We start from the raw sequence: 55,386 nt of genomic DNA, 5'->3' as shown, positions 1-55,386 counted from the left end.
CCGGCACGACCGAGGAGGAGTTCCGGCAGCACCTCTACGCCCCTGAGCTGGAGGATCCCGACCTGGTGATCCGCACCAGCGGCGAGCAGCGGCTGTCGAACTACCTGCTGTGGCAGACCGCCTACTCGGAGTTCGTCTTCCGCGACGAGCTGTGGCCCGACTTCGACCGCGCGGCGTTCGAGGACTCGCTCGCCGTCTTCGGCGCCCGTCAGCGACGGTTCGGCGGGCGGTCGGCTTGAGCGACGACGGCCGCTTCTTCGACGTCGAGCAGGCGCCGCCGTCCGGCGAGGAGCCGCCACCGCGCAGGCGGGCCGAGGGCGGCCGGCGCGGGCGCGCCGCCGGCCGCGGCGGACGCGGGCGCGGAGCCGCGAGCGGTCGTGGCGGCGCCCGTCGGGCGAGCGGCGGCGAACGGCGCAGACGGCGCGGGCCGGGCTCCGACCTCGGCGGCCGCGTGATGGTCGCGATCCCCGCCGCGATCGCCGTCATCGTCGTCAACGCCGCCGGCGGCCCGATCTGGGCGCTGGCGCTGCTCGGCATCGGGATACTGGCGATGCACGAGCTGTACGCGATGCTGAGACCGGTCCAGCCGGTCGCCGTCGCCGGCTTCGTCGCGCTCGCGGGGATGCTCGCGGCGGCGCTGTACGGGACCCACTTCCACATCCTGCTCGCGGCCGTCTCGATCGTGCCGGTGCTGTTCGTGCTCGTCGCGCTCGGCCCCGAGCGCGAGCACGCGACGCTGTCGATGGCGACGACGATCCTTGGGATCTACTGGATCGGCTTCGCGCTCGCCCACGCGATGCTGCTGCGCGAGCTGCCGCACGGGAACGCGATCGTGATCGACGTGCTCGTCGGCACCTTCATCGGCGACACCGGCGCCTACTTCGGCGGCCGCATGTTCGGCCGGCGCAAGCTGGCGCCAAGGATCTCGCCGAACAAGACGGTCGAGGGGCTCGTGATCGGCATGGTCTGCGCGGTCGCCGCCGTCCTGCTCGCCGGCCTCTACCAGGACTGGCTGTCGACGACCGAGGCGCTGCTGCTCGGCGTCGGCGTCGCGATCGCCGCGCCGATCGGCGACCTGTTCGAGTCGTTCATCAAGCGCGACGTCGGCACGAAGGACACCGGCCGCGCCTTCGGCGCCCACGGAGGCGCGCTCGACCGCATCGACGCGGCCCTCTTCGCCGCCGTCGTCGGCTACTACATCTGGTACGCGCTGGCGTAGCGGCGGCGAGCGCCGGCGCGACCCGCCCCGCTTAGCCGCTCTGAAGAACGGCTGCCTACAATCCACCGCATGCCTCGTCGCCTGCTCATCCTTGGCTCGACCGGGTCGATCGGAACGCAGGCGCTCGACGTCGTCGCGCGCTCCGAAGACCTCGAGCTCGTCGGCCTCTCCGCCCAGTCCTCGTGGGAGCGGGTCGTCGAGCAGGCGGCCGAGTTCGGCGTCGAGCGGATCGGACTCGCCGACGTCGACGCCGGCGCCCGCGCCGCCGAGAACTGGACCGGCGGCGAGGTGCTGACCGGCGCGGAGGGGCTCGTGCGGCTGGTCGTCGAGTCGGAGGCCGACCTCGTCCTCAACGCGCTCGTCGGCTCGGCGGGGCTCGGGCCGACCGTCGCGGCGCTCGGCGAGGGGATCGACCTCGCGCTCGCCAACAAGGAGTCGCTCGTCGTCGGCGGCGAGCTCGTCACGCAGCTCGCCGAGGCGACCGGCGCGCAGATCATCCCGGTCGACTCCGAGCACTCGGCGATCCATCAGCTGCTGGCCGGCGAGGAGGTCGGCACCGTCGACAAGGTCGTGCTGACCGCCTCCGGCGGGCCGTTCCGCGGCAAGGCCGCCGCCGAGCTGCGCGAGGTGACCGTCGAGCAGGCGCTCGCCCACCCGACCTGGGCGATGGGCGGCAAGATCACGATCGACTCGGCGACGCTGATGAACAAGGGCCTCGAGCTGATCGAGGCCCACCATCTCTTCGGCACGCCCTACGAGCGGCTCGACGTCGTGGTCCACCCGCAGTCGATCGTCCACAGCATGGTGCAGCTGTGCGACGGCGCGACGCTCGCCCACCTTGGCTACCCGGACATGCGCGTGCCGATCTCCTACGGCCTCCACTACCCGGAGCGGGCCGAGGTGCCGTTGAGAGCGCTCGACCTCGCCGACGTCGGCACGCTCACCTTCGAGCGGCCCGACGAGGAGACCTTCGCCTGCCTGCGGCTGGCGCGTCAGGTCGGCAAGGCCGGCGGCACCGCGCCGTGCGTGCTCAACGCCGCCAACGAGGTCGCGGTCCACGCCTTCCTCAACGGGCGCCTGCGCTTCCTCGAGATCGCCGAGGTGATCGAGCACGCGCTCGACTCCGTCGAGACCGGCCAGATCCACGCCTTCGAGACGCTCTACCGCGCCGACCGCGCCGCGCGCGAGGCCGCCCATCGGCTGATCGAGGAGCGCGCCGCGGCATGATCCCGATACTGCTCGCCTTCCTCGGCTTCTGCGCCCTGATCGTCCTGCACGAGCTGGGCCACTTCACCGCGGCGAAGGCCGTCGGCATGCGCGTCGAGAAGTTCTCGCTCTTCTTCGGGCGCCCGCTCGCGAGCGTCAGGAAGGGCGAGACCGAGTACGCGGTCGGCTGGCTGCCGCTCGGCGGCTACGTCCGCATCACCGGCATGAACCCGACCGAGGAGATACCCCCGGAGGTCGCCGGACGCGCCTACTACCGAATGCCGGTGTGGAAGCGGATCGTCGTGATCGCCGCGGGGCCGGCGGTCAACATCGTGATCGCCTTCCTGATCATCTGGGCGCTGCTGCTCGCCAACGGCCGCACGACCGACCAGTACGTCGTCTCGCCGCAGGACCTCGGCCACCCGGCCGTCCAGTACCTCCAGCCCGACGACCGGATCGTCAGCGTCGACGGCGTCAGAGGCGGGCCGAACGCGATCGCCAGACAGGTCGCGACGCACAGATGCGCCGGCAGACAGGTCGACGGCTGCGACGCGGCGACCTCCGCGACGGTCGTCGTCGAACGCGACGGCAGGCTGCACACCTACGAGATCACGCCGCGCTACGACGGCGCGAGAGGGATCGAGCGCACGCGCCTGGGCTTCTCCTACGGCTACGGCCGCGCGTCGGTCGGGCCGGTCGAGGCCGCCGACCTCTCCGTCACCGGCATGTGGGACGTGACGAAGCGGACGGTCTCGACCTTCGCGAAGCTGTTCGAGGCGAGAGAGCGCGAGCAGCTGAGCGGCGTCGTCGGGACCTCCGAGACACTGCGGCAGTCGTTCGAGTTCTCGACGACGCTCGCGCTCCAGGTGCTGGCGCTGATCTCGCTGTCGCTGGCGATCATCAACCTCTTCCCGTTCCTGCCGCTCGACGGCGGCCACATCTTCTGGGCGCTGGTCGAGAAGCTGCGCGGCGGGCGGCCGGTGCCGTTCTCGGTGATGGAGAAGGCCGGCGCCGTCGGCTTCGTGCTCGTCATCATGCTGTTCTTCATCGGCCTGACCAACGACATCGGCCGCATCAGCGACGGCACGCTCGGCGACATCCCGCGCTGAGCCGACGGTTCTCCTCACCCGTCCCGCGCCCCTCCGGTAGCGTCTCGTGGACGAGGCCCCGGCGTCGTCTTCGAAACGACAACGGAGGAGGGCGAGATGGAAGGCAGCACGGTCGCGGCCGACGCGCCGCAGGCGGTCGACGCCGCAACCCTCGGCGAGGCGCTGCGGCGCACCGCCGCCGCGCACCCGGATCTGCTCGCGGTCCGCACGCTCGACGACGGCGTCGCGCTGACCTGGTCGCAGCTGCGCGAGCGGGTCGACGCGCTCGCCCGCGGCCTCGCGGGGCTCGGGATGGGCAGGGGCGACACGGTCGCGCTGATGCTGACCAACCGGCCCGAGTTCCACGTCGCCGACCTGGCGGCGGTGACGCTCGGCGCGACGCCGTTCTCGATCTACCTCACCTCCTCGCCGGAGCAGATCGAGTACGTCGTCGGCGACGCCGCCGCGCGCGTCGCCGTCACCGAGCGCGCCTTCCTCGACCGGCTGTTGGCGGCGAAGGAGCGGCTTCCGCTGCTCGAGCACGTGATCGTCGTCGACGCCGACGGCTCGGAGCCGGCCGGCGTCGCCGGCCTCGACGCGGTCGTCGCCGGCGGCGACCCCGGCTTCGACCTCGACGCCGCCCTCGCCGCCGTCGAGCCCGACGACGTCGCGACGCTGATCTACACCTCCGGCACGACCGGCCCGCCGAAGGGCGTCGAGCTGGCCCACCGCAACATCCTCGCCGCCGTCCGCTGCGTGCAGGAGATCATCCAGCTCGACCCCGGCGCGCGCGTGATCTCGTGGCTGCCGGCGGCGCACATCGCCGAGCGCGCCGCCCACCATTACATCCCGGTCGTCTACGCCGCCACGATCACGACCTCGCCCGACCCGAGAGCGATCGTGCAGACGCTGCCGCAGGTGAGACCGAACTGGTTCTTCGCCGTCCCGCGGGTGTGGGAGAAGCTGAAGGCCGGGCTGGAGGCGATGCTCGCCGCCCAGCCGGAGGAGCTGCGCGGCAGAGTCGAGGGCGCGCTCGAGGCCGCCAAGCAGCGGGTGCGGCTGCGTCAGCAGGGCGCCGAGGTGCCGGCCGAGCTGGAGCAGGCGGTCGCCGCCGCCGACGACGCGATCTTCTCGAACCTGCGCGCGATGCTCGGGCTCTCCGAGGTCGTCACCGTCAACGTCGGCGCGGCGCCGACGCCGCCGGAGGTGATCGAGTTCTTCCACGCGCTCGGGATCGAGCTGGCCGAGCTGTGGGGGATGTCGGAGACCTGCGGCGCCGGCACCGTCAACCGCCCGGGCGCGGTGCGGATCGGCACCGTCGGGCCGCCGGCGCCGGGCGTCGAGGTCAGGCTCGCCGACGACGGGGAGCTGCTGATGCGCGGCGGCTGCGTGATGAAGGGCTACCGCGGCCAGCCGGAGAAGACGGCCGAGACGATCGACGCCGACGGCTGGCTCCACACCGGCGACGTCGCCGAGATCGACGGCGACGGCTACGTCAGGATCGTCGACCGCAAGAAGGAGCTGATCATCAACGCGGCCGGCAAGAACATGTCGCCGGCGAACATCGAGGCGACGCTGAAGAGCGCCTCGCCGCTGATCGGCCAGGCCTGCGTGATCGGCGACGGGCGGGCGTTCAACACCGCGCTGATCGTGCTCGACTCGGACTTCGCGCCGACGTGGGCGAGACAACAGGGGATCGCCGAGGAGGCCGACCTCGCCGCGCTCGCCGCCGACGAGCGGGTGCTCGCCGCCGTGCAGGCCGGGGTCGACGCCGCCAACGCGAGGCTGTCGCGGGTCGAGCAGATCAAGCGCTTCACGGTCGTGCGCGGCGACTGGCTGCCCGGAGGCGACGAGCTGACGCCGACGATGAAGCTGAAGCGCCGCCCGATCGGCGACAAGTACGCCGACGCGATCGAGGAGATGTACGCGGGGTAGCGGCCCCTTTCCGCGGCCGCGCGGGCGCGGCGCCGCCCCGCCGGCCAGGTCGGCGACAGAGGCCGCGGGCGCCCGCAGGTCGCGTAAGCTGGCGCGCCGAATGGACCGCCGCCGTCGCCTTCGCCCGCGCCCGCGCCGTCGCGCCGTCGCGCTCGCGGGGGCGGTGGCCGGTGGCGGCCCGGTCGCGGGCGCGGTGGCCGGTTGCGGCGCGCTCGCCGGGGCGGTGGCCGGTGGCGGCGCGGTCGCCGGCGTCCTCGCCCGTGTCGCGGCGCTCGCCGCGGCGGCGGTGCTGCTGGCGGCGGCGCCGGCTGCGGCGGTGCCGGTCGGCGACGTCGACCCGTTCGTCGGCGTCGACGCGGAGGGGAACACGGTGCCGGGGCCGAAGCTCCCGTTCGGCTTCGCCAACCCGAGCCCCGACACGCTCGACCCGACCACGTCCGGCTATCGCAGCGGGCGCCCGGTCGTCGGCTTCTCGCAGACCCACGTCTCGGGGACCGGCGGCGCCGGCAAGTACGGCAACTTCCGTCTGACGCCGTTCGCCGGCCCGTTGCGCCTGGGCGACCTCGGCTCGCCGATCACGCGGGAGCGGGCGGCGCCCGGGCGCTACGCGGCGCGGCTGACGCGCGCCGGGATCGACGTGGCGCTGACCGCGACCCGCCGCGTCGCGCTCCACCGCTACCGCTTCCCGGCGACCCGGCAGGCGCACCTGCTGCTCGACGCGACCTCGGCGATCGAGCTGCCGGGCGGCGGCCGTCCGCTCGCCTCCAAGGTGCGGCTGACCGGCCCCGCCGGCGCCGAAGGGTGGGTGCGGATGACGGGCGGCTGGGGCGTCGGCAGCTATCGGCTGTTCTTCGCGCTGCGGCTCGACCGGCGCGCGGCGGCTGCCGGCACGTTCCGCGCGCCGCCCGCGCCCGCTGCCGCCGCCCGCGCAGCCTCGGCAGCCGATGAGGTGCGAGTTCTGGTCGGAGAGCGACCAAAAGGCGCACCTCATACGGAGCTTGCCCACGCTGCGGCGGCAAGATCCCACGTCCGTGGTGGCGCGGACGAACGGACCGGCGTCTGGCTGCGCTTCGACGCGCGCCGCCAGCGGACCGTCACCGCCGCCGTCGCGCTGTCGTTCCGCTCGGTCGCGCAGGCGCGGCGCAACCTGTCGGAGCTCGACGGGCGCGCGCCGGCGCGGCGGGGGAGGGGCGCGCGGGCGGCGGCGCGGCGGGCGCAGGGCCAGGCGGTGCCGATCCCGTTCGACGCCGTGGCGGGGCGGGCGACGGCCGCGTGGCGCGACGTGCTCGGGCGGATCGCGGTCTCCGGCGGCACGGCGGCGCAGCGGCGCACCTTCGCGAGCGCGCTCTACCGCGCTCACGCGATGCCGCACGACCTGACCGGCGAGGACGTCTGGACCGGCCGGCCGCAGGGCGCGCCGCATTACGAGGACTTCTACGCGCTGTGGGACACCTTCCGCACCGTCAATCCGCTGCTGACGGTGCTGCAGCCGCGGCGGGCGGGGGCGATGGTCGCGGCGCTGACGGCGATCGCGCGGGCGAGCGGCGGCTGGCCGCCCGACGGCCGCGTCGCCGGCACCAACGGGATCACCCAGGTCGGCTCCAGCGCCGAGGTCGTGATCGCCGACGCCTTCGCGAAGGGGCTCGGCGGCTTCGACCGCAGGGCCGCCGCGGCGGCGGCGATCAAGAGCGCGACCGTCTCCTCGCCCAGGCCGCTCCGCCACGGCCGCGATCTCGGTGAGTACGCCGCGCGCGGCTTCCTCACGACCGCGAGCGACCGCTCGGCGTCGCGGACGCTCGAGTTCGGCCACGGCGACTTCGCCGTCGCCCAGATCGCCCGCGCCGTCGGGCAGCCGGCGCTGGCGGCGTCGCTGGAGCAGCGCTCGCGCGCCTGGGCGCAGCTGTGGGACCCGGAGACGGAGGCGATCCGGCCGCGCACGCCCGACGGCGGCTTCCTCGCGCCGTTCGACCCGGCGGTCGAGATGTGGGGCGACGGCCATCCCTTCTACGAGGGCTCGGCGCTGCAGTGGTCGACCTTCGTCCCGCACGACGCCGGCGGACTCCTCGACGCGCTTGGCGGACCCGCGCCGTTCGCCGCCTGGCTCGACCGCCTCTTCGACGGCGGCCACCACTCGCAGCGCAACGAGCCCGACCTGCTGGCGCCGTGGCTGTACGCCCACGCCGGCCGCTCCGACCGCGTCGCCGAGCGGGTCCAGGCGATCATGCGGCGCGACTACCGCCCCGCGCGCGACGGGCTGCCCGGCAACGACGACGCCGGCACGCTGTCGGCTTGGTACGTGTGGGCGGCGATCGGGCTGTTCCCGAACGCCGGTCAGCCGTGGTACTACGTGACCGCGCCGCTGTTCGAGCGCGCGACGATCGCGCTCGCCGGCGGCCGCGCGCTGCGGATCGTCGCCGTCGGCGCTCCGCCGGCCGGCACGACCCGCTACGTCGCCTCCGCGCGGCTCGACGGCCGTCCGCTCGGGCGGGCGTGGCTGACCCATGCCGAGCTGGCCGCCGGCGGCACGCTCGAGCTGCGCCTGAGCGCGACGCCGACGGGGTGGGCCGCCGGCGCCCCGCCGCCGCCCTCGCTGACCGGGCCGGGGTCGCCCGCCGCGCCGTCCGGCGCCGCCGCGTCGGCGCGCGCCGGCGCGCCTGCGTCCGCCGCGCCGTCCGGCGCCGCGGCTGGTCAGGGCGCGGCGGGCTGAGGTCTTCGGCCGAGGGCCGCGACTACACTCAGGAGCCATGGCCTCACAGCGGCAGATCCACGTCGGCGGCGTGCCGATCGGCGGCGGCGCCCCCGTCGCCGTCCAGACGATGACGAAGACCGAGACCGCCGACCTGCAGGCGACGATGGCCCAGATCCGCCGCGTCGCCGAGGCCGGCGCCGACATCGTCCGCTGCGCGGTGCCGCGCGACGAGGACGTCGAGGCGCTGAAGACGATCGTGAGAGAGTCGCCGATCCCGATCATCGCCGACATCCACTTCAACTACACGCTGGCGCTGAAGGCGATCGACGCCGGCGCCCACTGCATCCGCCTCAACCCCGGCAACATCGGCGGCCCCGACAAGGTCGCGCTGGTCGCGGAGAAGGCGAGAGCGGCCGGCGTGCCGATCCGCATCGGCGTCAACTCGGGCTCGCTGCCCAGACACCTCCACGCGCTCGAGCGCGAGAACTCCGTCGAGGCGCTCGTGGCCGCCGCCGTCGAGTTCGTCGAGCTGATGGAGTCGCTCGACTTCACCGACTTCAAGGTCTCGATCAAGTCGACCAACGTGCCGAACACGATCGCCTCCAACCGGCTGCTGAGCGAGCGGATCCCGTATCCCCTCCACCTCGGCATCACCGAGGCCGGCACGAAGTGGTCGGGCTCGCTGAAGTCGTCGGTCGGTCTCGGGACGCTGCTCGCCGACGGGATCGGCGACACGATCCGCATCTCGCTCTCCACCTTCCACGCGGAGGAGGAGGTGAAGGTCGCCTGGGAGATCCTCAAGGCGCTCCAGCTGCGTGACCGCGGCCCGGTCCTGATCGCCTGTCCGACCTGCGGCCGGCTCCAGTTCGACATGGACACCGTCGTCGCCGAGATCGAGCGTCGCCTGGAGGCGTACGCCGACCCGATCGAGGTCGCCGTCCTCGGCTGCGCCGTCAACGGCATCGGCGAGGCGTCGCACGCCGACTTCGGCATCACCGGCGCCAAGAACGAGGGCCTGATCTTCAGCCGCGGCAGAGCGCTGCGCAAGGTCCCGCAGGAGCAGCTCGTCGACACGCTCTTCGCCGAGATCGACAAGTACGTCAAGGCCGGCAAGAGAGTCGCCGTCGACGCCGGCGAGGCCGCCAAGGGCGCCGCCTGGCTGGAGGCGATCGAGGCCGAGAACGCCGGCGAGATGACGCCCGAGCGCCTCGCCGCCGCCGAGAAGGCGGCCGCCGCGGCCGAGGCGGCGGCGGAGGCTCGCCTCGACGAGACCGTCTCGCCGACCGCCGGCCGCCGCTTCACCCGCTCGTAGCTCGCCGCGTCGCTCGCGCTGCCGCGAGCTGCGTCGATCCGTACCCCGCAGAGGGGTACGGATCGACGCAGCTCCCGTCTGCTGGCCGGCCAGCCAGAACCTGCGCGCGGCGGCCGGGCCGCCGGTACGCTCGCGGCCATGCTCGTCCACGACCGTCGCGGCGCCGGTCCGCCGCTCGTCCTGATCCACGGGATCGGCGCCCGCCGCGGCGCGTGGGATCCCGTCGCCGAGCGGCTCGCCGGCGACCGCGAGACGTTCGCGATCGACCTGCCCGGCTTCGGCGACTCCCCGTCGCTGCCCCTGTCCGGCGAGCTGCCGATCGGCGCCTACGTCGACGCGGTCGAGCGCTTCTTCGCCGACGTCGGGCTCGAGCGGCCGCACGTCGCCGGGAACTCGATGGGCGGCGGGATCGCGCTGGAGCTGGCGCGGCGCGGAGCGGTCGCGAGCGCGACGGCGCTGTCGCCGGTCGGCTTCTGGAACCAGGCCGAGTCGGTCTGGTCCAGAGCGGTGCTGCGCGCCAGCCGACTCGGCGCCAAGCACGCCGGCGGGCTGCTGCGGAGGGTCGTCGCCTCGGCGCCGGGCCGGGTCGTCGCGCTCGGCGTCTTCTACGGCCGCCCGGCCGCGCTCGACGCCGCCGTCGCGCGCGAGGACCTGCGGATGCTCGGCGCCGCGCCGGCGTTCGACCGCACGCTCGGCCCGCTCGGCCGCTACCGGTTCGCCGACGGCGCGGCGCTCGACGGCGTCCCGGTCACGATCGGCTGGGGCGCGCGCGACCGACTGCTGCTCTATCCGAGCCAGCCGCGCCGGGCGCGCGCCGCACTGCCCCGCGCACGCCACGTCGTGCTGGAGCGCTGCGGCCACCTGCCGATGCACGACGACCCCGACCAGGTCGCCGCGCTGCTGCGGGTGGCGAGCGCCCGCGGCGCGTGAGCACGGCGCCGCGCGCGGCGACGCGCCAGCCGCGGGCACCGCATCGACGCGGCGTCGCACGGGTTAACCCGATCGAGACGGCTTGTCGTCTCGCTACAGTCTCTTGCCGGTCGCGCGCCGCCAGGTCGCGCGGCGCACGCTCTCGATCCCCCCTGAAAGGAATCCCGACGTGAAGCTCCGTCGCACGCTGTCCGCCGTCCTGGCGGGAGCGCTCGTCGCCGCCGCGCTGATCGCGCCGGCCACGAGCAACGCCCTCGTCGTCGGTGTCGGTGACCAAAGCCCGGCGCTCTTCACGAACGAGCACCTCAAGAGGTTCAGATCGAAGCGGACCCGCATCATCGCGCCCTACGACGTCGCCCTGAAGAGAGGCGAGAAGCAGTGGCTGCACGACTGGATGGCCCAGGCGGTTCCGGCCAGGCACGAGGTCGTCGTCGCCTTCAACCCGCCGTGGACGATGCAGTGCCCGAACGTCGGCGGCAAGAAGGGCTGCAAGCCGCCGACCGCCAAGCAGTTCACGCGCGCCTTCAAGGCGTTCCGCAAGGAGTGGCCGCAGATCCGGATCATCCAGCCCTGGAACGAGGTCAACAACCTCACCCAGCCGACGGCGCACAGACCGGACATGGTCGTGACGTACTACAACATCGTCAAGAAGAACTGCCGCGGGTGCACCGTGCTCGGCGCCGACATCCAGGACCTGCCGAACATGGTCAACTACACGAGAAAGCTGCTCGCGATCTTCAAGAAGCGCAAGATCGCCACGCCGAAGCTCTGGGGCCTGCACAACTACACGGACGTCAACCGGTTCGTGAAGGACAAGAACAGCAGCATGCGCAAGATCGTCAGGCTGCTGCCCGGCAAGATCTGGCTGACGGAGACCGGCGGCATCTACCGCTTCCAGCCGCAGAACGCGCGCCAGACCTTCCGCCCCGACCTCAAGCGCCAGGCCCGCGCGATCGACGCGCTCTTCAAGCAGGCCAACAAGTACCGCAGCAAGGTCGCGCGCATCTACCTCTACAACTGGTTCGCCGCACCGGCCGACAACCGTTGGGACTCCGGCTTCCTCGACGCCTCGGGCCAGCCGCGCCCGGCGTACAAGAGACTGGTCCGCTACAAGAAGTACTTCCGCTGATCGCGCCCGCTTCCGCCGTCGCCGGGCCGGCTCCGCGCCGGCCGGCCGGCGGGAGCGACCGCGACGGCGGCGGCGACGGCTCCGCCGCCCGCGGCCGGTAGGCTTCCGCGCCCATGACTCGTCTGAGCGCCTACCTCCTCCCGACCGAGAAGCAGGCCCCGGCCGACGCCGAGGCCGTCTCCCACAAGCTGATGGTCCGGGCCGGGCTGATCCGTCAGCTCGGCGCCGGGCTGTGGACGTACCTCCCGGCGGGCTGGCGGGTCCATCGCAAGGTCGAGCAGATCATCCGCGAGGAGCTCGACGCGATCGGCGCCCAGGAGCTGCTGATGCCGGTGCTCAACCCGGCCGACCCGTGGCGCCGCTCCGGCCGCATCGAGATCGACGAGATCTTCAAGCTCGAGGATCGCAAGGGCACCGAGATGGTGCTGGCGATGACCCACGAGGAGATCGTCACCACCCACGTCGCCCAGGTCGTCCGCTCCTACCGCGACCTGCCGCAGATCCTCTACCAGATCCAGGTGAAGGAGCGCGACGAGCCGCGCCCGCGCGCCGGCGTCCTGCGCACGCGCGAGTTCATCATGAAGGACTCCTACTCGTTCGACCGCGACGAGGCGGGCCTGGAGGAGAGCTACGCCAAGCACATCGCCGCCTACGACCGGATCTTCGAGCGGACCGGGCTGGAGTGGTACCGGGTCGAGTCCGACGTCGGCATGATGGGCGGCTCGGGCGCCCATGAGTACATGGCGCCGTGCGCCGCGGGCGAGGACGAGGTCGCGCTCGCGCCCGGCTACGCCGCCAACGTCGAGGTCGCCTCCGCCGATCCGCAGGCGGTCGAGCTGCCGGCGCCGCTGCCGGAGCCCGAGGAGGTGCACACGCCCGGCCTGACGACGGTCGAGGACGTCGCGCGCCGCCTCGGCGTGCCGCAGGGCGCCGTCCTGAAGGCGTACCCGGTGATCGCCGAGGGCCGCGGGCTCGTGCTCGTGATGGTGCGCGGCGACCACCGCGTCAACGAGGTCAAGCTGCGCAACGCGCTCGGCGCGCAGTGCCGTCCGGCGACCCCGGACGAGTTCGCGCAGAAGATCGGGCCCGCGGGCTTCATCGGACCGGTCGGCGCCAACGCGCCGGTCGTGCTCGACGACGCCGTCGCCGACGGCGGCTACGTGACCGGCGCCAATCGCCCCGACTTCCACCTGCGCGGCGTCGAGCCGGGCCGCGACTTCCCGTTCGAGCGCGCCGACGTGCGCGCCGTCGAGCCGGGCGACACGGTCGGGGGCGAGCCGGTCCGGATCGAGAAGGCGATCGAGGTCGGCAACATCTTCAAGCTCGGGACCAGATACTCGTCGGCGATCGGCGCGCACTACCTCGACGAGAGCGGCAGACAGCAGCTGATCGTGATGGGCTGCTACGGCATCGGCCCGGCCCGCATCGTCGCGGCGGCCGTCGAGCAGTACGCCGACGAGGCCGGCATCGCCTGGCCGCGCGCGCTGGCGCCGTTCGACGTCGAGCTGGTCGTGATCTCCAGAGGGGAGAGCGAGGAGCGGACCTTCGCCGACGGCCTCTACGAGCAGCTGAAGGCGACCGGCCTCGACGTCCTCTACGACGACCGCGACGCAGGCCCGGGGGAGAAGTTCGCCGACGCCGAGCTGCTCGGCGCGCCGCTGCGCGTGACCGTCGGCAGGCGGACGCTGGCCGGCGGCGAGCTCGAGGTCCAGATCCGCCGCGGGCGCGAGAGACGCACGCTCCCGCTCGACGGCGCGGCCGAGGCGGTCAAGGCGCTGTGGGAGACGCTGCCGTGAACGGCGGGGGCTCGCGTGGGCGGGCCTGAGCCTCCGCGCGAGAGACTGACCTTCAAGCGGCTCTCCGGGCTCGACCGCTCGGGGCCGCCGCAGCCGGCGACCGTCGCCGGCGCGCCGCTCAACCCGTGGACGATCCCGAACGCGATCGGGTTCGTGCGGCTGGCGCTGATCCCCGTCTTCCTCGTCGTCGCGCTGTCGAGCGGCGACGGGATCGGCTTCTGGCCGGCCTTCCTGTTCGCCGTGATCGGGTGGGGCGACTACGCCGACGGGATCGCGGCGCGCGTCACCCGCCAGTACAGCCGCCTTGGCGCGCTGATGGACCCGGTGACCGATCGCCTCCTGGTGATCTCGGGCGTCGTCGTCTGCTGGAACTTCGAGCTGCTGCCGCGGTGGGCGATCGCGGTCCTCGTCGCGCGCGAGGTCGCGATGCTCGCGATCGCCCAGTGGGGGCTGCGCCACGGGATCGACCTGGCGATCAACTGGCCGGGGCGGCTCGCCGTCGCGCCGGTGATGGGCGGCCTCTTCTTCCCGATGTGCGGCCTGGGAACGCTCGGCGAGGTGCTGCTCTACGTCGGCCTCGCGCTGGCGCTGTGGGCGACGGTCCTGTACGTCCGCAGCGGCCTGGCGCAGCTGCGCGACGCGGGCGGCGCAAGCTCGCCTGCAAGCTGACCCTCAAGCTCAACTTGAGGCACGGTCTGACCGAAGCTATAGTGGACTGCCTCGCCCCCGCGCGACATCGAACGGAGCAACCGCACGTGATGGACACCTTCCCGGACCTCGGCTCACTGACGGATCAGGAGTTGAAGGACCTCATCCAGCAGATGACCGAGGAGGAGATCGAGGTCTCCTACAAGCGGCGGATCCTGCACGGCAAGATCGACATCCTGCGCGCCGAGCTCGTCAACCGCCTGCGCAAGAAGCACGAGGGCGGCGAGGACGTGATCTCCGGCGCGGACGTCGAGAAGCTGACGGACATCCTCTCCGGCCGCGTGCCGGGCGGCGAGCAGAGCTGAGGGCTCTGCCGAGGGACGCGAGTGGCGCTCCACTGCCCCGAATGCGGCTTCGCCAACGCCGTCGGCGCGAACTACTGCCAGCGCTGCGGCGCCTTCCTGGCGACCTCTGAGCCGGACGTCTCGGACACGACCGCGACCTACCGGATCGGCGAGACCGGCGAGATCGAGCCGGTCCAGCTCGACGACGTCGTCGCGCGCGGCGCGGCGCTCGTGATCCGCTCGGGCGGCGGCCGCACCGGCGAGTCGTTCGCGATCGACGGCGAGAAGATGACGATCGGCCGCCGGCCCGACAGCGACATCTTCCTCGACGACGTGACGGTCTCGCGCGACCACGCGCTGCTGGTCCGCCGCGGCCACGAGTGGTACCTCGACGACTGCGGCTCGCTCAACGGCACCTACGTCAACCGCACGCGGATCGAGTCGCACCGCCTGCAGGACGGGGACGAGTTGCAGGTGGGCAAGTACAAGTTGGCGTATCTCTCTCGATGACGATGCCTGCCGCCTCCGGAATCCCTCAGCCGAACGTCGAGCCCGAGGCATCGGCGGCCGAGACGGCCGCGACGGCGGACGCTTCGGCCCCTGCGGCGGCGGAGGCCGGCCAGGCGAAGCGGGCGCCGATCGCGCCGCCGTCGGCGGCGCCGCGTCCCGCGCGCCAGAAGTCGCTGACGATCGGGGCCGTCTGCAAGGCGCTCAAGCAGGAGTTCCCGGACATCTCGATCTCGAAGATCCGGTACCTCGAAGACCAGAAGCTGCTGACGCCGCGCCGCACGCAGGGCGGCTACCGCGTCTACACGCAGAACGACGTGCAGCGGCTGCGCACGATCCTGCGCCTCCAGCGCGACGAGTTCCTGCCGCTGAGAGTGATCCGCCAGGAGCTGGCCTCCGGCCGCGCCGAGCGCGAGCTGAGCGCCGGCGCCAGCAGACCCGACGTCGGCTCGCTGCGCCGGCCGGCCGTCGCCGTCAGAGGTCCGGGCGCGCGCTACTCGCTCGACGACGTCGTCGAGGAGACCGGCGCCGACGCGAGACTGGTCTACGAGCTGGAGGAGTTCGGCGTGATCCGCGCCGAGCAGCGGGCCGGCGTGCGCTACTACGACGACACCGACCGCGAGATCGTCCGCGCCGTCACCGAGCTGGCGAGATACGGCGTCGCCGGCCGCAACCTGCGCGTCTTCCGGACGTCGGCCGACCGCGAGTCGGCGCTGCTGCAGCAGATCCTCGCCCCGGCGCTGCGCTCGCGCAATCCGGAGCGGCGCAGAGAGGCGGTCGAGACGCTCGAGAACCTCGCGGCGGTCGCGACCTACCTCAAGCATCTGCTGCTGATCCGCGACCTGCGCAGAATCTCCGGCTAGCGGCTACGTTCCCGGCCGTGGACCTGCGCAGCCGCATCCGCGACATCCCCGACTACCCGAAGCGGGGGATCGTCTTCCGCGACATCACGCCGCTGCTGCTCGACGCGGCGGCGCTCGACGCCGCGGTCGACGCGCTCGTCGCCTACGCGGCGCCGCGCGACGTCCAGTACGTCGTTGCGGCCGAGGCGCGCGGCTTCATCCTCGGCGCCGCCGTCGCGCGCCAGCTCGGCGCCGGCTTCGTGCCGGCCCGCAAGCCCGGCAAGCTGCCGGCCGAGACGGTCAGCGCCGAGTACATCCTCGAGTACGGCGTCGACGCGCTGGAGATGCACGCCGACGCGCTCGCGCACGGCGCCAATGTGCTCGTCCACGACGACCTGCTGGCGACCGGCGGCACCGCCCGCGCCCTCTGCGACCTCGTCGAGCAGCTCGGCGGCCACGTCGTCGGCTGCGCCTTCCTCGCGGAGCTGGCCTTCCTCGGCGGCCGCGAGCGGCTGGCGCCGTTCGACGTCCACGCGCTCGTCTCCTACGCGAGCGAGACGGAGCGGGGCGGCTGATGCCGCGCACGCGCGTCGCGCGGACGCTGCCGGCGGCGCCGGCGGAGGTGTGGAAGGTGCTCAACGACCCGTACCACCAGGAGCGCTGGTGGCCGCGGGTGCGGCGGATCGAGGGCGTCGACCTCGACCGCTTCACGCAGGTGCTGGGGACCGCGAGAGGGAAGGGCGTGCGCGCCGACTTCCGCATCGTCCGGCGCGAGGAGGAGGAGCTGCTGCAGTGGGAGCAGGAGCTGGAGGACTCGCCGTTCGAGCGGCTGCTCGACGAGGCGGTCACGACCTTCACGCTCGCCCCCGACGGCGACGGCGGCACGGTCGTGTCGGTCGAGCTGGCGCAGCGGCTGCGCGGCTGGTCGCGGCTGACGCCGTTCCTCTTCAAGGGCGCCGCCAAGCGGCAGCTCGGCGAGGCGCTGGAGGGGCTGGAGGCCGCGCTCGGCGGCCCCCAGCGGTGAACGGTCGGCGCGCTTAGGAGGCGAGCGTCGCGTCGAGCGTGATCTCCGGGACGCCGGAGAGCGCGCGGCTGACGGGGCAGCCCGCCTTCGCTCTGTCGGCCGCCTCCTTGAAGGCGGCCTCGTCGATGCCGGGGACCTTGCCGACGGTCGTCAGCTCGATCTTCGTGATCGTCGGGACGCCGTCGACCGGGCGCAGCGTGACGACTGCGTTCGTCTGGACCGAGTCGACCGGGGTGCCGGCCTGCGCGAGCGCGTTCGACAGCGCCATCGAGAAGCAGGAGGCGTGCGCGGCGGCGATCAGCTGCTCGGGGTTGGCGCCGGGGCCGTCCTCGAAGCGCGACTTGAACGAGTAGTCACCGCTGATCGTGTCGCCGGCGGTGAACGTGCCGCCGCCGGATCTCAGGTCGCCCTTCCACTCCGCGGTTCCTCTTGCAGGCATGCGCAGCTCCTTGCTCGCTGGGATAGGTGCTTCGGTGCTCGACAGCGCCGGCCGCCCGCCGAGGGCTCAACCGACTCTGTTGACTCTGAGCGTACCGACGAGGACGACGTCGGTCGGGCTCCCCGGCGCCTCGGTCGTGCCGGTCGACTCGCGCGAGACGACGACCTGGTCGTATCTCGTGGTGTCTCTCGGCAGCGCGGCGCTGACGGTGAATCTGCGCTCGTCTCTGACGAAGTTCGGGACGTAGCCGAGGAAGCGCGCTCTGCCGGTCGCTCTGGAGGTCAGCCAGGCGGCGTAGACGTCACTGGTGCTGTTGGGGTCGACGCCGCTCGTCTGCACGGCGACGATCGGTCTCCCGTCCTGGGACATGATGAAGGCGATGCCGCGCGCCTCGCCGGCGCCTCTGCCGCCGGGTGGGAAGAGGTTGACCTGCTGGAGGACGGTCGGCTCCGTGGAGGCGGCGCCGCCGGTTCTCTCCTGCTGGGCGGTCGTCTGCGCGGCGGGCGGCGCCGTGGCGCTTCCGCCGCCGCCGTCGTCGTCTCCGCCGCCGAGCACGACGATCAGCACGACGGCGACGAGCGCGGCGAGGCCGACGAGCAGCAGCGCGCCGCCGAGCTTGGAGCTGCGGCGGGGCTCCAGCTCGAAGTCGCGCGCGGTCGGGCGCGCGGGCGCGGGGCCGGGGTCGCCGGCGCGCGCCTGCTCACGCTCACGTCGATCGTCGGTCGTCCGCGGCGGGGCGGCCTGCTCGGCTGCCGGTCCGCCGTCGTCGGCGCGGTCGGTCGTCGGCGCGGTCGGGGCGGCTGCGGCGGCGACCGGTTCGGGGCCGACGTCGTCGGCGTCGTCGTGGGGCGTGACCGCGGGTGCGGCGGGCGGTGCCGCGGCTGCGGGCCGCGCGTCGGCGGCGGCGCCGTTGCGGCCCGCGGGCAGCTCTGGCAGCTCGTGCCCCTGCGCGAGCGGCGCGAGCTGGTCGCGCAGCGCCGTCGCCCAGCGGCGGGCGGCGCGCGAGTCCTGCAGGTGCTGGAGGGTGACCGCGCGGTCTCCGGGGCTCTGCTGGCCCAGCAGCCAATCGGCGATCTGGGCGCGTCGACCGGGAGTCAACGCGGCGCCCGAACCGTCGGTCACGAGCGCGTCGAGGCCGGCGTGGGCACGGGCGCGGACCGCTGCCTCGTCGATCTTCAGCAGGCCGGAGAGGTCGGCATATCCACGGCCCTGCTTGAGGATCAGCTGGAGGACGGCGCGCTGGTCGGGGGGAAGCGTCTCGAGGGCGGCGCTCATTCGAGATCAAGCCTACTATCGTCCCGCCGCGTGAGCCTCAGACCTCTTCCCCTTCCCGACAGAGGCTTCGACAGCCTCTTCGGTTACGCCGAGCTGCTCCACGGCGACGGCGAGATGCGCGCGCGGATACCGGTGAGCGCCGACCTGCTGCAGCCGTTCGGCCTCGTCCACGGAGGCCTCTACGCGAGCGTCGCCGAGACGCTCGCCTCGATGGGCACCTACCTCGGCGTCTACGAGCAGGGGATGGCCGCGATGGGCCTCTCCAACCAGACGAGCTTCATCCGCCCGATCACCGCCGGGCACGTCAACGTCGCCGCGCGCGCGATCCACCGCGGCCGCACGACCTGGATCTGGGAGGTCGAGATCCACGACGACGACGAGCGCCTCTGCGCCGTCACCCGCATGACGATCGCCGTCCGCCCGGCGCCGAGAGCCGCCTGACCGTCGCTGCGCGGGCACCCGCGCCCGGGGAGGAGCGGCGTCTTGGGGGCGATATGCACCCCCAGAACGCCACTCCTCCCGGGACGAGCCGTCGTCAGGCGAGCGCGGTGCGGATCGCCGCGGCGACCTGCTCGGGGCGGCGGACGACGGCGTCGTGGGTGAAGCGCAGGACGGTGAAGCCGGCGAGCTGGAGCGCGTTGGTCTTGTCGCGATCGCGGCCGAACGCGGCGCGATCGCGATGCCATTGCCAACCGTCGGTCTCGACGATCAGGCGCGCCTCCGGCCAGTAGGCGTCGACCTCGTAGCCGGCGACGCGGGCGTTGAGGAGCGGCTGCCCGAGGCGGTGGATCCGCACGAGCCGGCGCAGGCGCCGCTCCAGCGCCTCGCGGGTCAGCTGCGCGCCGCGGGCGGCGTGCTCCGCGAGGACCGCGCGGAGGTTGGCGTCGCCCGCGCCGCGGCGACCCCGCGCGCGCTCGCGTGCGGCGAGGACCGCTTCGAGGTCGAGCGCGCTCGCTCGCTCGGCGGCGCTGAGCGCCGACGCGAGCCGCTCGCGGGAGACGATCCCGGCGAGGTCGACGAGCGTGCGGGCGACGGTCGTCACGGGGATCGCGTCGACCACGGTGACGTCGGCGTCGTCGAGCCGCCGCCGAGCGAAGACGCGCAGCTCGCGATCGCTCGCCCGTCGGCGCGGCGTGGTCACGTCGATGCGCCCTCCGGTCCATGCATCCAGTCCATGCAGGGTCGCCGCATCGCGGTGGCTGAGCGCTGCGCCGGTCCCGCAGGCCAACACCGCGGCGAGCCAGAATCCCTCCCTGCCCAGTCGGCGGTGTCCGGGCGCGTAGACGCCGCGATGGAGCGGGACGAGCCGGCCGCCGCGCAGCCGATCGCGGATCGCGATCGGCGACAGCCCGGCATCGAGCAGCTGTCGGCGCGCAACGACGCCGTGCTGCCGCTCGGCAAGCCGTCCGATCACGCGATCCGGTGGAGGAGTGGCGCTCTGGGGGTGCATATCGCCCCCAGAGCGCCACTCCTCCGGGAACTCGCCCCTCGGATGCGCGAGCGGTTTAGTTGTTTCTTGACGCGCTGGCGAGCGGTGCGTAGCGTCTCGGCGCATTGGCGCTCGCCCTGCTCGTCGGGCCACCTGTTACGGCGCGCCGTGCGCGCCGCTGATCTGAGCCATGTCACCTTCAACACCGTCGACTGAGATGGCCGGAGAGCGTCTTCAGCATTTCCGCGTCCATACGGCAGAAGGCGTGCGTCGGACGGGTCCGGAGGGCGAGAGCGAGGTCGACGAGCAGGCGCTCGGATTTCGATGGCTGCGGTTGAGCGAGCATGCGCAGGAGTCGGAGTTGCGCAGGACCCGCCTGATGGTGCTCGAAGCGATCGAGGCGCGGGATCCGGACTGCCTGAGCACCGTCGACGTGAGCGCGTCCGACGATGCCGTCGGCTCCTGGGTCGAACGTGCGGAGTTCGAGCTTTCGCGCGACGGCACGCAGGTAGTGACGTGGACGCGCGGCGGTGGGGTCATCGCGTTGCTGACCAATCAGGAGGCCGGCGAGATCGCGCGGCGCATCGCAGGGTTCCCAGCGGAACGTGATTCGGGTGCGAACACCCGAACAGGGCCGGCGGTCACGTTGGCGGCGATCGGCTGGGCGGTGCGCGGCGCGATCGTCGTCCTCGGAGTGGCCGTGTGGATGTTGGCCGACTCGCTTCCTCTCGCAGTACGGATCGCGGTCGTGGTTGCGGTCGTGATCGTTGCGGGACTCGCGACGTGGCCGATCAACGACTGGGCGGTGGCGCGTTACCGCCGCGCGAGTTGTCAATGCTGACGGCTTCGCTTCCGGGGCGGCCGATCCGCTCGGCCATGTTCATCATCGATGGGCGGATCTGGGCGAGACGTTGGGGGCAGAGCAGTCGGAGAGGCAATTGGGAATGACGGCATGGCTTCGAGACCGACCCGCGTGGACGCTCGCAAGCGGCTATGTGCTGGCTTCGCTCGGGTGCGTGCTGGTCGTCGGCGGGCCGGGGAGCGGCACCGCCGGGAGGCTGTGCTTGTTGGCCGTGCTGGTGCTCTACGTGCTCACCGTGGTGCTTCGGAAACACCGGGCAGGCGACATCCTCGCATCGACCGTCGGTGTGACGGCGTTGCTCTCGCTTGCCAACGATGCCATCGATGTCTCTCAGCCGTGGAAGGGCGCCACGTCCGCTCTTGTGCCGCTCGCCGTCTACTGCGTATGCGATCGCGGCGGAGATGGCCCGAGGCGATCCGAGCAAGGCACTGACGTGGACAGACCGTCGCAGCGTTCCTGGTCTGTGCGGCGGTCGTGACCTGCCGCGGGATCGAGCCGGCGCGCGTGCTCCGGACAGCGATCGGAGTGTCGGGCGTCGTGTTGCTCGCTTCGGACGTGCTATCGCTCTCGCCGCCGTTCAAGGCGATGCTGGCTTTCGGGTGCCGGTTGCGGTCTACTTCACATGTGATCGCGGCCGGGCCAAGACCGATGTGCTGCATCTTGGGTCGGTCGTCTGGGTGGGAATCCAGGGAGCCATGCTCTGGCTCGCGTACAGGGCGTGACGGGAATGGCGAAAGCCGCCCGCCGCGCCGGTTTGAGCGGTCGCTGCGAGTCGCCTACCCCCGGTACCGGTTCGTGATCGGGACGCGGCGGTCGCGGCCGAAGGCGCGGCTGGTGATCTTGATGCCGGGCGGGGCCTGGCGGCGCTTGTACTCGGCGTGGTCGACGAGCGCGAGGACCCTGTCGACGTCCTTAAGGCGGAAGCCGCGCAGGAGCAGCTGGTCGCGGCCGAGGTCCTGCTCGACGTAGGCGTCGAGGATCGGGTCGAGGACGGCGTAGGGCGGGAGCGAGTCCTCGTCCTTCTGGTCGGGGCGCAGCTCGGCGCTCGGCGGGCGCTCGATGATCGACGGGGGGATCAGCGGCTCGCCGGTCGTCTCGATCGCGACCTCGTTGCGGTGGCGGCTGAGGGCGAAGACGCGGGTCTTGGGGCAGTCCTTGATGACCGCGAATCCGCCGGCGAGGTCGCCGTAGAGGGTCGAGTAGCCGACCGACATCTCCGACTTGTTGCCGGTCGCGAGGACGAGCCAGCCGAACTTGTTCGACAGTGCCATCAGCAGGTTGCCGCGGATCCGCGCCTGGAGGTTCTCCTCGGTCAGGTCGGCGGGGCGGCCGGCGAACGTCTCGGCGAGCGTCGCCGTGTACGCCTCCATCGCCGGCAGGATGTCGAACTCGAACAGCTCGACGCCGAGGTTCGCCGCCAGCTGGCGGGCGTCGGCCTGCGTCTCGCTCGACGAGTACGGCGACGGCATCACGGCGACCGAGACCGCGTCGGGGCCGAGCGCGTCGGCCGCGACGCAGGCGACGAGCGCCGAGTCGATCCCGCCGGAGAGGCCGAGCACGACCCGTCTGAAGCCGTTCTTGCCGACGTAGTCGCGCAGGCCGGTGACGAGCGCGGCGTAGACCTCGGCGGTCGGCTCCAGCAGCGGCGCGACCGTCCCGCCGGTGCGCAGCTCGCCCTCCGGCTCGGGGCCGGGCGGCAGCTCCAGCGTCGCGATCGTCGGGACTGGGCGCGCCGCCTTCGCCGCCGCGCGCTGGCGGGCGTCGCGCAGGCGGTAGGTGCGGGCCGCCTGCGGGTCGACCGTCGCGACCAGCAGCTCCTCGGTGAACTGGCCGGCGCGGGCGAGCACCTCGCCGCGGTGGTCGAGCACGAGCGAGTGGCCGTCGAAGACGAGCTCGTCCTGGCCGCCGACGAGCGCGCAGAAGGCGACGACGCACATCGTGTCGCGGGCGCGTTGGATCAGCATCCGCTCGCGCTCGAGGCCCTTGCCGGCGTGGAAGGGGGAGGCGCTGATGTTGACGATGACCGAGGCGCCGCCGTACGCCTCGTCGGAGGCCGGCGGGCCCGGCTCCCAGATGTCCTCGCAGATCGTCAGCCCGATCCGATGGCCGCCGACCTCGATCAGCGCGCCGCCCTCGCCGGTCGCGAAGTAGCGCTGCTCGTCGAAGACGCCGTAGTTGGGCAGGTAGACCTTGCGGTATATCGCCTTGACCTCGCCGTCGGCGAGGACCGCCAGCGAGTTGTAGACGTCGTCCTCCCGCTCCGGGAAGCCGACGAGCGCGACGACGTCGGTCACCTCGGCCGCCAGCCGCTCCAGCGCCGCGCGTGCGTCGCGCAGGAAGTGCTCCTTCAGCAGCAGGTCCTCCGGCGGGTAGCCGGTCAGCGCCAGCTCGGGGAAGAGCACGAGCTGCGCCTGCTGGCCGCGCGCGGCCGCGATCCCTTCGCGGATCTTCTGCTCGTTGCCGGCGATGTCGCCGACCGTGGCGTTCATCTGGCAGAGCGCCAGCCGGAGAGGGCCTGGAGGGTTCGACATGGCGGGCATGATCGCAGCCGTGCCCGGATCGACCGCGCGCGATGCGCGACCGCAGGGCCGCCCAGACGGCGCCGCGGCGGGCGCCGCCGCGCTCAGCCCGCGCCGCGCCCGAGCCAGTGGGCGGCGAACCGCTCCAGCCGCGGGTCGGCCGGGTCGTCGGTGACGAGCCGGTGGCCGGCGGCGAGCGCGACCACGCCGTCGACGCCCGCTCTGCGCACGAGCACGACCGCCTGGCCGGCCTCCTCCAGCACCGGGTCGGGCGGACCCGACAGCTCCTCGCGCAGCGCGGTCAGCGCCGGCGGTGCGCCCGCCGCGACGAGGTAGACGTTGCCGCGCGCCAGCAGCCTCGTCTGGCGCCCGTCGAGGTAGCGCTCCGGCGCGTCGAAGGCCGTGCCCGGGACGGCCGCGGCGCCGCCGGCCGGCTGCACGCCGGCCTCGTCGCGCGAGTTGAGGAAGAGGATCAGCAGCGCGACCGCGCCGAGGCCGAGCAGCAGCGCGAGCGCCGCGCCGCCGATCCGGCGCAGCGAGCGCCCTCGCGTCCGCTGGTGCTGCCCGCTCATCGGCCGGGAATCTATTCGACCGCCGCCGCCGTCGTCGTGCTCCGCACTCAACCGGAGCCGTCGCGGTAGTGCCGGAGCACGATCGCGGCCGTGCGCCGGCGCCGTACCGTTTCACGCCATGGAGACCCCCGCTGTCGACGACGCTCCGCGCGCCGCCGCCCTCGTCAACCTCACCGCCGTCGAGCGCAACGTCGCGACGCTGCGCGGCCGCCTGCGGCCCGGGGCGGTCCTGTGCGCGGTCGTGAAGGCCGACGGGTACGGGCACGGGGCGGCGCCGGTCGCCCGCGCCGCGCTCGCCGGCGGGGCGGAGAAGCTCGCGGTCGTGACCGCCGGCGAGGCGACCGCGCTGCGCGCGGCCGGGGTCGACGCGCCGCTGATCGTGCTCGGCCCGCTGCGCGGCGCCGAGGTCGCCGCCGTCGTCGCGACCGGCGCCGAGCCGGTCATCTCGACCGACGAGGAGATCGACGCGCTCGAGGCCGACGGCCGCCCCGTCGCCGTCCACCTCAAGCTCGACAGCGGGATGGGCCGCCTCGGCGAGCGCGACCCCGAGCTGGCGCTGGAGCGCTGCGCCCGCGTCGGCGCCTCCGCGACGCTCCGGCTCGCCGGCGTGATGACCCACTTCGCGACCGCCGACGTCCCCGGCGACGCCGCCTTCGCGCGCCAGCTGGAGACCTTCGCGCGCTTCGCCGAGCGGGCCCGCGCCGCCCATCCCGGGATCGTCGTCCACGCCGCCAACAGCGCGGCGACGCTCGCCGAGCCGGCCAGCCACTTCGACATGGTCCGCACCGGCGTCGCGATCTACGGGCTCGACCCGTTCGGCGCCGACCCCGCGGCGAACGGGCTGGAGCCGGCGCTGACCTGGACCAGCCGCCTCGCGGCCGTCAAGCGGATCGAGGGCGGCGGGTCGGTCGGCTACGGCCGCCGCTGGGTCGCCGCCGCGCCGACGACGATCGGGACGGTCGCGGTCGGCTACGCCGACGGCGTCCGCCGCGCGCTCGGCTTCGCGCAGCCGCCGACCGAGGTGCTCGTCGGCGGCCGGCGCGTCCCGCTCGCCGGCACCGTCTCGATGGACAGCTTCGGCGTCGAGCTGCCGGACGACCTCCCGGCGCGCCCCGGCGACCGCGTGACGCTGATCGGCGCCGACGGCGGCGAGCGCGTCACCGCCGAGGAGCTCGCCGCCCGCCTGCAGACGATCAACTACGAGATCGCCTGCGGGATCTCGGCGCGCGTCCCGCGCGTGTACCACCGCGACGGCGCCGTCGTCGATCCCGCCTGACCACGACCCCGTCGACCATCGGAGGAACCCGCATGAGCGATCGCCGCGCGATCAACTCGCCCGCAGCCCCGGCCGCGATCGGCCCCTACGTCCACGCCGTCGCGACCGGCAACCTGCTGTTCGTCTCGGGCCAGATCCCGCTCGACGCCGAGAGCGGCGAGCTGGTCGGCACGACGCCGGCCGAGCAGGCCGACAAGGCGCTGCAGAACCTCAAGGCCGTCATCGAGGAGGCCGGCGCGACGCTCGCCGACGTCGTCCGCGCGACGGTCTACATGACCGACCTCGGCGCCTTCGCGGAGGTCAACGAGGTCTACGCCCGCTACTTCCCGAACGATCCGCCGGCCCGCGCCGCGATCGGCGTCGCCGCGCTGCCGCTGGGCTCGCAGGTCGAGGTCGACGCGATCGTCGTCCTGCCGGCGTAGGATTGGACCGGCCGCCGCGACGTCGCGGCGGCCGGTCACCCGATGGCTGCGCCTTCCGACCCTCTCGTCAGATGAACGCCGAGCGCCTGTGCCGGGAGCTCGGCCCCGGGTTGCTGCGCACCGTCGTCCCGCCCGCGCGCGACGACCGCCAGATCGCCTCGATCGTCGTCTGCGGGCTGCCCGAGGAGTTGACCGAGGGCGACCGCGACAGCCTCGTGCTGGCCGTCGGCGCGACCTCGCCGGAGGCGCGCGCGGCGATCGTCGCCGCGGCCGGCCGCCGCGGCGCCGCCGCCGTCGTCGTGAAGGCCTACGAGCCGATCGACGACGCCGTCCGCGAGGCGGCCCGCGACGCCGGCGTCGCGCTGCTGAGCACCGACCGCGAGGTCGCGTGGGCGCGGCTGCAGGAGCTGATCGCCTCCGCGGTCGACTCGCTGCGCGCGACAGAGCTGCTGCCTGCCTCGGTCGCCGCCTCCGGCGACCTGTTCGCGCTCGCCGACGCGACCGCCGCCGCCTGCGGGGCGCCGGTGACGATCGAGGACCCCGCCTCCCACGTGCTCGCCTTCTCGCGCGAGGGCCAGGACGTCGACCCCGTGCGGGTCGCGACGATCCTCGGCCGCCGCGTCCCCGGCCGCTGGGCGAGCGCGCTGCGCCAGCAGGCCGAGCTCGACGGCGTGCTGGCCAGAGACGAGCCGGCCGTGATCGACCTGCCCGGGATGGCGCCGCGGCGGCTGATCGCGATCCGCAGCGGCGGCGTGCTGCTCGGCTCGATCTGGCTCGCCGGGCCGACCGACGACGCCGCCGACGACGTGCTGCGCGAGGCGGCCGCGGTCGCCGCGCTGCAGCTGCTGCGCCGCCGCGCCGAGCGCGAGCTCGAGCACGCGGTCCGCTCGGCGGCCGTCACCGACCTGCTGCTGACCGGCCGGCTGTCGGCCCGCGCCGAGGAGGAGACGGGGCTGCGCGCCGGCGACGCCTTCGCCGTCCTCGCCGTCGCGCTCGACGACGCGGGGCCCGACGGCGACGCCGCCGCCCACGACCAGCTCGCCGACCTGCTCGCCGCCCACCTGCGCGCCTTCCGCCGCCGCTCGGTCCACGGCGTGCTCGACGGGCGCGGCTACGTCGTCGTCGCCTGCGACGGCGACGCGGAGCGCGACGTGCTGCTCGGCCGCTTCGAGGACGGCCTCACGCGCGCGCGGCGGACGATCGGCTCGCCGGTGCGCGCCGGCCTCGGCGCGATCGCCCCGGAGCCGGCGGCGCTGCCGGACGCGCGCGCGACCGCCGACCGCGCGCTGGCGCTCGGCGCGGAGGGAAGGGCGATCGCGACCTTCGACGACGTGCGCGCGGCGGCGCTCGTCGAGGACGTCGAGCGGTTCGTCGGCGGCTGGCGCGAGGGGCGCTCGTCGCAGCTGCGGACGCTGCTCGAGCACGACCGCGTCCACGGCACCGAGCTGACCGAGACGGTGCGGCTCGTGCTGGAGCTGTTCGGCGACACCTCGACCGCCGCCAGACGGCTCCACGTCCACGCCAACACGGTCCGCTACCGGCTGCGCCAGGCGACCGAGCTGACCGGGATCCGCCTCACCGACGGGACGGCGCGGCTGGCGCTCGAGCTGGAGCTGCGATCGCTCGAGCGCGAGCGCCGCGGCGGCGGCTGAGCAGGGGCTGCGGCCGCCGGCGCGGCGCCGGCGTCCAGGGCCGGCGCCGGCTGCGGTGCGACCGCGTCGTCAGGCCGCCTGGCGGGCGCGGTTGCCGAAGCGGGCGAGCGAGAACGGCGCCGGCGGCGGCGCGGCCGCCTCGTCAGGCCGCCTGGCGGGCGCGGTTGCCGAAGCGGGCGAGCGAGAACGGCGCCAGCTCGGCGGAGACGCGGCCGTCGAGGACGGTCGGCGCGAGCACCTCGCCGGTCGTCGGGCCGAGCGTCACGCCGAGCATCGCGTGGCCGGTCGCGACGTGGAGGCCGGGGAGGCCGGGGACCGGGCCGATCGCCGGCAGGCCGTCGGGCAGCATCGGGCGGAAGCCGGCCCACTCGACCTCGCCGGCGTCGTCCCAGCGGGCGAGCGAGCGCTTGCCGGCCGCCTTGATCGCGGCGATTCGGCTGCGGTTGAGGCCCGGGTCGGAGGAGCCGAGCTCCATCGTGCCGGCGAGGCGGACGCCGCCGTCGAACGGGGTGACCGCGACGCGGTCCTCGAGCAGGTACATCGCGCCCTTGGGCTTGATGCCCGGGGTGGGGGCGGTGACGCTGTAGCCCTTGCCGCCCTCCAGCGGGAGCTTGACGCCGAGCGGGCTCAGCAGCTCGTCGGCCTGCCAGCCGGTCGCGACGACCACTCTGGAGGCGACGATCGGCTCGCCGGGGCCGTCGTGCTCGACGCGCCACCTGCCGCCGGCGGCCGCGATCGAGCGGACGGTGACGCCCTCGCGCAGGTCGGCGCGACCGCCGGCGAGGTGGGCGACGAGGCCGGCGGTGACCGTCTCGGGACGGACGTGGCGCTCGTCGATCGCGAGCACGCTGCCGGCGAGGCGGTCGGTCAGCGCCGGCTCGTGGGCGAGCGTCTCGGCTCTGTTCATCTCGCGGATCTCGCCGAGGTAGCCGAGCGCCTGCGCGTCGCGCAGGATCTGCGCCTCCGAGCGCACGCCCGCCTCCGAGCGGCCGATGAACAGCAGGCCGGCGGAGTGCATCTCCATCTCGACGCCCTCGGCCGCGAGGCGGTCGAAGTCGTCGAGCACGCGCGCGCCGAGCGCCGCCAGCGCCGCCATGCCGGCGCCGTAGCGCTTCGGCTTCGTCGCGCGCCAGAAGTCGTAGGACCAGCGCAGGAAGCTGAGCTTCGGCGTCGGGCGCACGAGCAGCGGGCTGCGCGGGTTGGGCATCCACTTGATCGCCTGCGCCATCACGCCCGGACCGGGCACGGGATTGGCGAGACCGGGGGAGATCCAGCCGGCGTTGCCCTCAGAGGCGCCTCTGCCGAATCTGCCCTGCTCGAGCACGACCGTCTCGGCTCCGCGGCGGGCAAGCGACTCCGCCACGCTGAGGCCGATGACTCCACCACCGATGATCACGACGTCCATGACGGCGATGGTAGGTCCGTGCCGAGCCCTGCTGGTGGTGGGTTGCCACCGTCTTGGAGGGGTCGCTTAGGTGGCGGCAACCACGGCCGCCGGGCGGCCGTTGCGGCGTCTGCGCGGCGAGTCGAGCGGCGGCAGGCCGGCCGCGTCGGCCAGCTCCTCCAGCGCCTCCGACAGCTGGCCGGCGAGCAGCTCGAGGTCGGGGAGGGCGTCGAAGTCGGCGTTGAGGCCGAAGGAGATGCGGCCGTCGTAGCTCATGATCGCGATCCCGAGCGCCTGGTTCTGGGCGAGCGGGACCATCGGGTAGATCGCCTCCATCCGGCGGCCGAGCACGTACAGCGGCAGCTGCGGGCCGGGGACGTTGGTGACGACGAGGTTGAAGAAGCGCTGGTGGGCCTGCAGCCGCGCCGCCTGCGCCATCACCGTCGGCGGCGCGAAGCCGGTCAGCTCGGTCAGCACGCGCGCGCCGACCGCCTGGCCCGACTCCTTCAGCCCCTCCATCTCGCCCTTCACCAGCTCGAGCCGCTCGAGCGGCTCGGTGACCCCGACCGGCAGGCCGGCCCAGACGGCGGCGACCTGGTTGCCGAGCGCGCCGCGCTCGGCGTCGGCGCGGACCGAGACGGGGATCATCGCCCGCAGCACGAGGTCGATCGTCGGGTGGCCGTGGGCGCGCAGGTAGCGGCCGAGGCCGCCGGCGACGGTGCAGAGGACGACGTCGTTGACGGTCCCGCCGAGCGCGTTCTTGATCGCCTTCACGCGCTCGAGGTCCTCGTTGTCCCAGGTGAAGCGGCGGTGGGGGCCGATCCGCACGTTGAGCGGGCTCGACGGCGCGCCGCGCACGCCGGGGAGCGTGAACGACCCGACCGCGGCGAGATCCTCGACGACCTTCTTGACGACCCGGCGCGGAGCGCGCAGCGTGGCGCGCAGCCCGCGCGCGATCTCGCCGGGGACGGTCGTCCGCTCCAGCAGCGCGTCGGCGAGCAGCTGCGCGTCGGACGGGAGCGGGCGCGGGACCCACGGCGCGTCGGGCCGCGGCGTCGCCGGCGGGTCGCGCGTGAGGTCGAAGAGGACGGTCGTGATGTCGACGCCGGAGATCCCGTCGACGAGCGCGTGGTGGGTCTTGCCCAGCAGCGCGAAGCGGCCGTCGGCGAGTCCCTCGACCAGCCACAGCTCCCACAGCGGCTTGTTGCGGTCGAGCTGCTGCGAGAAGGCGCGGCCGGCGAGCTGCTTCAGCTCCTCCTCGCCGCCCGGCCGCGGGAGCGCGTGGTGCTGGACGTGGTAGCGGGTGTTGAAGTGCGGGTCGTCGACCCACACCGGTCGCCCCTGTCCGTAGGGGACGAACGCCAGCCGCTGCCGGTAGCGGGGCACCAGGTGGAGGCGCGACTCGACGTGCGCGACCAGCTCGTCGTGGGACGGCGGCGGTCCTTCGAAGACCATGCACGAGGCGACGTGCATGTGCGTGGCCGCGTCGTGCTCGAGATGGAGGAAGGAGGCGTCGAGCCCCGAGAGGCGGTCGGAGTTGGCCACGTCCCGCATTGTGGAGGGTCGCCGCGTGGCGCGCAACGCATGAGCTTCGTTGAAGTTTGGTGAGAAATCGGCCGCTTTCGGCCCGCGGGGCGTCAGGTCTCTGACGATTCGCCGGGATCTGTGAGATCGGGCACAGAGGCGCTGCCGGGCGCGGGTACGGTGGCGACTCACATCCGACCTGCCGAATCGCCCTCGTCCGAACACGGGGGCGAACGGGGGACCCACCTGCCGGGACCGTCATCTCTCCCGGCCGGGGCGAATCGGCGGCTGATGCCGCCGTAGCGCCGATCGAGCGAGCCGCCGCGCCGCGCCTGCCATGCGCCGCGCCGAGCGCCGCCGCGATCGCCGCGAGCCCGTCAGCTAACCCCGTAGGCGTGCGGTCGGCACGAATGGAGGTCACGCTCCGTTGCGCACGCAACCGACGTCGTTGCGCGCGCGGCCGCGGCACGTCGCGGCCGGCGCGCTTGCAATCGGCACCGCTCTCTCCGCCGCCGCGATCGCGGTCGCCGCGCCCGGCGGCGCCGCCGCCCCCGCGGCCGCTCCCGCTCCGGCCGGCGCCCCGTCGCCCGCGGCCGGCGCCCCGCTCGCCGCGCTCGCCGCGCCGAGCGCCAAGGTGCAGGACCGGCGGCTGCGCTTCGACCAGCGCGTCGTCGTGAAGGGCCGCGCGCAGGCCGGCTCGGTCGTGCTCCAGCACCGGCCGGCGGGCAGCAGATGGCGCTCGATCAGGCACACGGCCGTGAGCGCCGACGGCCGCTACCGCCTCGCCGCGAAGCTGCGCAGCTCCGGCCGCGTCCGCGTCGTCGCCGCACGGGCCCCCGCGGCGGCCGAGGCCGCCGCCGAGGCGCAGGCGGCGAGCGCCGTCAGCCGCTCCCACCGCGTCGCGGTCGCGGCGCAGCTCGTCGTCAAGCGCCGCACCCATCGAGCCGACGCCGGCGAGGCGGTGAAGGTCCGCGGCGTCCTCTTCCCGCGCAAGCGCGGCGCGCGCGTCACCGTCGAGGGGCGCGTCGACGGACGCTGGAAGGCGGTCGGTCGCGCCAGCACGCGCGGCGACGGCCACTTCGCCGCCCGCGTCGGAGCGCGCCTGGGCACGACGCCGCTGCGGATCCGCTCGGCCGGCACGAAGCGCAACGTCGCGACGAAGGCCGAGGCCGGCGCCGTCCAGGGCTTCCGCACCGGCCTCGCCTCGTGGTACTGGCTCTATGGCAGCCCGCTCGCCTGCGGCGGCACGCTCGGCTACTCGCAGCTCGGCGTCGCCCACAAGACGCTCCCGTGCGGGACGAAGGTGACGATCCGCTACCGCGGCCGGCAGGTCACGGTCCCGGTCGTCGACCGCGGCCCCTACGTCGGCGGGCGCGAGTGGGACCTCACCGGCGCGACCGCCCGCGCGCTCGGCTTCAGCGGCGTCGGCGTCGTGCGCACGACCGTCTAGGACCGGCCCCGCGCCCGGTGCCCGGGCGGCCTCGGCGGCCGCCTGGCGCCGCGGCGCGGCGGGTGCGGGCGGGCCACTCCCATCCCCTGCCCGTCCGCACCCGCCGCGCGGCGGCGTCGGCGCGCCGGGCGCCATGCCCTCCGGCGGCGCGCGTACCATGGTGATGTGGGAACAGACGTTCGCCCCGCCGACGGCTCGCAGCCTGCGCCCAAGCGCGTGATCGCGCATCTCGACTGCGACGCCTTCTACGCCTCGGTCGAGCTGCTGAGACGGCCCGAGCCGAGAGACAAGGCGGTGATCGTCGCCCACGACGGGCCGCGCTCGGTCGTCACGACCGCCTCCTACGCGGCGCGCAGATACGGCGTCGGCTCGGCGATGCCGCTGTCGCGCGCGAAGCGGCTCTGCCCGCACGCGATCCTCGTGCCGCCCGACTTCGCCTCCTACAAACGCGTCTCGCGCGAGCTGTGGGCGATCGTCTCCGGCCGGCTGGGCGCGCTTCAGCACCTCGGCCTCGACGAGGCCTATGCCGACCTGACCGGGGTCGAGAAGCCGGTGCGGGTGCTGCGCGAGCTGGTCGCGGAGGTGAGGGGGCGGACCGGGATCACGGTCTCGGTCGGCATCGGCCCGTCGCGGCTGGTCGCGAAGATCTGCTCCGACCTCGGCAAGCCGGCCGGCTTCGTCGCGATGGGGCGCGAGGAGGCGGCCCGGCGGTTCGCCGGCCACCCGCCGAAGCTGCTGCCTGGGATCGGGCCCAAGAGCGCCGAGCGGCTGCGCGAGCTGGGGATCGAGACGATCGGCCAGCTCCAGCGCACGCCGCTGGAGACCCTGACCGCCCGCTTCGGCGCCAACCATGGCGCCGACCTGCTGCGCCGCGCCCACTTCCACGACGATTCGCCTGTCGAGACCGAGCGGGTGCTGAAGTCCCGCTCCAACGAACGCACCTTCGACGAGGACGTCGCCTCGCTCGCCGAGCTGGAGGAGGTGCTGCGGAGGCTGGCGCGCGAGCTGTGCGAGGGGCTCCGGAGACGCGGCACGCGCGGCCGCACGATCGCGATCAAGGTCCGCCTCGACGACTGGACGACCGTCACCCGCGCCCGCACGATCGACGCGCACACGAACGACACGGCCCTCGTCACCGAGGTCGCGCTGGAGCTGCTGCGCGCCTACGCGCCGCCGCGCCCGGTCCGCCTGCTCGGCGTGCGGCTCGCCGGCTTCGATGAGGAGGGCGGGGGCGCCGCCGCCCCGCCCCGCAACGCCGCCCAGCTCGCGCTGCCGCTGTAGCGCCCGCCCGCCCGCGAGCCCGCTCCGCCGGGACCTCTGTCATCCAGCCGTCGCTCACAGACGGCTGGATGACGAAGGTCCGGGATTGGTGCGGCGGCGGGGTGGGCAGACACCTTGCTCAGGCACCTAACCGTTGATCGTGCAATAATTGCATCGTCATGAGCTTTGAGATCGAGGTCACCGAATACACCGACGCGCAGTGCCCGTGGGCATGGTCGGCCGAGCCGATGAAGTGGCGGCTCAGATGGCTCTACGGGGAGGCGCTCGAATGGCGGACGCGCATGATCGTGCTCGCCGCCGACGGCGGCCACTACGCCCGCATCGGCTACACGACCGAGCAGCTCGCGGCCGGCTTCGAGCAGTTCGCCGCCAGATACGGCATGCCGCTCGACGCCACGCCGCGCCCGCGCCTCGGCGCGACGCGCCCGGCCGCAAAGGCGGTCGTCGCCGCGCGCGTCAACGGCTCCCCGCAGCTGTCGGAGCGGCTGCTGCGCCGCCTCCGCGTCCACGCGATGACGAACCCCGCCGCGCTCCTGGACGAGGACGAGACGATCGTCGCCGCCGCGACCGAGGCCGGCGTCGACCCCGCGGTGCTGGAGCGGTGGCTGACTGACCCGGCCGTCGAGCGCGCGCTCGAGGACGACATGCTCGCCGCCCGCAGCCCGGCGCCGGCGGCCGTCGCGCTCAGCCACAAGCTGGCGAGAGCGGCCGAGGACCCGAGCAGATGGCGCTACACGGCGCCGTCGCTGGTCTTCACGCGCATCGGCGACCGCCAGACGATCGAGACGCCCGGCTTCCAGCCGTCGATCGCCTACGAGGTCGCGGTCGCCAACCTCGCGCCCGGGCTGGCGCGCAGAGCGCCGCCCGAGTCGGTCGAGGAGCTGCTGGAGTGGGCCGGCACGCCGCTGGCGACGCAGGAGGTCGCCGAGGTGCTCGGGATCTCCCGCGACGAGGCGCGCGAGCGGCTCTCCGCCGGCGGCGCCGTCGAGCAGCGCGCCGGCAGCGACGCCTTCTGGGCGCTGGAGAAGCGCGCGGTCGCCGCCTGAGCGACGGATGAGGTGCGATTTCCGGTCGCTCAGCGACCAGAAGTCGCACCGCATCGGTCACGGCCGCCAGAACGACCGTGTCAGCAGGACCGCGACGGGGATGATCTCGACGCGGCCGAGCCACATCAGCCCGGTCAGGATCGCCGTCGAGAGGTTGCTGTAGTCGGCGTAGGAGCCGTTCGGGCCGGCCGAGCCGAAGGCCGGTCCGACGTTGCCGATGCAGGCCGCCGCCGAGCCGATCGCGTCGAAGGCGCCCAGCTCGACGCCGGCGCGCTCGCCGTCGATCACCAACCCGAGCGCGCCGAGCGCGAAGACGAACAGGTAGAGCAGCACGAACAGCACCGTCGAGCGCAGCGCCTGCTCGTCGACGACGACGCCGTTGACCCGCACCGGCCGCTGCACGCCGCGGTGGGCCGACTGCGCGAGGTCGCGCCGCATGATCCGGAACAGCATCAGGTGGCGGACGATCTTGATCGAGCCGCCGGTCGAGCCGGCCGAGGCGCCGACGAACATCAGCAGCAGGAGCGTCATCGTCGCCAGCCCGCCCCAGGTCGTGTAGTCGGCGGTGGCGAAGCCGGTCGTCGTCATGATCGAGGTCGCCTGGAAGGCCGCCATCCGCAGCGCGCTCTCGCCCGAGGCGATCCCGCTCGACAGCAGCTCGACCAGCAGCAGCGTCGTCGCCGAGGCGAGGAAGAAGCCGTACAGCCGCACCTCGTCGTCGCGCGTCAGCGCCCGCGGCCTGCGCTGCACGAGCACGCGGAAGAGGCGCAGGAAGTTGAGCCCCGCGACGACCATCACGAGGCAGAGGATCCACTGCGAGATCGGCGCGAACGCGGCGACCGAGGCGCCCTGCGGCGAGAAGCCGCCGAGCGACATCGCCGAGGAGGCGTGCGCGAACGCCTGCCACGGCGTCATCGCGTCGTCGAGGCCGACCCAGCCGACGAACGCCAGCACGAGCGTCGCGACCAGCGTCAGCCCGACGTAGAGCGACCACAGCCGCCGCGCCGTCTCGCGGATCGTCGCGCCGAGCCGCTCGATCTCGGTCGGCCCGGCCAGCTCCGACTGCAGCAGCCGGCGGCCGCCGACCCGCAGCCGTGGCAGCACCGCGATCGCCAGCACGATGATGCCCATGCCGCCGAGCCAATGGCTGAGCTGGCGCCACACCTGCGTCGCCGCGCTGAGCTGGTCGACATCCGGGACGACCGTGCCGCCGGTCGCGGTGAAGCCCGACATCGCCTCGAAGTACGCGTCGACCGGCGCCTTCAGCTGCGGCTCCTGCGCGAGCACGTACGGCAGCGCGCCGAACATCGGGACGAGGAGCCAGACGAGCGCGATCACGAGCAGCCCGTCGCGCGTGCCGATCCGGTCGATCCGGCGCTCGTGCGTGAGCAGGTCGAGCAGCATGCCGCCGCCGGTCGCGGCGGCGCCGGCGGCGAGCCACGGCCACACGCTCGCGCCGTCGAAGAGCGCGACCAGCGCCGGGACGACGAAGGCGACGCCGATCCATCTCAGCACGCCGCCGACCAGGTCGAAGACGGCGCCGAGGTCGACGCCGAGCGACGGCCGGCGCGGCATGCGGCGGACCCGCTGGCGCATCTACAGCGTCCGCTCGACCAGGGTCGCGCGCGCCGGGTCGACGAGCACGATCGCGCGGTCGCCGGCGCGCAGCTCGTCGCTGCCGTGGGGGAATATCGCCGTGCCGTCGCGCACGATCGCGCCGATCGTCGAGCCGGTCCTCGGCATCTCGGCGATCCGTCTGCCGGCGAGCGCGCTGTCGCTGCGCACTCTCACGTCGAGCACCTCGAAGCGGTCGTCGTCGAGCAGCGCGATCTGGTGCAGGCGCGGGTCGTGGGCGAAGCGGACGAGCTCCTCGGCGGTCGCGGCGCGCGGGTCGACGGTGACGTCGACGCCGGCCTGCTCGAAGGCGGTCGCGGCGGCCGGGTCGTCGACGACCGCGAGCGTCGTCGCGACGCCCTCGGCCTGCGCGACGACCGCGGCGAAGAGCGTCTCGGGATCGTGCTCCAGCGCGACGACCGCGACGTCGGAGGCGCCGATCCGCTCCTCGCGCAGGAAGTCGCGGTCGCGGCTGCCGGCATGGAAGACGCGCGCCTCCGGAAGCGCGGCGGCCGCGGCGCGGGCGCGGGCCGCATCCTCGTCGGCGATCCGCACGCGCACGCCGCGGTGCAGCAGCTTGCGCGCGATCGCGATGCCGGCGCCGCCGGCGCCGAAGACGGTCGCCTCGCGCACCGGCCGCGCTTCGGGCACCAGCTGCGCGCTCCAGGCGACGGCGGCCTGCGGCGAGGCCATCACGATCACGCGGTCGCCGACCTCCAGCGTCGCGCCCCCGCTCGGCAGCACGAGCCGGTCGTCGCGCACGATCAGCGCGACGCGCGACTCGGGCGGCAGCGGCGCCTGCGCGAGCGGCACGCCGACGAGCGGGCCGCCGGCCCGCTCCGGCAGCACGTCGAACTCGGCGATCGTCACCCTGCCGTCGGCGAAGACGTCGGTCGCGCGGGCGCCCGGGACCGCGACGGCGTCGAGGACCGCGCGCGCCGTCTCCAGCTCGGAGGAGACGATGAAGTCGACGTCGAGCACGCCGGCCCGCCACGCCGCGATGTGACCGGGGTCGGTCGTGCGCACGAGCGTCTGAGCGCGGCTGGCGAGGCCGCGGACGAACATCGCGGCGACGAGGTTGACCTCCGCGTACGCCGTCGAGGCGATCATCAGGTCGGCCTCGGCGACCCCCGCCTCCTCCAGCGTGCCCTGGCTCGCCCCGTCGCCCTCGACGGTGATGACGTCGTAGAGGTTGGCGAGCGCGACCAGCCGGGCCGGGTCGCGGTCGACGACGGTGAGCTCGTGCTCCTCGAACAGCGCCGCGGTCACCGCCATGCCGACGTGGCCGGCGCCAAGCACGATGATGCGCATGGATGCAGCGTACGCCGCCGTGAGGCGGCGCGGGATCCCGGCGTGCGGCGGTGCGCTAGTAGAGCGCCGCGGCGAGGCGGCGGCGAGCGTCGCGCGCCAGCTCGTGCTCGACGCCGAGCTCGTCGAGCAGCGCGACGACGACTCTGCGGATCTCGTCTCTGGCGCCGTCGGCGGAGGGGAGGGCGGCGATCAGCAGGTCGAGCGCGCGGGCGACGTCGCCCGCGTCGGCGGCGGCGAAGGCGTCGGCGAGATCGGGCTCGCCGGCGCGCTCCAGCTCGATGCGGGCGGCGAGGCCCTCGGCGCCGAAGTTCCCCGGAGCGCGCCGCGCCAGCTCCAGCGCGGCCTCGCTCTCGCCGCGGCCGTGGAGGATGCGGGCGAGCGGCACGAGCGCGTCGGCGCGGTTGGGGTCGAGCTCGAGCGCCCGTCTGAGCGACGCCTCGTCGCCGGCGGCGACCAGTCCGTCGACCTCGGAGGGGACGAGGCCGTCGAGGAAGCGCTCGACGGCGGCCGGCGGCTGCGCGCCGACGAACTCCGAGACGACCTGGCCGTCCTGGAACGCCTTCACGGCCGGGATGCCCTGGATCTGGAAGGCCTGCGAGATGCCGGGGTTGGCGTCGGTGTCGACCTTCGCGAGCGCGACCTTGCCCTCGCGGGCGTTCACCGCTCTCTCCAGCACCGGGCCGAGCTGGCGGCAGGGACCGCACCACTCGGCCCAGAAGTCGACGACGACGGGAATCTCGTGGGAGCGCTCGACGACCTCTCTCTGGAAGTCGTTCTCGGTGACGTCGAAGACCATGTCGTGAGGGTAGCGAGCGGACGGCGTCGCGCTCCTTTCCGCTATCACCTCACTGCATGAGCGAGCTGACGGTCGAGCGCGACGGGGTGACCCTCGCGGGGACGGACGAGGGGGACGGCACGCCGGTCGTGCTGCTGCACGGGCTGACGGCGACCCGCCGCTACGTCGTGATGGGGTCGAGATCGCTGGCCCGCGGCGGCCATCGCGTCGTCGCGTACGACGCGCGCGGCCACGGCAGATCGAGCCCCGCGCCGTCGCCGGACGCCTACGGCTACGAGCTGCTCGCCGCCGACCTCGGCGCGGTGCTCGACGCGGCCGGGATCGAGCGGGCGGTGCTCGCCGGCGCCTCGATGGGGGCGCACACGCTCCTGCGCTTCGCCCTCGACGCGCCGGAGCGGGTCGCCGCGATCGCGGTCGTGACGCCGGCCTACGACCCGGTCACGCAGGACGATCCGGCGCGGCTCGACAACTGGGACGCGCTCTCGACCGGCCTGCGCGAGGGCGGGATCGAGGGCTTCGTCGAGGCCAACAGAGTCGAGCGGATGCCGGCGGCATGGCAGGACACGGTGCGGACCGTCCTGCGCCAGCGGCTGGCCCAGCACGACCACCTCGACGCGGTCGCCGACGCGCTCCACGCCGTGCCGCGCTCGCGCCCGTTCGAGACGCTCCACGACCTCGCCGAGCTCGACGGGATCCCGGCGGTCGTCGTCGCCAGCCGCGACGAGGCCGACCCGGGCCATCCGCTCGCGATCGGCGAGGCGTACGCGGCCGCGATCCCCGGCGCCGAGCTGCGCGTCGAGGAGGAGGGCAGATCGCCGCTGGCGTGGCAGGGCGGCCAGCTGTCGCGCGTGATCGCGGAGCTGGCGGCGCGCGCGCCGGTCTGAGCGGGGCGTCGATCGCCCGCCGCGCGATCGCTCGGCCGAGGATCCTGGCGCCGGCCGCCCGCGCCGCCGCCCTCCTGCGCGCTCGGAATCGCCCGCGAGACCGGCGATTGCTGGCCAACCGCAAATCGACGCTCCTGGAGCTGGCAGACTGTGGCCGATGTCCGACGTGCATGACTTCCGCCGTCTGCCGCCGAACCTGCCGATCCCGGTCGACGACGGAGCCGCCGACCATCTGCCGGGCATGGAGCTGCCGAGCCTGGCGCTCCCCTCGACCCAGGGCGGGACGCTCGACCTCGCCGAGCTCGCCGCCGAGGCGTTCACGCTCGTGCTCTACGTCTACCCGCGCACCGGCGTCCCCGGCGAGGTGCTGCCGGAGGGCTGGGACGAGATCCCGGGCGCGCGCGGCTGCACGCCGCAGAACTGCGCCTTCCGCGACCACCGCGCCCAGCTGACCGTGCTCGGCGCCGACGTCGTCGGCCTCAGCGCGCAGCCGCTCGAGCACCAGCGGGAGTTCGCCGAGCGCGAGCACATGCCGTTCCCGCTGCTGGCCGACCCGGGGCTGGAGCTGGCAGCGGCGCTGAGACTGCCGACCTTCGACGCGGGCGGCATGACCGTCTACAAGCGGATCACGCTGGTCGCGCGGGGCGGCGCGATCGAGAGAGTCTTCTATCCCGTCTTCCCGCCCGACCGCAACGCCGCCGACGTCGCGGCGTGGCTCGGAGCGGTGTCGTGAGCGGGACGGGGGCCGGCGGCACCGCATCGCGGACGCGGCTGGAGTAGCGCGCCTGACCGCCGGTCGACGCGAGCTGCGTCAATCCGCACCCCTCTGCGGGGTACGGATTGACGCAGCTCGCGAGCGGTGGCGGGTCAGCGGGCGGCGGCGCCGGCGGCGAGCCAGCGGCGGCCGGCGAAGACGGCGAGCGCGCCAAGGAGGCTGGAGGCGATCGCGACGGTGAAGGCGCGGTGGCCGCTGGTCGCGTCGACGACGTGGCCGGCGACGGCGAGGCCGATCGCGACGCCGGCGCCGAGCGAGGTCGACAGCCACGCGAAGCCCTCGGTCAGCGCGGTGCGCGGGACGAGCGCCTCGACGAGCGCGAAGCTCGTTATCAGCGTCGGCGAGATCGTGAGGCCGCTGACGACGATCGCGCCGACCATCAGCGGGATCGTGTCGGCGAGCGCCAGCGGGATCGTGCCGACGAACAGCAGCGCGAGCGCGACCTGGAGCCGGCGGTGGAGCGGCAGCTTCCACGCGCGCGCCCCGTAGGCGATCCCGGCGAGGCCGCTGGAGATCGCGTGGAGCGCCAGCAGCGGCCCCGACAGCGCCGGGCGACCGTGCTCGTCGGCGAAGGCGACCATCGACACCTCGATCGTGCCGAAGACGCCGCCGAGGCCGACGAGGACGAGCGCCAGCACGACGAGGCCGGGCGTGCGGATCGCCGAGCCGCCGCGGCCGCGGTCGCGCACGACCGGCGGCTCCGTCGCGCGCAGCGAGGCGAACGACAGCCCGCCGAGCAGCAGGAAGCCGAGGCCGGTCGCGAGCCCGACCTCTGGCGCGATCGACGTCGCCAGCAGCGTCACGAGCACGGGGCCGAGCGTGAAGACCAGCTCGTCGAGCACCGACTCCAGCGCATAGGCGGTCTGCAGGCGCTCGGTGCCGCCGAGCAGGTTGGTCCAGCGGGCGCGCACGAGCGAGCCGAACGACGGGAAGGCGCCGCCGGCGACGAACGCGGCGAGGAAGAACGCGACGGTTGGCGCGTCGAGCGTCGCGGCGAGCAGCAGGCCGGCGACGCCGGCGACGTGGATCGCCATCGCCGGCAGCAGCACCCGCCGCTGTCCGAAGCGGTCGACCAGCCGCCCGATCTGCGGCGCGCCGATCGCGTTGGCGATCGCGATCGTCGCGCTGACGCCGCCGGCGACGCCGTAGGAGCCGGTCGCGGCGCGCACGAGCAGGACGGTCCCGAGGCCGATCATCGCCATCGGCAGCCGGCCGACGAAGCCGGCCAGCACGAAGGCGCGCGCACCCGGTGTGCGGAGGATGTCGGCGTAGGGAGCGAACACGGGCAGCAGGCCAGCATGGCACGGGCGCGGGCGGCGGGCGGTGCGGCCGCCGCGGCGCGCGGCGGCAGAAGGGAGCGCGCCGGGTCGGCGGAGGTCGCGCTCCGCCGTGGCTCCCGAACACGCCATGCCTATGCAATGCTTATGCAGATGGAGCGAGATCTGACGATCGGCGAGGCCGCGAAGGCGCTCGGCGTCAGCGCCGACACGCTGCGCCGCTGGGACCGCGACGGGAGACTGCGGACCGTCCGCGACGGGCGCAACCGCCGCCGCGTCCCACCCGACGAGGTCGAGCGGCTCAGCACGCGCCCGCGCCGCCACGAGACCGGCACGCCGCTGTCGGCGCGCAACAGCTTTCCGGGCGTCGTCCGCTCGGTCGAGGTCGACGGGGTGATGGCGCTGGTCGAGATCGAGGCCGGGCCGTTCCTCGTCACGGCCGCCGTCACGCGCGACTCCGTCGAGGAGATGGGGCTGGCGCCGGGGAAGCCGGCGACCGCGCGGGTGAAGGCGACCTCGGTGATGATCGAAGAGGGAGGACGGACCGGATGACCAAGGCGCCCCCGCGCGCGGTCGCGCTGATCGCGGCGCTGCTGGCGCTGTGCCTGCTGGCGACCGCCTGCGGCAGCAGCGACGACGACGGCGGCGCGGGCACGAGCGGGGGGAGCGGAGGCGACCTCGTCGTCTCGGCCGCGACCTCGCTCAAGCAGGCGTTCGAGGCCTACAGACCGGAGGGGGTGAAGTTCCAGTTCGCCGGCTCCGACGAGCTGGCGGCGCAGATCCGCCAGGGCGTCAGACCGGACCTCTTCGCCTCGGCCAACACGAGACTGCCCGACGCGCTGCATGCCGAGGGGCTCGTCGGCAGACCGGTCGTCTTCGCGGCCAACCGGCTCGTGATCGCGGTGCCGGCCGGCAGCGACGAGATCCGCTCGGTCGAGGACCTGACGAGAGCCGGCACGACGATCGCGATCGGGTCCGAGACCGTGCCGATCGGCGCCTACACGCGCAGACTGCTCTCGCGACTCGGCAGCGCACAGAGCGAGGCGATCCTCGCCAACGTCAGGTCGAACGAGCCCGACGTCGGCGGCGTCGTCGGCAAGGTCGCCCAGGGCGCGGTCGACGCCGGCTTCGTCTACGTCACCGACGTCGAGGGCGCCGGCGGCAAGCTGAGCGCGGTCGACCTGCCGGAGCGGATCCAGCCGAGCGTCGCGTACGGGATCGCCGTCGTCGACGGCGCCGAGCATCCCGACCAGGCGCAGGCGTTCATCGACGGGCTGCTCTCCGGCGCCGGCGCGCAGGCGCTGCGCGACGCCGGCTTCGAGCCGCCGCCGGCCGGGTGAGCGGCGCGGCCGCCCACGAGCCGCCCGGCGCCGCGACGGGCGCGCCGCGCGCGGGCGGCCCCGCCGCCCGCCTGCGCGGCGCCTGGTTCCCGCTGCTGCTGTTCGCCGCGCTGGCGGTCGCGCTCTGCTTCCTCGCGCTGCCGGTGCTGGCGATCTTCCTCGACACCGGGCCGGCGAGGCTGGTCGCGAGCCTCGGCGACCCGTCGTCGCGCGAGGCGCTGCGGCTCAGCCTGATCACGACGACGATCGCGGTCGGGATCGTCGTCGCGGTCGGGACGCCGGCCGCCTACCTGCTTGCGACCCGCCGCTTCCGCGGGCGCGAGCTGGTCGTGACGGTGCTGGAGCTGCCACTCGTGCTGCCGCCGGCGGTCGCCGGCATCGGGCTGCTCGCGGCGCTCGGCCCGCAGGGGATCCTTGGCGGGCTGCTCGACGACCTCGGGATCAGACTGGTGCTGGAGACGGCCGGGGTCGTCGTCGCGCTCGTGTTCGTCTCCGCGCCGTTCCACCTGCGCGCCGCGCAGAGCGCCTTCGCCGCGGTCGACCGGCGTTGGCTGGAGGCGTCGCGGACGCTCGGCGCCGGCGAGGCCCGCACCTTCGCGCGCGTCGCCGTCCCCGCGGCGCTGCCGGGGCTCGCCGCCGGGGTCGCGCTCGCCTGGGGCCGCGCGCTCGGCGAGTTCGGCGCGACGCTGATGTTCGCCGGCTCATTCCGCGGGATCACGCAGACCGTCCCGCTCGCGATCTACGACCGCTTCGCGACCGACTTCGACGGCGCGCTGGCGCTGTCGGCGGTGCTGGTCGTCGTCTCGGCGGCGCTGCTGCTGTCGGTCAAGCTGCTCGCCCGCGACCATGGCGCCGATGCTCTCCGCTGAGCTGCGCACGCGCGTCGGCGCACTCGACCTCGACGTCGCGCTGGAGGTTCCGGCCCGAACCTGCCTCGCGCTCGCCGGGCCCAGCGGCGCCGGCAAGACGACGATCCTGCGGGCGGTCGCCGGCCTGCTGAGACCCGACGCCGGCCGGATCGCCTGCGGCGGCGAGCCGTGGTTCGACGGCGCGCGCCGCGTCTTCGTCGCGCCGGAGCTGCGCGGCTGCGGCTACCTCTTCCAGGACTACGCGCTGTTCGGCCATCTGAGCGTCTGGCGCAACGTCGCCTACGGGCTGCGCGGGCTGTCGCGCGCGCAGCGGTGGGCACGCGCCGTCGAGCTGCTGGAGCGCTTCGGGGTCGCCGCGCTCGCCGACCGGCGGCCCGGCTCGCTGTCGGGCGGGGAGCGCCAGCGGGTCGCGCTGGCGCGGGCGCTGGCGCCGCGGCCGCGGGCGCTGCTGCTCGACGAGCCGCTGTCGGCGCTCGACGCGCGCAGCCGCGGCCGCGCCGGACGGGAGCTGGGGCGGCTGCTGGCGGAGCTGGAGGTGCCGGCGCTGCTCGTCACGCACGACTTCGCCGAGGCGGCGCTGCTCGGCGACGAGGTCGCGGTGCTCGACGGCGGCCGGATCGTCCAGCGCGGGCCGGCGCCGGAGCTGGCGGCGCGACCGGCGTCGGGCTTCGTCGCCGACTTCACCGGCGCGGTCGTGCTGACCGGCGCGGTCGTCGCGGCGGCCGATGGCGAGCGCCCGCTCACGGTCGTCGCGCTCGACGGCGGCGGCGAGGTGCGCTCGACGGACGGGGGCGAGGGGCCCGTCGCGGTCTCGGTCCACCCGTGGGAGGTGACGCTCGAGCCGCCCGAGGCGCCCTCCGCCGGCTCAGCCTCCAACCGGCTGGCGGCAGAGGTCGTCTCGGTCACCGAGGTCGGCAACCGCGTCCGCGTCGGGCTCGCGCTGCCGCAGCCGCTGACCGCCGAGGTGACCGGCGCCTCGGTCGAGCGGCTCGAGCTGGCGCCGGGCCGTCGCGTCGTCGCCGTCTGGAAGGCGGCGGCGACGCGGGTGACGCCGCGCTGAACGGGGCCCCGCCCCGGGCCGCTCACCCGTGGACGCGCAGGCGCGCGGCGTGGATCGCGCCGCTGACCGAATGGGAGAGCGGCAGCGCGTCGCGCAGCGCCTCGATCTCGGAGCGGCGGAAGCGGGGGCTGCCCGCGCCGCCGACGTCATGGGGGAACGACAGCCGCTCCGACCATGACCGCAGGGCGTTCGCGGGCACGTCGAGGAGGCTCGCCGCCTCCGCGCAATCGAGATCGCTGTCACCGCTCCCGTGCGGCAGCAGCACTGTCACCCTGCCACTCATTTCTGTCACCGTAACGCAACCTCGTGTCACAAGGCATGACGTTGCGCAATTTGGTCACTATTTCCCGATTGCTCAAACGCGTTTGAGCAATGAGCGCGGGACGGAGTCGGTGGCGTCAGCTCGCGAACGTCGTCGCCGCTCGGCAGCCGACGCCGCCAGCCCGCGAGCGGCGTCGCCGGTCGCGGGCGGGCGCTCATCTTCCGCCGCTGCCGTCGGCGGCCGCCGCGCGACGGCGCTCGGAGGCCTCGATCACCGTGCGGCGGCGCTTGTGCGCCCGCTCGTAGGCCTCGACCTGTCGCAGCCGCGCCGGCGGCAGCGCTCGCAGCCGTCTGACGACGGTGTCGGCGTTGAGCTCGTCGTAGCCGTCGAACGGCTCGCGCTGCTCGGCCGCCGCCTCGATCGCGTCGCCGGCGCGGTCGCGCATCGCGTCGGCCGCCTCGCTCGTGCGCTTCGCCGCGGCATCGACCGCCTCGCTCGCGCGGCTCGTCGCCGCGTCGGCCGCCTCGCTCGTGCGCGCCTTCGCGTCCTCGACCGCGCGCTCCGCCCGCTCGCGCGCCGCGTCGGCCGCCGCAGCGGCCTGCGCCTTGGCGTCGTCGGCGGCGCTGCGGGCGGCCTGCGCGGCGCCCGTCCTCGCGACGTCGAAGCTCCCGTGCTCGTGGACCTCGGCGCGGATCACTCTCGCCGTCAGCCGCGGCAGCTCGGCGCGCAGCGCGGCGAGCATCCGCTCCTCGTCGGCGCGGTGGTCGCGCGCCAGTCTCGCCGTCGCCTCGTCGCCGGCGGCGGTCGCGAGCTGCTCGAGCGCGTCGTAGGTGGCGATCTCCAGCTGCTCGCTGGCGCACTCGTCCTTCGCGTTCTTCAGCAGCTTCTCCTCGGGGCTCGCGCCGCGCAGCATGTCGAGCGGCGCCTTCCCGAGCGCGAGCGCCTGGCCGAGCAGGCGCTGTCCGGCGCCGTAGACGACCGCGGCGGTCGACGGAGCGCGGCCGAGGTCGGCGAGCCGGCGGGCGATCCGGTCGGCGTGGCCGCGGGTCTCGCGCAGGTGGCGCTCCAGCTCGCCGCGGTAGCCGCCGCTCGGCGTCATCGCGATGTGCGCCTGCAGCGTCCGCACGAGCGCCAGCTCCATCGCCCGCGCCTCGGTCAGGTACTGAACGATCTTGTCCTCGGTCGTCGTCATCTGCGCGTCGCTCCTCGGGCGTGACGGTGGTGGCGGTCGGTGCCGTCGCCGTTCCCGCTGCTCGCGGCGGGCAAACACCCGTCGCGGCAGGCGTTTGCGGGGAAGGGCGGGGGGTAGTCGGTGGACATGACCGAGACGCCCAAGCAATCCGACCAGATGCCCGAGGAGGCCCCCGCCGAGCAGGTCCCCGACGACGTGCCGGAGGCCGGCGAGGGCGCGGCCCGCGAATCCGCCCAGGCGCACGCCAAGCGCGCCGGGCAGGACCAGGAGGAGATCGGCTACAGGGAGAACGCGGAGGAGGACGCCTACCGGCGGGGGGAGAGAGGATGAGCGAGGAGCCGCGCTGGGAGCAGGAGGAGGTCGACGCGGCCGCCGCGGAGGCGGGCGCGATCGGCGGCGCCGCCGGCGACGAGCAGCTCGACCCGGCCGAGCGCCCGGTCGCCGAGGCCGGCGAGGGCGAGGCCGAGGGCTTCGAGCAGGCCGAGGACGAGCTGATCGAGAACGCCTCGCACGGCGATCAGCAGTCGGCGCGCGTCGCCTTCCACGACCGCGGCCAGGACGAGGATCCGCTCGCGGCCGACCAGGTCGACGCGGAGGCTGACGAGGAGCACAGCAGCGAGCGCGAGGACGACGACGCCGAGCATCGCGGCCGTGGCTGAGCCGACGGGCGGCACGGCGGCTGCGGGCGTGCCGGCAGACGGTCGTGAAAAGCTCGTGAAGGTTCACATGTGCAGCACTTTTGCGGTCTGGGGCGGACCTACGCTGCGGCCATGTCGTACGTCGACCTCCACTGCCATCTGCTGCCGGGCCTCGACGACGGGGCGGCGACCTGGGACGATGCGCTGCGCCACGCCCGCCGGCTCCACGCCGAGGGCGTCCGCGACGTCGCCTGCACGCCGCACGTCAAGCGCGACGAGTTCCCGGGCGTGCCGATCCGCGAGCTTGACGAGCGCGTCGCCGAGGCGCAGCGCGCGGTGACGGGCGCCGGGCTGGCCATCCGCCTCCATGCCGGCGCCGAGCTTGCCCATCCCGACGCGCTGCTGCTGCCCGAGCCGGACCTCGAGCGGATCGCGCAGGGGCCGAGGGGGAGGCGGTGGCTGCTGCTCGAGTGCCCGTTCGAGGGGCTCGACGACGACTTCGCGCTCGCCTTCCGGCGGCTGCAGGGGCTCGGCTACGGCCTGCTGCTCGCCCACCCGGAGCGCTCCGCCGGCCTGCTGACCGGCGACGGCCTCGGCCGGCTCCGTCCCTTGGTGGCGCAGGGCGCGCTGCTGCAGGTCAACGTCTGCTCGCTGCTCGGCAACCACGGGCTCGACGCGCAGGACGCGGCCGTCTGCCTCGTGCGCGAGGGCCTCGCCTTCTGCCTCGCCTCCGACGGCCACCCCGGCAGCCGCGAGCAGACGCTGCAGCTCGGCTTCCACCTGCTGCTGCGCGCCGGCGCCTCCAGCACGCAGGCGTACCGCCTCACGCAGGCCAACCCGCGGCTCCTGCTGCGGGACGGCGTCACCCGTCCGCTCGTCGATCTCGAACGGGCGCTCGCCGCGGCCGCCTAGCGCCGGCCCGCGGCGAAAGAGCTTCCACGGGCGCGCGAGGGAGGCCGGTACGAGGGAGGGAGGCGGGCCGTTCCGGGCGCGCGAGGATTCCCGTCGTGCCAACTTTAGGTTACCCTAACGCGCATGACGACCATGCGCGCGCCGAACCCGGACCACCAGGCACCCAAGGGCTTCCAGTACTACCCGCCGCCGCTCGAGCCGGTCGAGCCCGGCCCGCGCCGCACGCCGGCCGAGGAGGCGCGCACGCTGCTCGCCAACTCCGACGTCGCGACGCTCGCGACGCTGAGCGAGGACGGCACGCCGTGGGCGTCGATGATCATGTTCGGGACGCTGCCCGACGGCTCGCCGACGCTGATGGTCTCCACGCTCGCCGAGCACGGTCGCAACCTCGAGCGCGACCAGCGCGGCTCGATCTCGGTGATGTCGCCGCGCAGAGGGCCCGATCCGCTCCAGAACGGCCGCGTCACGCTCGCCGGCCGCTTCGAGAAGCCGGAGGGCGAGCGCCGCGAGGCCGCCCGCCAGGCCTGCTTCGACGCGATGATGTACGGCAAGGTCTACGAGAAGTTCGGCGACTTCTCCGTCTGGGTGCTGAACGTCGAGCGCGTCCGCTGGGTCGGCGGCTACGGCGTGATGGGCTCCGACGACGCCGCCTCCTACGCGACGGCCGAGATCGACCCGACGGCGCCGAACGCCGAGCACGCGGTCGAGCACCTCAACGACGACCACGCCGACGCGCTGCTGCTGATCTCGCAGAAGCTCGGCGGCTACCCCGACGCGACCGCCGCGATCTGCACCGGCATCGACCGCTACGGCATGGACCTGTCGATCGACACGCCGCGCGGCAAGGCGCCGCAGCGGATCGGCTTCGCCGAGCGCTGCGAGGAGGCCGACGGCCTGCGGATGGCGACGGTCGAGCTGGCGAGACGGGCCCGGACCGCCTGAGCGGCCGCGAGCAGCCGGCCGGGCGGCGCAACTCCGGCCGGCTTCTTCGGTTACCCTAATTAGGTCGGCCTAACACGCCGAACCGTGACGTGAAGACTCAGATGCCGAGAGGAACCACATGATCGTGGTCATGAACGTGGTCAGCGCAGCCAAGGGGCGCGCGGCCGAATTCGAGGAGGCCTTCCGCAACCGCGAGAGCCACCTGGCCGAGGTCGACGGCTTCCTCGGCTTCGAGCTGCTGCGCCGCGAGGGCGAGAACGAGTACCTCGTCAGCAGCCGCTGGGCGAGCCGCGAGGCGTTCCAGGCGTGGATCAGAAGCGACGCCTTCAGAAAGGCCCACGCCGGCGACGCCGGCCGCGGACAGCTCTCGCACGGCAACGAGATCCGTACCTACGAGGTGCTCCAGACCGAGGTGCCCGCATGACCCGCCGTCCGCTCCGCGCGCTCGCCGCGCTGCTCGCCGCCGTCCTCCTCGTCGGCCTCTCCGCCAGCGCCGCGCAGGCGCAGTCGCGGATCGTCGCGCTGACGCCGTTCACCGCCAACGCGCTCGCCGGCCTCGGCGTCAAGCCGGTCGGGATCGGCCAGCAGCTCGGCGGCCACAACAAGCTCGTGAAGGGCCTCAAGGGCGTCAAGACGCTGACGCTCTCGCATCCGCTCGGCCCCAACCTCGAGCATCTGGCGCTCCTCAATCCGCAGCTGGTCCTCTCCTCGCCGACGTGGAGAAAGGGCACCCAGGGGATGAAGGAGCTCGGCATCCGCGTCGTCGAGATCGAGCCGACGCGCGTCAACGACGTCCCGCGCCAGACCGAGTTCATCGGCAGCCTCGTCGGCAGACGGGCGAAGGCGAAGAAGCTCGCCGACCAGCAGCGCAGACACATCCGCGTCGCGAAGAAGGCGGCGAAGCGCCGGCCGACCGTCCTGCTCGTGCTCGGCGTCGGCCGCAAGCCGTACGCCTTCCTGCCGAGCAGCTGGGGCGGCGACCTCGTCAAGGCGGCCGGCGGCCGGCTGCTGACCCAGGGCCTGAAGGGCTCGGGCGGCTTCGCGCAGATCTCCGACGAGATCGTCGTCAAGCGCAACCCCGACGTGATCATCGCCGTCCCGCACGGCACGCCGGGGAACATCCCCCAGATCACCGACTACCTGCGCAACAACCCCGCCTGGAAGAACACGAAGGCGGCGCGCAACAACCGCATCTACGTCTCGACCGACAACACGATGCTGCAGGCGTGGACGAGCGCGGCCCGCTCGATCTACGACGTCCAGACGAAGTACCTCAAGAACCGGTAGGCAGCGGCGCGTGGTCTGCCGGACGTCCCGACGATGAGCGTGCAGGCCACGCCGCGCGCGACCACCGACGAGCCGGCGGGAGGCCCCGCCGGCTCGTTCGCGCCGCCGCTCGACGCGCCTCCGCGCCGCGGCGCGAGCGTCCGCCAGATCGTCGTCGTCGTGATCGCCGGCGTCGCGCTCGTCGCGGCGGCGATCGGCTCGATGACGCTCGGCGCCGTCCACGTGCCGCTGTCGGTCGTGATCGACGCCCTCACCGGCCAGGCCGAGGACGGGCCGCTGAAGCAGATCGTGCTCGACCTGCGCCTGCCGCGGATGATCGAGGCGCTCGTCGTCGGGGCGGCGCTCGGCGTCGCCGGCGCGCTGCTGCAGGGCGCGCTCGCCAACCCGCTCGCCTCGCCCGACGTGATGGGCGTCACCGGCGGCGCGTCGTTCGGCGCGATGCTGATCCTCCTGCTGCTGCCCGACCAGATCGCGCTGCTGCCGGTCGGCGCGCTCGCCTTCGGCCTGCTCGCCGCGGCGCTCGTCTTCGTGATCGGCGCGACGGGCGCCGGCGGCGGCAGCGTCGCGCGGCTGGTGCTCGCCGGCATCGCGATGACGGCCGCCTTCCAGGCCGGGACGACCTCGCTGATGGCGCTCTTCCCCGACCGCGTCCAGTCGGCGATCTTCTGGCTCGCCGGCGGCCTGACGACGAGCGGCTGGTCGAACCTGAGAGTCGTCTGGCCGTACCTGGCGATCGGCTTCGTGCTCGCGATCACGCTGACGCGGCCGCTCGACCGGCTCGCGCTCGGCGACGACGTCGCCGCGTCGCTCGGCTCGCGGCCGCGCGCGATCCGCCTCACGGCCGCGGTCGCCGCCGCGATGCTGGCCGCCTGCGCCGCCGCGATCGCCGGCCTCGTCACCTTCCTCGGGCTGTTCATCCCGCATGTCGTGCGGATGGCGTCCGGCACCTCGAGCCACACGTACGTGGTGCCGACGTCGGCGATCGCCGGCGCGGCGCTGCTGATGGTCGGCGACACGCTCGCCCGCACGGTCGCGGCGCCGATCGAGCTGCCGGTCGGGCCGTTGATGGTGCTGCTCGGCGTGCCGCTGTTCCTGTGGCTGCTGCGGAGAGCCGCCTGATGGCGCTGCTGTCGCGCTCCGCGCCGCCGCTCGACCCGTCCGCGCCGCTGCTCGACGCGCGCGAGGTCGCGGTCGAGATCGGCGGCAAGCGGATCCTCCACGCCGCCGACCTGCGCGTCGCCGCCGGCGAGCTGGTCGCGATCGTCGGCCCCAACGGCGCCGGCAAGTCGACCTTCGCACGCGCCGTCGCGGGCCTGCAGAGAACGTCCGGCGGCTCGGTCAGGTGGAGCGGCGTCGACGTCGGGCAGCTGCCCGGCCGCCGGCTCGCCCAGCTGCGAGCGTTCGTCCCGCAGCGCTCGCGCGTGCCCGACGGCGTGACCGTCCGCGAGGCGGTCCGCATCGGCCGCTCGCCCCACATCAAGCCGCTCGGCCGCATGATGCAGGCCGACCACGAGGCGGTCGAGCGGGCGATCGCGCGCGCCGGCGTCGAGCGCTTCGCCGAGCGCAAGCTGACGACGCTGTCGGGCGGCGAGCTCCAGCGCGTGCAGGTCGCCGTCGGCCTCGCCCAGGAGGCGCCGCTGCTGATGGCCGACGAGCCGACCTCGCACCTCGACCTCGGCGCCACGGCGACGCTCGCGAAGCTGCTGCGCGGCCTCACCTCCGACGGCCTCGCCGTGATCCTCGTCGTCCACGACCTCTCGCTCGCCGCCGCGGTCGCCGACCGCGTCGTCGTGATCGCCAGCGGCCGCTCGGTCGCCAGCGGCCCGCCCGCCGACGTGCTCGTGCGCGAGCGCCTCGCCGAGGTCTGGCAGGTCGACGCCGCCCTCGAGACCCGCCCCGACGGCCACACCGCCCTGCACGTCGCATGGCTCGGCCGCCAGGAGCGCCAGTCGGAGGCGTTCGCGGCCGAGGGGGCCGCGGCCGACCCGCCGGCCTGAGTCCGGCGGAAGCTTCGCTACGAGCGCCCGAGCGGGCGAGAGCAGACGCGCGAAGGATTCCGGCTGCGCCGCAGCTGCGCGGCGTCGGACGGCCAAGGCCGGCGCACCGTCCTGCATCGATCCCGCACGAACGACGAAGCGCCGGCCGGCTGCGGGCTTCGCGGCCCGCGCCGACCGGCGCTCGGAGTCCTGCGCCGCACGGGCGGCCGTCGATCGGACGGCCGCCGATGCGGGGGGCGGCTACCGCTTGGCGGCGGCCTGCTTCTTCGTCGCCGCCTTCTTCTTGGCGGCGGCCTTCTTCTTGACGACCTTCTTCGCCTTCTTGGCCTTGACCGTGGCGGTGACCTTCTTCGTCTCGGTCTTGCCGTCGGCCGTCACCTTCACGTTGACCGCGACCTTCGCGCGGCGCCCGGCGAGCGCCTTGGCGCCGGCCTTCGTCAGTCTCACGCGGACCTGGAAGCGCTTGCCGGCCTTCGCGTTCTTCGGCGCGATGACCGCGGCCGTGTAGCGCTTCTTGCCGATCTTGACCTTGACCGCCTTCGGCGCCTTGACCGCGCAGTCGACCTTGCAGGTGACGAACCCGACACGCGCGACACGCTTGCGGCCGAGCAGCTGCACCTTGACCTTGGTGACCGTCGCCTGCGGGCCGTTCGGTGGCGGCGGGGGCGGAACCGTCTCCGGCGCGAACGAGATCGGCGCGCTCGTCCACAGCGACTCGACCGTCGGGTTGGTGCGCTCTCTCCAGGTCGAGATGGCGCATTGCGTGACGCGGCAGTCGACCGTCGTCGTGCCCGACGTGAAGGTCGGGTTGATCGTGAGCGAGGTCGTGAAGGAGCCGTCGGCGTTGAGGAGGTCCTCCGGCGTCAGGCCGCCTCTGTGGACCGAGCGCGCGGTGGCGCGGTCCGTGATGACCTGCCCGTCGACGACGGCGGTAAGCGACACGTAGAGCCCCGTCGGGAAGCCGCTGCCTCTGACGGTGATGGTGGAGGCGCCGTCACGGTTGAGGTTGCTCGTCGGCGAGACCTCGGCGACCGGAGTCGGCGGGGTCACCGGGGGTTTCACCGGCGGCGTGACCGGCGGCTCGGTGGGGGCGGCGAAGGCGAGCGGGTGGGTGGCGAGCGTGTTCTCGGGCGTCGGGTTGTCGTGAGCGAGCCACGCGCGGACCGTGCACTCGGTCACGCGGCAGTCGACTTCGGTCTCGCCGTCGACGAATCTGCGGTTGGCGGTCACCGTCGCGTTGAAGGCGCCGGTCGGCATCGCGAATCTCGGGAAGAGTCTCGCGCTCGCGCCGTCCGTGAGGATCGTCTCGCCCACGACCGCGCTGACGGCCACGTAGACGCCGAATCTGGTGCCGATGACGTCGGCGGTGAAGCCGGTGCCTCTGACGGCGAGCTCGTTCGGAGCCGCTGGGTCGAGGTCTGACGCTGGCGTGACTGTGAGCGACGGCGCGGCAGCGGCGGTGGCGGCGCTGGCGCCGAGGGCGCCGGCGGCGAGGAGCGCCGCGACGCCGAGGCGGCGCGCGGTGCGCGGCCGGCCTGCGGTTCCTGAGTTCATGCGCATCCGCGCAAAGCCTCCTGGAGGTTTCGGAGTATCAGGCCGGTAAGGGTAACCTAATTAGGCGTCCCTAAGCTCCGTCGTCGATTCCGGAGGCTCGCGGGTCATCGCGAGGATCGCGTCGGTCGTGATGGCGACGTCCCCGGCGCCGCGCATCCGGCGGACTGCGGTTGCGGCATCTTCATCGCCATGCCCGGGCGTGGCCGGCGCATCGCCTCCGGGGCAGGTCGCGGAGCCGAGTCCCAAGGCGTCTCGCACGGCGTGCAGGATGGCGATCGGGATCGGTCGCGCGACGCGCATGCGGCAAGGATGCCGACCCTCACCGCATGCGCGCGTTGCATGCCGTCCGTTGCGCCCTTCGCTCAGGGCGCGAGGGTCACCGCGAGGGACTTGACCGAGCCCCAGGGGTTCCCCGCGAAGTACTGGCCGGAGAAGAGGATCCCACCCGGCTCGGTGATCGTCGCCGCCATCGACGGGAAGGCGTACGGCGCCTCGCCGGTCGGCTGCTGCGGCGCGAGCTTGAGCAGCTCGATGCGCTTCGCCGGAACGTTCGAGCAGGCCGCTCCTATGACCGTGAAGACCATCCGCGAGCTGTCGCCGTTCAGCTCGATCTCGGGGTCCTTGAAGGTCAGGTCGATGAAGTGGCTCGTCCAGACGAAGCGGATCGAGCCCGTGTACGCGAAGCGGCCCGTGTTCGTGGCCGGGTCGTACCAGCTGCCGGCCGGGTTGAAGGCGAATCTGACCGAGTAGGCGAATCTGGGGCTCTCCGCCGGGTCTCTGTAGCTCTCGGTCGGCTCGGGGTAGCTCTCGACCGGGCCGAGGACCGCGCCGTCGGCAGGGCGGATGCCGTTGTCGGGGGTGTTCATGTAGCGAATCCAGCTGTCGCGTACGTACCACCACATCGGCGCGTCGGCGACGTCCCTGACGGTCGTCGTCGCCGGACGCGCGAGCGGCGCGCTCGCCTCCGGCGCTCTGCCGGAGTCGAAGCCGCCGCACTGCTGCGGAGGCGGCGTCGTGCCGCCGCCGCCCGTGCCGGGATTGGGCGTGCCGCCGCCGGTGCCGGGGGTGTTCGATCTGCCGCTCGTCTTGCCCGTCTTGGCCGCGACCTTCGCGCTGCCGAGCTGGGCGGCGGGGAGGGTGCGGAGGGCGAGGCGGGCGCGCAGGGCCTTGGCGCCGGCCGGGGTGAGGCGGGCGGTCGCGCCGGTGACGCGTGCGGTGCCGGCGGTGGCGTTGAGCGTGACGCGGCGCTGGGGCGCCGCGACGGTGAAGAGCGTGACGCGCTTGGCGCCGACCTTCGCGGAGATCGTCGAGCGCTTCTTCCCGACCTGCGTCCGCCACGCCGTCAGCGTCACGGTGCGGGTGCGCTTGCCGTGCTTGGCGCGGAGCGTCACGGCGCCGCGGTGGGTCAGCCGCGCCGCGTTCTTGTTGACCGTGGCGCCGTGGACGGGCAGCACGATCCGCTTCGCGCCGGCCCGAGCCGGCTTCTTCGCGGAGATCGCGACCTGCTGGCTGCGCAGCGCTCTCGCCGCGGGGCCCTTCAGGGCGATCGTCGTGTTGCCGCTGGGGGCGGCGAGCGCCGGGGCGGCGAGCGTCGCGGTCGCCACGGCGGCGGTCAACGCCGCCGCGCCGAGGCCGCGGGCGCGCCGTCGGGAAGATGTCATCGGGTAAGGCTCCTCGGTGGAGGTCCGGATTCGCTGACGTATTAGGGTACCCTAACGCGCCTCGGCGGGGCGGGCGGCGCCCCAGGCGGGAGGCGCCGCGGGGCCGCGCGGCGCCAGGGCGGGCGGCGCGGAGGAGCGAGGCGCGGCGCGCGAGCCGGCCGGCGGTCAGTCGCGCAGCGCGTAGCTGGAGCGGCCGACGCGGCGCACGCGCTGTTCGAACACGGCCGTGCGCAGGGCGCGGCGGTAGCGACCGGGACCCCAGAAGCGCGCGCCGACGGCGACCGCGAGCTGGCGCCGCTCCAGCGGGCGCTCGCTCTCGCTCAGCGCCGCGACGATCCGCTCGACCTCGACCGGCAGGAAGGGATCGCTGACCGGGACGACCGAGGCGCTCATCGACGGCGCCCACATCGTCCGCGGCGCGCGCACCCGCGGCGGCTCGCGCAGCACGGCGGTGGGCGCGCCCGCCGGCTCCGCTTCGGCGCCCGCGCCCGCCTCGGCGCGCTCGCGCCCACGCTCGCCCGCCGCGGCACCCGCGCGCCCCGCCGCGTGCTCGCCCGCCGCCGCGCCCTCGCCGGTCTCGGCCTCCTCACCCGCTTCCTCCTGGGCGCTCAGCGGTCTCGCGATCGACTCGAGGTCCTGCTGCTCCGCGCGCACGCCGATCGCCGCCTCGACCAGCCCGGCCGCGATCATCAGCGTCGCGCCGACGAAGTAGCCGATCATCACCTGCGACGGGTCTCTCGACTCGGCCAACGCGCCGAACAGCAGCGGCCCGACGATGCCGCCGGCGCCGGTCCCGACCGCGTAGAAGAAGGCGATCGCCATCGCGCGCGTCTCCATCGGGAAGATCTCGCTGACGGTCAGGTAGGCCGAGCTGGCGCCGGCCGAGGCGAAGAAGAGGATCACCGCCCACGCCGCGGTCAGGCCCCACGGGCCGAAGACGCCCTGCTCGAACAGGACGCCCGTGATCGTCAGCAGCACGCCCGAGACGATGTAGGTGCCGGCGATCATCGGTTTGCGGCCGACGACGTCGAACAGCCGGCCGAGGATCAGCGGCCCAAGGAAGCTGCCGAGCGCGAACGGGACGAGGTAGAGGCCGGCCTTCGCGGGGTCGACGCCGAAGTAGATCGTCAGCACCGTCGCGTAGGTGAACGTGATCGCGTTGTAGAGGAACGCCTGCCCGACGAACAGCGAGAAGCCGAGCAGCGCCCGTCTCGG

The 55,386-nt window shown here is 74.1% G+C and carries 56 protein-coding genes (2 of these 56 cut by a window edge); 40 read left to right on the top strand and 16 right to left on the bottom strand.

Features of this window, described 5'->3' with window-relative positions; genetic code table 11:
* From uppS to BDZ31_RS16025, 16 genes are all read left to right on the top strand, one after another.
* On the top strand, positions 1–239 hold the final stretch of the coding sequence (gene uppS, locus BDZ31_RS16100) for a polyprenyl diphosphate synthase (RefSeq protein ID WP_343075606.1). The gene continues 478 nt to the left of window position 1, outside the view; 239 of the gene's 717 nt are visible here — the last part of the coding sequence; the start codon falls outside the window, past its left edge; it ends in the stop codon at positions 237–239.
* Complete coding sequence (locus tag BDZ31_RS16095; protein ID WP_183343359.1) at positions 236–1,219, top strand: phosphatidate cytidylyltransferase; 984 nt, start codon at positions 236–238, stop codon at positions 1,217–1,219. The genes uppS and BDZ31_RS16095 overlap by 4 nt, the downstream gene beginning before the upstream one ends.
* Before the next feature lie 69 nt (positions 1,220–1,288).
* The gene (gene dxr / locus BDZ31_RS16090; protein ID WP_183343358.1) at positions 1,289–2,446 is read left to right on the top strand and encodes a 1-deoxy-D-xylulose-5-phosphate reductoisomerase; all 1,158 of its coding nucleotides are present in this window, start codon (positions 1,289–1,291) and stop codon (positions 2,444–2,446) included.
* Positions 2,443–3,534: a M50 family metallopeptidase gene (locus BDZ31_RS16085; protein WP_183343357.1), complete on the top strand. Its 1,092-nt coding sequence runs from the start codon at positions 2,443–2,445 to the stop codon at positions 3,532–3,534. The genes dxr and BDZ31_RS16085 overlap by 4 nt, the downstream gene beginning before the upstream one ends.
* 96 nt (positions 3,535–3,630) lie before the next feature.
* Positions 3,631–5,448: an AMP-dependent synthetase/ligase gene (locus BDZ31_RS16080; protein WP_183343356.1), complete on the top strand. Its 1,818-nt coding sequence runs from the start codon at positions 3,631–3,633 to the stop codon at positions 5,446–5,448.
* A gap of 193 nt (positions 5,449–5,641) precedes the next feature.
* Complete coding sequence (locus BDZ31_RS16075) at positions 5,642–8,155, top strand: GH92 family glycosyl hydrolase (RefSeq protein ID WP_183343355.1); 2,514 nt, start codon at positions 5,642–5,644, stop codon at positions 8,153–8,155.
* Positions 8,156–8,192: 37 nt separating this feature from the next.
* The gene (ispG, locus tag BDZ31_RS16070) at positions 8,193–9,449 is read left to right on the top strand and encodes a flavodoxin-dependent (E)-4-hydroxy-3-methylbut-2-enyl-diphosphate synthase (RefSeq protein WP_183343354.1); all 1,257 of its coding nucleotides are present in this window, start codon (positions 8,193–8,195) and stop codon (positions 9,447–9,449) included.
* Positions 9,450–9,587: 138 nt separating this feature from the next.
* Positions 9,588–10,379, top strand: a complete 792-nt coding sequence (locus BDZ31_RS16065; RefSeq protein ID WP_183343353.1) for an alpha/beta fold hydrolase — start codon at positions 9,588–9,590, stop codon at positions 10,377–10,379.
* A 169-nt stretch (positions 10,380–10,548) separates the two neighbouring features.
* The gene (locus BDZ31_RS16060; RefSeq protein ID WP_183343352.1) at positions 10,549–11,508 is read left to right on the top strand and encodes a hypothetical protein; all 960 of its coding nucleotides are present in this window, start codon (positions 10,549–10,551) and stop codon (positions 11,506–11,508) included.
* Positions 11,509–11,621: 113 nt separating this feature from the next.
* Positions 11,622–13,304 (top strand): proline--tRNA ligase, encoded by a 1,683-nt coding sequence (locus tag BDZ31_RS16055; protein WP_183343351.1) that lies wholly within the window; start codon positions 11,622–11,624, stop codon positions 13,302–13,304.
* Between the two features lie 15 nt (positions 13,305–13,319).
* Complete coding sequence (locus BDZ31_RS16050; RefSeq protein WP_183343350.1) at positions 13,320–13,973, top strand: CDP-alcohol phosphatidyltransferase family protein; 654 nt, start codon at positions 13,320–13,322, stop codon at positions 13,971–13,973.
* Positions 13,974–14,062: 89 nt separating this feature from the next.
* Positions 14,063–14,317, top strand: coding sequence for an RsiG family protein (locus BDZ31_RS16045; RefSeq protein WP_183343349.1), 255 nt, complete (start codon positions 14,063–14,065; stop codon positions 14,315–14,317).
* Between the two features lie 21 nt (positions 14,318–14,338).
* On the top strand, positions 14,339–14,806 hold the full coding sequence (locus BDZ31_RS25570) for an FHA domain-containing protein (RefSeq protein WP_183343348.1): 468 nt from the start codon (positions 14,339–14,341) through the stop codon (positions 14,804–14,806).
* Positions 14,803–15,666 carry a transcriptional regulator FtsR gene (gene ftsR / locus BDZ31_RS16035; RefSeq protein ID WP_183343347.1) on the top strand — a complete coding sequence of 288 codons (864 nt, stop codon included), beginning with the start codon at positions 14,803–14,805 and terminating at the stop codon, positions 15,664–15,666. Before BDZ31_RS25570 ends, ftsR begins: the two co-directional genes overlap by 4 nt.
* A gap of 17 nt (positions 15,667–15,683) precedes the next feature.
* Complete coding sequence (locus tag BDZ31_RS16030; protein ID WP_183343346.1) at positions 15,684–16,220, top strand: adenine phosphoribosyltransferase; 537 nt, start codon at positions 15,684–15,686, stop codon at positions 16,218–16,220.
* Positions 16,220–16,669 carry an SRPBCC family protein gene (locus BDZ31_RS16025; protein WP_183343345.1) on the top strand — a complete coding sequence of 150 codons (450 nt, stop codon included), beginning with the start codon at positions 16,220–16,222 and terminating at the stop codon, positions 16,667–16,669. The genes BDZ31_RS16030 and BDZ31_RS16025 overlap by 1 nt, the downstream gene beginning before the upstream one ends.
* 13 nt (positions 16,670–16,682) lie before the next feature.
* Here BDZ31_RS16025 and BDZ31_RS16020 read toward each other — a convergent pair whose 3' ends face one another.
* Positions 16,683–17,108, bottom strand: a complete 426-nt coding sequence (locus BDZ31_RS16020; protein WP_183343344.1) for an OsmC family protein — start codon at positions 17,106–17,108, stop codon at positions 16,683–16,685.
* Between the two features lie 66 nt (positions 17,109–17,174).
* The gene (locus BDZ31_RS16015) at positions 17,175–18,383 is read right to left on the bottom strand and encodes an RNA polymerase sigma factor (RefSeq protein ID WP_183343343.1); all 1,209 of its coding nucleotides are present in this window, start codon (positions 18,381–18,383) and stop codon (positions 17,175–17,177) included.
* Between the two features lie 30 nt (positions 18,384–18,413).
* On the opposite strand from BDZ31_RS16015, the gene BDZ31_RS16010 reads away from it, so the two are divergent.
* Positions 18,414–18,824 (top strand): hotdog fold thioesterase, encoded by a 411-nt coding sequence (locus BDZ31_RS16010; protein ID WP_183343342.1) that lies wholly within the window; start codon positions 18,414–18,416, stop codon positions 18,822–18,824.
* Between the two features lie 94 nt (positions 18,825–18,918).
* Here the strand turns inward: BDZ31_RS16010 and BDZ31_RS16005 are convergent, their stop codons facing one another.
* On the bottom strand, positions 18,919–19,731 hold the full coding sequence (locus BDZ31_RS16005) for a DUF559 domain-containing protein (RefSeq protein ID WP_246345358.1): 813 nt from the start codon (positions 19,729–19,731) through the stop codon (positions 18,919–18,921).
* On the opposite strand from BDZ31_RS16005, the gene BDZ31_RS25080 reads away from it, so the two are divergent.
* The 3 genes from BDZ31_RS25080 (at position 19,675) to BDZ31_RS15995 (ending at position 21,152) form a co-directional block, all read left to right on the top strand.
* The gene (locus BDZ31_RS25080; RefSeq protein WP_246345374.1) at positions 19,675–20,028 is read left to right on the top strand and encodes a hypothetical protein; all 354 of its coding nucleotides are present in this window, start codon (positions 19,675–19,677) and stop codon (positions 20,026–20,028) included. The two genes, BDZ31_RS16005 and BDZ31_RS25080, sit on opposite strands and share 57 nt — an antisense overlap.
* Position 20,029: 1 nt before the next feature.
* A complete protein-coding gene (locus tag BDZ31_RS16000; protein ID WP_183343340.1) occupies positions 20,030–20,653 on the top strand; it encodes a hypothetical protein in 624 nt (207 codons plus the stop codon).
* 103 nt (positions 20,654–20,756) lie between these two features.
* Entirely contained in the window at positions 20,757–21,152 is a 396-nt protein-coding gene (locus BDZ31_RS15995) for a hypothetical protein (RefSeq protein ID WP_183343339.1), read from the top strand.
* 298 nt (positions 21,153–21,450) lie between these two features.
* Here BDZ31_RS15995 and BDZ31_RS15990 read toward each other — a convergent pair whose 3' ends face one another.
* Positions 21,451–23,205 (bottom strand): NAD+ synthase, encoded by a 1,755-nt coding sequence (locus BDZ31_RS15990; protein WP_246345264.1) that lies wholly within the window; start codon positions 23,203–23,205, stop codon positions 21,451–21,453.
* Between the two features lie 92 nt (positions 23,206–23,297).
* Complete coding sequence (locus BDZ31_RS15985; RefSeq protein ID WP_183343337.1) at positions 23,298–23,765, bottom strand: thioredoxin-like domain-containing protein; 468 nt, start codon at positions 23,763–23,765, stop codon at positions 23,298–23,300.
* Between the two features lie 118 nt (positions 23,766–23,883).
* On the opposite strand from BDZ31_RS15985, the gene alr reads away from it, so the two are divergent.
* The 3 genes from alr to BDZ31_RS15970 all read left to right on the top strand — a co-directional run bounded on the left by alr (position 23,884) and on the right by BDZ31_RS15970 (position 27,115).
* Positions 23,884–25,041, top strand: coding sequence for an alanine racemase (gene alr / locus BDZ31_RS15980; protein ID WP_183343336.1), 1,158 nt, complete (start codon positions 23,884–23,886; stop codon positions 25,039–25,041).
* Between the two features lie 32 nt (positions 25,042–25,073).
* Positions 25,074–25,463, top strand: a complete 390-nt coding sequence (locus BDZ31_RS15975) for a Rid family detoxifying hydrolase (RefSeq protein ID WP_183343335.1) — start codon at positions 25,074–25,076, stop codon at positions 25,461–25,463.
* 71 nt (positions 25,464–25,534) lie between these two features.
* Entirely contained in the window at positions 25,535–27,115 is a 1,581-nt protein-coding gene (locus BDZ31_RS15970) for a PucR family transcriptional regulator (protein ID WP_183343334.1), read from the top strand.
* Between the two features lie 142 nt (positions 27,116–27,257).
* On the opposite strand, the gene BDZ31_RS15965 is transcribed toward BDZ31_RS15970, so the two are convergent.
* Together BDZ31_RS15965 and BDZ31_RS15960 are read right to left on the bottom strand one after the other, a co-directional pair.
* A complete protein-coding gene (locus BDZ31_RS15965; protein WP_183343333.1) occupies positions 27,258–28,520 on the bottom strand; it encodes an NAD(P)/FAD-dependent oxidoreductase in 1,263 nt (420 codons plus the stop codon).
* Between the two features lie 66 nt (positions 28,521–28,586).
* Positions 28,587–30,053, bottom strand: a complete 1,467-nt coding sequence (locus BDZ31_RS15960; protein ID WP_183343332.1) for a WS/DGAT/MGAT family O-acyltransferase — start codon at positions 30,051–30,053, stop codon at positions 28,587–28,589.
* A gap of 397 nt (positions 30,054–30,450) precedes the next feature.
* Here BDZ31_RS15960 and BDZ31_RS15955 point away from each other — a divergent pair, with 397 nt between their 5' ends.
* From BDZ31_RS15955 to BDZ31_RS15945, 3 genes are all read left to right on the top strand, one after another.
* Positions 30,451–31,473, top strand: coding sequence for a septal ring lytic transglycosylase RlpA family protein (locus BDZ31_RS15955; RefSeq protein WP_183343331.1), 1,023 nt, complete (start codon positions 30,451–30,453; stop codon positions 31,471–31,473).
* 165 nt (positions 31,474–31,638) lie between these two features.
* Positions 31,639–32,754 (top strand): DNA polymerase IV, encoded by a 1,116-nt coding sequence (gene dinB / locus BDZ31_RS15950; RefSeq protein ID WP_183343330.1) that lies wholly within the window; start codon positions 31,639–31,641, stop codon positions 32,752–32,754.
* A gap of 158 nt (positions 32,755–32,912) precedes the next feature.
* On the top strand, positions 32,913–33,800 hold the full coding sequence (locus BDZ31_RS15945) for a DsbA family protein (protein WP_183343329.1): 888 nt from the start codon (positions 32,913–32,915) through the stop codon (positions 33,798–33,800).
* Positions 33,801–33,857: 57 nt separating this feature from the next.
* On the opposite strand, the gene BDZ31_RS15940 is transcribed toward BDZ31_RS15945, so the two are convergent.
* Genes BDZ31_RS15940 through trxA form a run of 3 tightly spaced genes read right to left on the bottom strand, consistent with a single transcriptional unit; the run spans position 33,858 to position 37,521 of the window.
* Positions 33,858–35,396, bottom strand: a complete 1,539-nt coding sequence (locus BDZ31_RS15940; RefSeq protein ID WP_183343328.1) for a TrkH family potassium uptake protein — start codon at positions 35,394–35,396, stop codon at positions 33,858–33,860.
* Positions 35,397–36,725, bottom strand: coding sequence for a Trk system potassium transporter TrkA (gene trkA / locus BDZ31_RS15935; protein ID WP_183343327.1), 1,329 nt, complete (start codon positions 36,723–36,725; stop codon positions 35,397–35,399).
* A gap of 55 nt (positions 36,726–36,780) precedes the next feature.
* On the bottom strand, positions 36,781–37,521 hold the full coding sequence (trxA, locus tag BDZ31_RS15930; protein ID WP_183343326.1) for a thioredoxin: 741 nt from the start codon (positions 37,519–37,521) through the stop codon (positions 36,781–36,783).
* Positions 37,522–37,577: 56 nt separating this feature from the next.
* Here trxA and BDZ31_RS15925 point away from each other — a divergent pair, with 56 nt between their 5' ends.
* Together BDZ31_RS15925 and BDZ31_RS15920 are read left to right on the top strand one after the other, a co-directional pair.
* Positions 37,578–38,405 (top strand): alpha/beta fold hydrolase, encoded by an 828-nt coding sequence (locus BDZ31_RS15925; RefSeq protein ID WP_183343325.1) that lies wholly within the window; start codon positions 37,578–37,580, stop codon positions 38,403–38,405.
* 157 nt (positions 38,406–38,562) lie between these two features.
* The gene (locus BDZ31_RS15920) at positions 38,563–39,138 is read left to right on the top strand and encodes a peroxiredoxin (RefSeq protein ID WP_183343324.1); all 576 of its coding nucleotides are present in this window, start codon (positions 38,563–38,565) and stop codon (positions 39,136–39,138) included.
* Between the two features lie 134 nt (positions 39,139–39,272).
* Here BDZ31_RS15920 and BDZ31_RS15915 read toward each other — a convergent pair whose 3' ends face one another.
* Positions 39,273–40,463 carry an MFS transporter gene (locus tag BDZ31_RS15915; protein ID WP_183343323.1) on the bottom strand — a complete coding sequence of 397 codons (1,191 nt, stop codon included), beginning with the start codon at positions 40,461–40,463 and terminating at the stop codon, positions 39,273–39,275.
* Between the two features lie 147 nt (positions 40,464–40,610).
* Between BDZ31_RS15915 and BDZ31_RS15910 the strand changes: the two genes are divergently transcribed.
* The 4 genes from BDZ31_RS15910 to BDZ31_RS15895 are packed head-to-tail and all read left to right on the top strand — an operon-like array spanning position 40,611 to position 43,726.
* Positions 40,611–41,009: a TOBE domain-containing protein gene (locus BDZ31_RS15910; RefSeq protein WP_183343322.1), complete on the top strand. Its 399-nt coding sequence runs from the start codon at positions 40,611–40,613 to the stop codon at positions 41,007–41,009.
* Positions 41,006–41,797, top strand: a complete 792-nt coding sequence (gene modA, locus BDZ31_RS15905) for a molybdate ABC transporter substrate-binding protein (protein WP_183343321.1) — start codon at positions 41,006–41,008, stop codon at positions 41,795–41,797. Before BDZ31_RS15910 ends, modA begins: the two co-directional genes overlap by 4 nt.
* A complete protein-coding gene (locus BDZ31_RS15900; protein WP_343075605.1) occupies positions 41,794–42,666 on the top strand; it encodes an ABC transporter permease in 873 nt (290 codons plus the stop codon). The genes modA and BDZ31_RS15900 overlap by 4 nt, the downstream gene beginning before the upstream one ends.
* Positions 42,653–43,726, top strand: a complete 1,074-nt coding sequence (locus BDZ31_RS15895; RefSeq protein ID WP_183343320.1) for an ABC transporter ATP-binding protein — start codon at positions 42,653–42,655, stop codon at positions 43,724–43,726. The genes BDZ31_RS15900 and BDZ31_RS15895 overlap by 14 nt, the downstream gene beginning before the upstream one ends.
* Before the next feature lie 22 nt (positions 43,727–43,748).
* Here BDZ31_RS15895 and BDZ31_RS15890 read toward each other — a convergent pair whose 3' ends face one another.
* Together BDZ31_RS15890 and BDZ31_RS15885 are read right to left on the bottom strand one after the other, a co-directional pair.
* Entirely contained in the window at positions 43,749–43,997 is a 249-nt protein-coding gene (locus BDZ31_RS15890; RefSeq protein ID WP_183343319.1) for a hypothetical protein, read from the bottom strand.
* A 205-nt stretch (positions 43,998–44,202) separates the two neighbouring features.
* A complete protein-coding gene (locus tag BDZ31_RS15885; RefSeq protein ID WP_183343318.1) occupies positions 44,203–45,180 on the bottom strand; it encodes a DUF892 family protein in 978 nt (325 codons plus the stop codon).
* Between the two features lie 126 nt (positions 45,181–45,306).
* Between BDZ31_RS15885 and BDZ31_RS15880 the strand changes: the two genes are divergently transcribed.
* From BDZ31_RS15880 to BDZ31_RS15845, 8 genes are all read left to right on the top strand, one after another.
* A complete protein-coding gene (locus BDZ31_RS15880) occupies positions 45,307–45,510 on the top strand; it encodes a hypothetical protein (RefSeq protein WP_183343317.1) in 204 nt (67 codons plus the stop codon).
* A complete protein-coding gene (locus tag BDZ31_RS15875) occupies positions 45,507–45,839 on the top strand; it encodes a hypothetical protein (protein WP_183343316.1) in 333 nt (110 codons plus the stop codon). Before BDZ31_RS15880 ends, BDZ31_RS15875 begins: the two co-directional genes overlap by 4 nt.
* Positions 45,840–45,950: 111 nt before the next feature.
* The gene (locus tag BDZ31_RS15870) at positions 45,951–46,730 is read left to right on the top strand and encodes a tyrosine-protein phosphatase (protein WP_183343315.1); all 780 of its coding nucleotides are present in this window, start codon (positions 45,951–45,953) and stop codon (positions 46,728–46,730) included.
* Positions 46,731–46,862: 132 nt separating this feature from the next.
* The gene (locus BDZ31_RS15865; protein ID WP_183343463.1) at positions 46,863–47,672 is read left to right on the top strand and encodes a DUF2470 domain-containing protein; all 810 of its coding nucleotides are present in this window, start codon (positions 46,863–46,865) and stop codon (positions 47,670–47,672) included.
* Between the two features lie 130 nt (positions 47,673–47,802).
* On the top strand, positions 47,803–48,096 hold the full coding sequence (locus BDZ31_RS15860; RefSeq protein WP_221243104.1) for an antibiotic biosynthesis monooxygenase family protein: 294 nt from the start codon (positions 47,803–47,805) through the stop codon (positions 48,094–48,096).
* Positions 48,093–48,959 (top strand): ABC transporter substrate-binding protein, encoded by an 867-nt coding sequence (locus tag BDZ31_RS15855; protein ID WP_183343313.1) that lies wholly within the window; start codon positions 48,093–48,095, stop codon positions 48,957–48,959. The genes BDZ31_RS15860 and BDZ31_RS15855 overlap by 4 nt, the downstream gene beginning before the upstream one ends.
* A gap of 33 nt (positions 48,960–48,992) precedes the next feature.
* Entirely contained in the window at positions 48,993–50,078 is a 1,086-nt protein-coding gene (locus BDZ31_RS15850; RefSeq protein WP_183343312.1) for a FecCD family ABC transporter permease, read from the top strand.
* Complete coding sequence (locus tag BDZ31_RS15845) at positions 50,078–50,956, top strand: ABC transporter ATP-binding protein (RefSeq protein WP_183343311.1); 879 nt, start codon at positions 50,078–50,080, stop codon at positions 50,954–50,956. The genes BDZ31_RS15850 and BDZ31_RS15845 overlap by 1 nt, the downstream gene beginning before the upstream one ends.
* Before the next feature lie 240 nt (positions 50,957–51,196).
* Here the strand turns inward: BDZ31_RS15845 and BDZ31_RS15840 are convergent, their stop codons facing one another.
* The 3 genes from BDZ31_RS15840 to BDZ31_RS15830 form a co-directional block, all read right to left on the bottom strand.
* Entirely contained in the window at positions 51,197–52,510 is a 1,314-nt protein-coding gene (locus BDZ31_RS15840; protein WP_183343310.1) for a hypothetical protein, read from the bottom strand.
* A 362-nt stretch (positions 52,511–52,872) separates the two neighbouring features.
* A complete protein-coding gene (locus tag BDZ31_RS15835; RefSeq protein ID WP_183343309.1) occupies positions 52,873–54,171 on the bottom strand; it encodes an HtaA domain-containing protein in 1,299 nt (432 codons plus the stop codon).
* A gap of 165 nt (positions 54,172–54,336) precedes the next feature.
* Positions 54,337–55,386, bottom strand: partial view of an MFS transporter gene (locus BDZ31_RS15830; RefSeq protein ID WP_183343308.1) — the 3' portion only. 828 nt of this gene lie beyond the right edge of the window; 1,050 of the gene's 1,878 nt are visible here — the last part of the coding sequence; its start codon lies beyond the right edge, outside the window — the gene reads right to left on this strand; it ends in the stop codon at positions 54,337–54,339.

The sequence above is a fragment of the Conexibacter arvalis genome (genome assembly GCF_014199525.1).
In the GTDB taxonomy this organism is placed as follows: Bacteria; Actinomycetota; Thermoleophilia; order Solirubrobacterales; family Solirubrobacteraceae; genus Conexibacter; species Conexibacter arvalis.
Note: the sequence above shows the minus strand (reverse complement) of the source record. Positions and strands in the feature narration are given on the sequence as shown.

Coding starts and splice junctions, on each gene's coding strand:
- BDZ31_RS15965 (WP_183343333.1), bottom strand. CDS start 28,520: ATGGACGTCGTGATCATCGGTGGTGGAGTCATCGGCCTCAGCGTGGCG.
- BDZ31_RS15840 (WP_183343310.1), bottom strand. CDS start 52,510: ATGAACTCAGGAACCGCAGGCCGGCCGCGCACCGCGCGCCGCCTCGGC.
- BDZ31_RS15995 (WP_183343339.1), top strand. CDS start 20,757: ATGACGGCATGGCTTCGAGACCGACCCGCGTGGACGCTCGCAAGCGGC.
- BDZ31_RS16015 (WP_183343343.1), bottom strand. CDS start 18,383: ATGAGCGCCGCCCTCGAGACGCTTCCCCCCGACCAGCGCGCCGTCCTC.
- BDZ31_RS16085 (WP_183343357.1), top strand. CDS start 2,443: ATGATCCCGATACTGCTCGCCTTCCTCGGCTTCTGCGCCCTGATCGTC.
- BDZ31_RS16080 (WP_183343356.1), top strand. CDS start 3,631: ATGGAAGGCAGCACGGTCGCGGCCGACGCGCCGCAGGCGGTCGACGCC.
- BDZ31_RS15885 (WP_183343318.1), bottom strand. CDS start 45,180: ATGACGACGACCGAGGACAAGATCGTTCAGTACCTGACCGAGGCGCGG.
- BDZ31_RS15875 (WP_183343316.1), top strand. CDS start 45,507: ATGAGCGAGGAGCCGCGCTGGGAGCAGGAGGAGGTCGACGCGGCCGCC.
- BDZ31_RS16055 (WP_183343351.1), top strand. CDS start 11,622: ATGACTCGTCTGAGCGCCTACCTCCTCCCGACCGAGAAGCAGGCCCCG.
- modA (WP_183343321.1), top strand. CDS start 41,006: ATGACCAAGGCGCCCCCGCGCGCGGTCGCGCTGATCGCGGCGCTGCTG.
- BDZ31_RS15925 (WP_183343325.1), top strand. CDS start 37,578: ATGAGCGAGCTGACGGTCGAGCGCGACGGGGTGACCCTCGCGGGGACG.
- BDZ31_RS15990 (WP_246345264.1), bottom strand. CDS start 23,205: ATGTCGAACCCTCCAGGCCCTCTCCGGCTGGCGCTCTGCCAGATGAAC.
- BDZ31_RS15870 (WP_183343315.1), top strand. CDS start 45,951: ATGTCGTACGTCGACCTCCACTGCCATCTGCTGCCGGGCCTCGACGAC.
- BDZ31_RS15880 (WP_183343317.1), top strand. CDS start 45,307: ATGACCGAGACGCCCAAGCAATCCGACCAGATGCCCGAGGAGGCCCCC.
- ftsR (WP_183343347.1), top strand. CDS start 14,803: ATGACGATGCCTGCCGCCTCCGGAATCCCTCAGCCGAACGTCGAGCCC.
- BDZ31_RS15910 (WP_183343322.1), top strand. CDS start 40,611: ATGGAGCGAGATCTGACGATCGGCGAGGCCGCGAAGGCGCTCGGCGTC.
- trxA (WP_183343326.1), bottom strand. CDS start 37,521: ATGGTCTTCGACGTCACCGAGAACGACTTCCAGAGAGAGGTCGTCGAG.
- BDZ31_RS15895 (WP_183343320.1), top strand. CDS start 42,653: ATGCTCTCCGCTGAGCTGCGCACGCGCGTCGGCGCACTCGACCTCGAC.
- BDZ31_RS15940 (WP_183343328.1), bottom strand. CDS start 35,396: ATGCGCCAGCGGGTCCGCCGCATGCCGCGCCGGCCGTCGCTCGGCGTC.
- dxr (WP_183343358.1), top strand. CDS start 1,289: ATGCCTCGTCGCCTGCTCATCCTTGGCTCGACCGGGTCGATCGGAACG.
- BDZ31_RS15945 (WP_183343329.1), top strand. CDS start 32,913: ATGAGCTTTGAGATCGAGGTCACCGAATACACCGACGCGCAGTGCCCG.
- BDZ31_RS15960 (WP_183343332.1), bottom strand. CDS start 30,053: ATGCGGGACGTGGCCAACTCCGACCGCCTCTCGGGGCTCGACGCCTCC.
- BDZ31_RS15845 (WP_183343311.1), top strand. CDS start 50,078: ATGGCGCTGCTGTCGCGCTCCGCGCCGCCGCTCGACCCGTCCGCGCCG.
- BDZ31_RS15860 (WP_221243104.1), top strand. CDS start 47,803: ATGAACGTGGTCAGCGCAGCCAAGGGGCGCGCGGCCGAATTCGAGGAG.
- ispG (WP_183343354.1), top strand. CDS start 8,193: ATGGCCTCACAGCGGCAGATCCACGTCGGCGGCGTGCCGATCGGCGGC.
- BDZ31_RS15975 (WP_183343335.1), top strand. CDS start 25,074: ATGAGCGATCGCCGCGCGATCAACTCGCCCGCAGCCCCGGCCGCGATC.
- BDZ31_RS15865 (WP_183343463.1), top strand. CDS start 46,863: ATGCGCGCGCCGAACCCGGACCACCAGGCACCCAAGGGCTTCCAGTAC.
- BDZ31_RS16025 (WP_183343345.1), top strand. CDS start 16,220: ATGCCGCGCACGCGCGTCGCGCGGACGCTGCCGGCGGCGCCGGCGGAG.
- BDZ31_RS16000 (WP_183343340.1), top strand. CDS start 20,030: ATGGCCGGAGAGCGTCTTCAGCATTTCCGCGTCCATACGGCAGAAGGC.
- BDZ31_RS15970 (WP_183343334.1), top strand. CDS start 25,535: ATGAACGCCGAGCGCCTGTGCCGGGAGCTCGGCCCCGGGTTGCTGCGC.
- alr (WP_183343336.1), top strand. CDS start 23,884: ATGGAGACCCCCGCTGTCGACGACGCTCCGCGCGCCGCCGCCCTCGTC.
- BDZ31_RS15850 (WP_183343312.1), top strand. CDS start 48,993: ATGAGCGTGCAGGCCACGCCGCGCGCGACCACCGACGAGCCGGCGGGA.
- BDZ31_RS16020 (WP_183343344.1), bottom strand. CDS start 17,108: ATGCCTGCAAGAGGAACCGCGGAGTGGAAGGGCGACCTGAGATCCGGC.
- BDZ31_RS25080 (WP_246345374.1), top strand. CDS start 19,675: ATGGAGCGGGACGAGCCGGCCGCCGCGCAGCCGATCGCGGATCGCGAT.
- BDZ31_RS16065 (WP_183343353.1), top strand. CDS start 9,588: ATGCTCGTCCACGACCGTCGCGGCGCCGGTCCGCCGCTCGTCCTGATC.
- BDZ31_RS16045 (WP_183343349.1), top strand. CDS start 14,063: ATGGACACCTTCCCGGACCTCGGCTCACTGACGGATCAGGAGTTGAAG.
- trkA (WP_183343327.1), bottom strand. CDS start 36,725: ATGCGCATCATCGTGCTTGGCGCCGGCCACGTCGGCATGGCGGTGACC.
- BDZ31_RS15835 (WP_183343309.1), bottom strand. CDS start 54,171: ATGACATCTTCCCGACGGCGCGCCCGCGGCCTCGGCGCGGCGGCGTTG.
- BDZ31_RS15985 (WP_183343337.1), bottom strand. CDS start 23,765: ATGAGCGGGCAGCACCAGCGGACGCGAGGGCGCTCGCTGCGCCGGATC.
- BDZ31_RS15920 (WP_183343324.1), top strand. CDS start 38,563: ATGTCCGACGTGCATGACTTCCGCCGTCTGCCGCCGAACCTGCCGATC.
- BDZ31_RS15855 (WP_183343313.1), top strand. CDS start 48,093: ATGACCCGCCGTCCGCTCCGCGCGCTCGCCGCGCTGCTCGCCGCCGTC.